The organism is Rhodobacter capsulatus (assembly GCF_003254295.1).
GTDB lineage: Bacteria > Pseudomonadota > Alphaproteobacteria > Rhodobacterales > Rhodobacteraceae > Rhodobacter > Rhodobacter capsulatus.
Map to the genome: position 1 here is coordinate 222,274 of NZ_QKZO01000005.1, position 57,035 is coordinate 279,308.

The window sequence follows — 57,035 nt, forward strand, 5'->3', positions numbered from 1 at the left end:
TGACTGGATCGGCCTGACCGAGGCTTTCCGGACCGGGCATCGCCTGCCCCGCGCCGAGGTCGCCGACAGTTTCCTCTATCGCGGCGCCGATACGCTGCTGACCCGCTCGGCGCTGATCGACGGGCTGGGCATGCTGGTGAAGGCCGCGACGATCACGCCGGGCAATGCCGGGGCGGATCTGCCCACGGTCAATGGCGGCGTGATGCTGATGGAGGACCGGACGGGGCTGCTCTCTGCCGTGCTCGATTTCGCGCTGGTGACGAAATGGAAGACGGCGGGGGACAGCCTGCTGGCGGCGCGGCTTCTGGCGCGGCCCGAGGCGCGCGAGATCCTGATCTGCGGCGCGGGCAAGGTCGCCGCCGCGATGATCGAGGCCTATCGCGCGGCTTTTCCCGCCGCCCGTTTCACGATCTGGAACCGCTCGCCAGCCGGTGCGGAGGCGCTGGCCGTGGCCACCGGCGCCCGGGTCGAGCTGAACCTTGAAACCGCGCTCGGTCAGGCCGAGATCGTTGCCGGCACGACGATGGCGAAGGCGCCCTGGCTACGCGGTGACTGGCTGCAACCGGGCACCCACATTGACCTGATCGGCGCCTTCCGCCCCGACATGCGCGAGGCTGATGACGCGACCCTGCGCCGCTCCCGCCTATTCTGCGATGCCCGCGCGACGACGCTGCATCATATCGGCGAATTCCGCGATCCGCTCGCCCGCGGCGTGATCGCCGAAACCGATGTGATCGCCGATTTCTATGACATCGCCGCGGGCCGTTTTACCCGCGAAAGCGCCGAGGAGATCACGCTGTGCAAGAACGGTGGCGGCGCGCATCTGGATCTGATGACGGCGTGCTTCATCCGCGACCGTTGGCAGGCCCGGAAAGCCTGACCGCCGCGCCTTGCCGCAAGGAAGGCTGCGTATTTGCACCAAGAAAAAACATCGGCTTTTTCTTGGCTCAAATACGCCCTTTCCGACGGTGCAACCCGCGCCTCAGGCGCGTTTCGCCACCGCGACGCCGAGCAGATCGAGCACCTTCGCTTCGATATCCGCCGCGTTCATCCGCGCGGCGGAATACATGTCCTCGGGGTTGGCGTGGTCGATGAAAGTGTCGGGCAGCACCATCGAGCGGAACTTGTAGCCGCGGTCGAAGACGCCCTCTTCCGACAGGAATTGCGCCACATGGCTGCCGAAGCCGCCGACTGCGCCTTCCTCGATGCAAATGAGCGCCTCGTGCTCGGCCACAAGCCGCAAGATCAGATCTTTGTCGAGCGGCTTCGCAAACCGGGCATCGGCCACGGTCGGCGCCATGCCGCGGGCGGCGAGCGCCTCGCGCGCTTTCAGCACTTCGGCCAGACGGGTGCCGAAGGACAGGATCGCGACCCGCGCGCCTTCGGAAATGATCCGCCCCTTGCCGATCTCGAGCGCCACGCCCTGCGAGGGCATGTCGACGCCCATCCCCTCGCCGCGGGGATAGCGGAAGGCGATCGGGCCTTCGTCATGCGCGACGGCGGTGGCGACCATATGCACCAGATCGGCCTCGTCGGCGGCGGCCATCACCACCATGCCGGGCAGGTTCGCCATGAAGCCGATGTCAAACGCCCCCGCATGGGTGGCGCCATCGGCCCCCACCAGCCCGGCGCGGTCGATGGCGAAGCGCACCGGCAGGCGCTGGATCGCCACGTCATGCACGATCTGGTCATAGCCGCGTTGCAGGAAGGTCGAATAGATCGCGCAGAAGGGTTTCATCCCCCCCGCCGCGAGCCCGGCCGAGAAGGTGACGCCATGCTGTTCGGCGATGCCGACATCGAAGCAGCGGCGGGGAAACCGCTCGGCGAAGAGGTTCAGGCCCGTACCCTCGGGCATCGCCGCCGTCACCGCGACGATCCTTTCATCGCGCGAGGCCTGATCGATCAGGCTTTCGGCAAAGACCTTGGTATAGCTGGGCGCATTCGAGGGCGCTTTCACCTGCGCGCCGGTCAGCACGTCGAAGCGGGCCGTGGCATGGCCGCGATCCGGGCGATTCTCGGCGGGGGCATAGCCCTTGCCCTTTTTCGTCAGCGCATGGATCAGCACCGGCCCCGTCGCCCGCGTCTTCAGCGTGCGGAAGAGATGCAAAAGCGTATCGAGATCATGGCCGTCGACCGGGCCGACATAGTCAAAGCCCAGTTCCTCGAACAGCGTGCCGCCAATCGCCATGCCCTTGAGCATTTCCTTGGCCCGCCGCGCGCCTTCCTGAAAGGGTTCCGGCAGAAGGCTGACGGCGCCCTTGGCCATCGCCTTCAGATCCTGCATCGGCGCCTCGGAATAAAGCCGCGTCAGGTAAGACGAGAGCGCGCCGACGGGGGGCGAGATCGACATTTCATTGTCGTTCAGGATGACGAACATCCGCTTGCCCAGATGGCCGCCGTGGTTCAAGGCCTCAAACGCCATGCCGCCGGTCATCGCGCCGTCGCCGATCACCGCGATCGCATCGCCGCATTCGGACCCCAGTTCCCGCGCCATGGTGAAGCCCAGTGCCGCGGAAATCGAGGTCGAGGAATGCCCGGCCCCGAAGGCGTCATAGGGGCTTTCGGAGCGTTTGGTGAAGCCCGAGAGCCCGCCCCTGATGCGCAGCGTGCGGATGCGGTCGCGCCGACCGGTCAGGATCTTGTGCGGGTAGCATTGGTGCCCCACGTCCCAGACGATCTTGTCGCGCGGGCAGTCGAAGACCGCATGCAGCGCCACGGTGAGTTCGACCACGCCCAGCCCCGCGCCCAGATGGCCGCCCGTCACCGACACGGCCGAGATCGTCTCGGCGCGCAGTTCATCGGCCAGTCGGTGCAGGTCGCGGTCGCTCAGCCCTTTCATGTCGGAGGGCAGACGCACGCGGTCGAGGATCGGGGTCACTGGGGGCTGGCTCATGGGGCTCGCTTCACTTGTCGCGTTCGATCACATAGCGCGCGCAGGCGCGAAGGGTAGCGGCGGCCTCGCCATAGGGCGCAAGGGCGGCTTCGGCCTCGGCGACCAGATCGGCGGCGCGGGCTTTTGCCCCCGGCAGACCCAGCAGCGAGACGAAAGTGGCCTTGTGCGCCTCGGCATCCTTGCCCAGACGCTTGCCCGCCGCTTCCTCGTCGCCTTCGACATCCAGAATGTCGTCGGCGATCTGGAAGGCCAGGCCAAGCGCCGTGGCATAGGCGGCCAGCAGTGCGCGGTCGGCGCCCGCGATGATCGCGCCGGCCTGCGCGGCAAAGGAAATCAGCGCGCCGGTCTTGCCCGCCTGCAGCCGGATGATTTCGTCAAGCGTCAGCGGCACCGCGGCGGTTTCGGCAGCAATATCAAGGGCCTGACCGTAGACCATCCCCTCGGCCCCCGAGGCCTGCGCCAGAGCGGCGACCAGCGCGACCCGGTTTTCGGCCGATCCCAGCACCGGATCGGTGCAAAGCTCAAAGGCGAGGGTCTGCAGCGCGTCGCCCGCCAGAACGGCGGTGGCCTCGTCCCATTTGCGGTGCACGGTCGGCAGGCCGCGGCGCAGATCGTCATTGTCCATGCAGGGCATGTCGTCATGGACGAGGCTGTAGGCATGCAGCGCCTCGACCGCCAGCGCCGCGGGCATCGCCTGTTCCATCGAAATCCCGTGGATCGCGGCGGATTCGATGGCAAGGAAGGCCCGCAGCCGCTTGCCGCCCTGTGCCGCATAGGCCATCGCATCGCGCAGATCACCCGCGGGCAGACGCCCGATCGCCGCCGCCATCGCCGCTTCGACGCCGTCCTGCACTTCTTTCAAACGTTCGGAAAACATCAGAGTCCTTCCACCGCAACGGTGCCCGCGGGCACCCCGCCTTCGCCCAGCAGGATCTTTTCGACCCGTTCCTCGGCTTCCTTGAGCAGCATCGCGCAGCGCTCTTTCAGCTTCGCGCCGCGTTCGGAGAGCCGGACCGACTGATCCAGCGCCACCTCGCCGCGTTCCAGCTGCGTGACCACCTGTTCCAGCGCGGCCATCGCCTGCTCGAACGTCATGCCGGAAATGTCGCTGTCGTCCATCGCGCCCTCCGCCCCTTGGATGCCGGTTCCGGATTGCCACGGGTGGCCCCGCAAATCCAGCCCCCGCAATGAAAAAGCGGGCCGAATGGCCCGCCGCGGTCGAAAAGTCGCAAAGTAAAAGGGTCGCGGGCTTGGCCTGCGACCCCCGAGATCTACGGAGATGGTCCGGTTAGGGTCTGGATCAGATCCTCCGTCCCAGCCAGGGTCTGCGACCCTTGGGGTTGCCCTCAGGCCTCGGCCCCCCTGACTGTCCCGACACCTCTCTCCAATATCACTCTAGACACTGGACCACCTCCTTTCATGCGTGTTGCCGATGAAAGGAGGGTGGCACAGATTTGGTGTATGGCAAGTTAAATTACGCAACCCTTGGCGAAAAGCGCCAGACCACCGCCCGGAAAGGCAGCAGTGCGATGACCGCAAGCGCAATTTTTACGCACCAATCGGCTGCGCCCAGCGACATCCACAGCGGCAGGGCGGGGCCGAAGCCCAGAAGCGGCAGGCTTTCATTGGCCCAGGTCACGTCATTGCCGGGTTCAAGGAAGCTCAGGGCGGCGGCAAAGGCGACGGTGAAGAAGACCATCGTGTCCAGGCTGGCGCTGATCAGGGTGGAGACCAGCGGCGCCCGCCACCAGCCGCCGCGATGGCGCAGCCGGTTGAAGATGGTCACATCGGTCAGCTGCGCGGCGAGGAAGGCGAGGCCCGAGGCCAAAGCGACGCGGAAGCTGACGAGCGGGCCGAACTCGCCGATGATCTGCGAGCCGATCAGCGAACAGATCACGCCGACGACGAAGCCCGAGACGACGACGATCCGGGCGGCGCGCGGGCCTTGCAGCCGGTTCGTCAGATCGGTGACGAGGAAGGCGAAAGGATAGGTGAACGCCCCGAGCGTCAGCCATTGGCCGTAAAGGAATTGCACGAGGATGTTCGAGGCCACGACAATCGTGGCCATGGCAAGGATGCCGGGCAGGTAGCGCATTCAGGATCACCGTTTTTACATGGTCGCGGAGACATGGCCCGCGGCATGCGGACGCGGCGGCCATACGCCCCGGGCCCTTTCGGGTCAAGGAAAACCTCAGCGGTTCAGGCGGTATTCGACGATCTGGGTGCGCTGGAAGGCGTTGAAATTGTCGTCCGCGATCATCGTCAGCCGGATCGCCCCCTGCGCGTCGCGCCAGACGGCAAGGCCTTCGAGATTGTCATGCAGGCCCGCCGTGGTCCGCAACAGCTCGGTGCCGGGGCCGATCCGGTCGCCGGTGATCTCGAAGACCAGCACCCGGCTGCGAAAGCCCAGAAGGCCCCAGAAATCGCGTTCGAGCAGATAAAAGCGGCCGTCGGGACCGAAATCCGCGCCGACCGGCAGCCAGTCGTCGTCGCGCGGGATGGCAAAGGGTTGCGTCCATTGCCCGTTGCGAAAGCGCCAGACCGGAAAGGGCGCGCTGCGGTCGCCCGAGCGTTCGGGCATCGTGTAAAGCGTTCCGTCGGCGGCGATGGCGAGCGATTCCAGCGCGCCGTTGAGCGGGAACTGCTTGAAGGCGGCGGGCCGGGGCAGGGGTTTCGCCGGGCCGCCGTCCTGCGGATAGCGCACCACCCGCGCCATCCCCTCGAAGGAGACGAAGACGCTGCCGTCAGGAGCCAGCGCCACGCCTTCGGAATCGCCGCTGAACCGGCCCAGCGCCTTGCCCTTGCTGTCGAGCAGAGGCACCGGGCCGCTGGTGGCAGTCGCCGTGACGATCCGTCCCGCATCGTCGCGCGTCAGCCTGCCGCGCCAGATCGTCGTGCGGTCCGAGACGGTGACGAAGCTTGTGCCGTCATCGGCGAAATCGATCGCCGAGAAGCCGCCGAATGCCGGATCGGGGTTGCGCCAGACAAAGGCCTGCAGGAATTCGGCGCGGTCCTGTCCGGCCTGGGCCGGCGCCAGCGGCCAAAGCGGCAGCGTCGCCAGCACCGCGGCCAGCGCAAGCCCGGCGATCACCGCGCGGAGAGGACGTTTTGACATTGCGCGGGCAGATCCGACATTACATAGGTTTTCGCGGTTTTCGGCGCCGGGCCCGAGGGTTTTTGCCGTTTCGGCGGGTGGCGCAGCTCCTCAAGATAGGTCGTCACCCACCAAGTCAGAGTCTCGTCGCAGCCGTTGCCGCCTTTCGACAGCTCGGCCACCGTGGGTTTTTGCACCTCGCACAGGCGCGCCCCGGGCGGGCATTTCAGCCGGACGTGGAAATGTTCGTTATGGCCGTAGATCGGCCGGATCTTCTGCAGCCAGGCGGTGTCGGCGCGGGTCGCCGTCGCGCACATGGCGAGCTTCGCCGCCGCCGCGACAAAGACCCGGTCCACCCGCGGGTCCGAGGCCGCCGCGCGCAACAGCGCCACATGCTGCGGCGTCCAGTTGCGGTTCACCCGGGTCTGATCCTCGGTGCGGATCGAGATCGAGGAGATCTTCTCGCGCTGCTTTTGCGACAGATCAAGCCGCGTCGCGGGCAGCATCCAGATATCGGCATCAAGCCCGATCTGATGGCTGGCGTGCCCCCCGATCATCGGACCGCCGCGCGGCTGGCTCAGATCGCCGATGTAAAGCCCCTGCCAGCCCGGCAGGGTGGCGGCAAAGGCCGAGAGATCCTGCAGATAGGCGACCAGCTCGGGCTGGCCCCAAAACCGGTTGCGCTTCAGCCGCATCGCCTGCCAGGTCGGGCCGGTTTCCGGCAGCGCCACCAGACCGGCGGCACAGCCCCGGGAATAGGCGCCGACCGGCACGGCAGCGCCTTCGGTCGGGCGGGCCTGCGCGCCGAACAGCTGCCGCGCCAGCGGCTCGGCCGTGGCGGACAGCGGGGCAAGCGCCACCAGAGCGGCGGCAAGGGCAAGGCGGATCGGCGTCATGCGCTTTCCTTTGCTTCACGCCGCGGCGTGGTCTCCTTCGGATTTGACGAAGGCTATCAGGATCAGCCCCAGAACGAAAAGCACGATGACGGGAGTGATGCCCAAAGTCTGGCTTTGCGTCATCGCCGTCACCGCCCCGATCGAGAGCGGCGCGAGGAAAGCGGTGGCCTTGCCGGTCAGCGCGTAAAGGCCGAAACATTCGGTGATCTTGGCCGGGTCGGACTGGCGCACCATCATCGTGCGCGAGGCCGATTGCAGCGCCCCGCCACCCGCGCCGATCAGCCCGCCAAGGATGTAAAAGGCGATGTCGGGCAGGGCGCTCTCGGGGGCAACCGCAAGGCCGAAGACGCTCTCGCGCGAGACGAAGACGACGCCCAGTGTCAGCAGCGCAAGGGTGATCAGGGCGAAGACGATCACCGCTTTCGGGCCGAAGCGGTCATCGGCCTTGCCGCCGAGCCAGGCAAAGGTCGCCCCGGTGATCGTGCCCAGAATGCCGAAAAGCCCGATCTGGGTGATCGACCAGTTCAGCACCCCCGCGGCATAGAGTCCGCCGAAGGTGAAGATGCCGTTCAGCCCGTCGCGGTAGAACATCGAGGACACGAGATAGGCGAAAAGGCTGGGCCGTTTCGGCAGCGATTTCAACGTGCTGCGCAGCTCGGGCCAGGCTTCGCGGGTGGCTTGTGCCACCGGCACGGCGCCGGGCACGCGCGGCTCGCGCACCCAAAGGAAAAACGGGATCATGAAGACGACATACCAAAGCGCGATCAGCGGGCTGACGATGCGGGTATCCTCGCCCGTGGCCGGATCAAGGCCGAACAGCGGCGTCAGCCCGATCAGCGTCTTGCCGGTGGAGGGGCTGGCCTGCAAGAGCGTCAGCATGACGATCAGCGACACCATCCCGCCCAGATAGCCGAAGGCCCAGCCCGAGCCCGAAACCTTGCCGATGTTGTCGCGTCCGGTCAGGTCGGGCAGCATGGCATTGGTGAAGGAGGTGGCGAATTCCATGCCGATCATGCCGATGGCAAAGGCGATCATCACCAGCCACAGATTGTAATGGCCCGGCTCTGCCGTCCAAAGGAACGCGGCGCCCGCCACATACATCAGTGAAAACAACCAGATGAAGGGCATGCGCCGGCCCGAGCGGTCGGCGATCGCGCCCAGGAAGGGCGAGGCCACCGCGATGATCAGGCCGGAAAAGCCGATGCCGAAGCCCCAGACCGTCTGCGCCGTGGTGCCGTCGCCCATCAGCCGCTGCATGAAGGGGGCGAAGATGAAAGTCAGCAAAAGCGTGTTGTAGGGCTGACTTGCCCAGTCGAAAAACCACCAGCCCCAGATGCGCTTGCGTTCGCTGATCATGTCGCCCCCCGTGTTTGGCCGGATCAAGCCCGAAACCGGGGGGCAGCGCAACATTTACCTTGTGGGCGGCATTTCGGGGGGCCAGGGGCGGGCATGATCGGCGGCGATCCAGCCCTGCACCCAGTCGGGCAGGGCGGGGCTTTCCGCGCGGTGGCCCATGTCCTCGACCACCTTTTGCGGCGGCACGATCCCGGCTTTCGAGGTGACGGCGCCGCGGATCAGGATGTGGTTGCAGCAATCGTTCCCGCGCCACATCCCCTGTTCCATGTAGAAAAAGCGCGCATCCCAGCCCAGACAGCGGGTCCGCATCTCGAAGCTTTGCAGCATGGTGATGCGCTTGCGATAGCGTGTGGTGTTGCCCGCGACGACGATGCCCCAGCGGTTGCGGATCAGGCAGGCGTTCAACCCCGTCCGTTGTGCCAGCGCGATCCGGCCCAGATCGAACAGCGTCACGATGCGGCCGTTGTTCAGATCCTGCCAGGGGTCGATGTCCCAGGGCCAGGCGCGGTGAAAGGTGGAGATCGGATCAAGGATGTCGATCCTTTCGCCGCGCGATGACAGGATCGCCTTGCCCATGCGGATGATCGGATACATGTCTGCCCCCCGTTGCCGCCCCTGTCGTGCCGCGCTGCAGCGGTTGCGTCAACAACGACCTTGCGGCAAATGCCCCGCGAGATGGCCCCCAAATGCCACGGCGGGCAGTTGCAACCCCGCCCGGCGTGGCTTACCTGTGAGACGCATCCGACGGAGGTCCGAATGAACCCTAACATGCTGCTCGACGGGGTCCATGTGGCCCTTGCCCTCGTGTTCCAGATCCTGTGGCTGGTGATCCTGGCCCAGGTGATCATGAGCTGGCTGGTCAATTTCAACGTGCTGAACCTGCGTCAGCCGATGGTCTACAAGATCTGGGATCTGCTGAACCGGATCCTGGAGCCGATCTACGCGCCGATCCGCAAGGTCCTGCCGTCGTTTCAAGGCGTCGATTTCACGCCGATGGTGGTGATCATCGCGATGATCTTCCTGCAACGGCTGCTTGGCCTCTGACCGCATGAGCCTGCCCGATCCCAGCCCCGAGGCAAGGCTTGCCTCGGTTTTCGGATTCCATGCCTTCCGACCGGGGCAGGAGGAAATCGTGCGGGCGGTTCTGGCAGGGCGCAACACCTTGGCGATCATGCCGACGGGTGGCGGGAAATCCTTGTGTTTCCAGCTGCCTGCGCTGTGCCTGCCGGGGCTGACCGTGGTCATTTCGCCGCTGATCGCGCTGATGCGCGATCAGGTGCGGTCGCTTCGCGAAGCCGGGGTCGAGGCCGGGGCGCTGACCTCGGGCAATACCGGGGAAGAGACCGAAGCGGTGTTCGAGGCGATCGACGCCGGGCGGCTGAAACTGCTTTACATCGCGCCCGAGCGGCTGGCCGGATCGGGCACGCTGGCGCTGCTGCGCCGCGCAAAGACCGGGCTGATCGCCGTTGACGAGGCGCATTGCGTGTCGCAATGGGGCCATGATTTCCGCCCCGATTACCTGCGCATCGGCGATCTGCGCCGGGCGCTTGATGTGCCGCTGGCGGCCTTTACCGCGACCGCGGACGAGGAAACCCGGGCCGAGATCGTCACCCGGCTGTTCGACGGCATCCCGCCCGCGACCTTTCTGCGCGGCTTTGACCGGCCGAACATCTCGCTGGCCTTCGAGCCCAAGGACCAGCCGCGCAAGCAGATCCTGGATTATGTCGCGGCGCGGCGCGGGCAATCGGGCATCGTCTATTGCGCCTCGCGGGCGAAGACCGAGCAGCTGGCCGCGGCGCTGATCGCGGCGGGTCATCCCGCCTGTCACTATCACGGCGGCATGGAGGCCGAGGATCGCCGCCGCGTCGAGACCCGGTTTCAGCGCGAGGACGGGCTGATCGTGGTGGCGACGGTGGCTTTCGGGATGGGCATCGACAAGCCCGACATCCGCTGGGTCGCCCATGCCGATCTGCCGAAATCGATCGAAAGCTATTATCAGGAAATCGGCCGGGCGGGCCGCGACGGGGCGCCTGCCGAGACGCTGACGCTTTATGGCGCCGATGACGTGCGCTATCGCCGCCAGCAGATCGACGAGGGGCTGGCGCCGCCCGAACGCAAGGCCGCCGACCACGGACGGCTGAATGCGCTTCTGGGTCTGGCCGAGGCGACGGGCTGTCGGCGGCAACGGCTGCTGGCCTATTTCGGCGAAACATCAGGCCCTTGCGGCAATTGCGATCTGTGCGAGACGCCGCCCGATCTGTTTGATGGCACCGAGGCGGTGCGCAAGGCGCTGTCCGCCGCGCTGCGGACGGACGAAAGCTACGGCGCCGGGCATCTGATCGAGGTTCTGCTGGGTCAGACCAACGAGCGGATCACCGCGCGCGGCCATGACCGTCTGCCGACCTTTGGCGTGGGCCGCGATCTGAGCCGGACCGAATGGCAGGCGGTGTTCCGGCAGATGCAGGGCCATGACCTGATCCGCCCCGATGCCGCGCGGCACGGCGCGCTGGTGATGACCGAGCGCGCCCGGCCGATCCTGCGCGGCGAGGAACGCATCACCCTGCGCCGCGATCTGGTGCGCAAGGCCAAGGTCAAGCATGTGCCGAAGGCGCTGGTGTCCGATGAAGATGCGCCGCTGCTTTCGGCGCTGAAGGCGAAACGGCGCGCGCTGGCCGAGGCGGCGGGTCTGCCCGCCTACATGATCTTCCCCGACCGCACCCTGATCGAGATGGCCGAGCTGCGGCCCGGCACGCTGGATCAGTTCGCGCGGGTGAGCGGGGTGGGGGCGAAGAAGCTGGAAAGCTATGGTCGCGCCTTCCTCGAGGTGATCGCGGGGGCGGGTGCGGCCGAGCCGCTGCATCCGGCGCGGATGAAGCTGGCGGGGACCGCGGCGGGCAGCCTTTATGATGCGCTCGACAGCGCGCAGCGGGCCCTGGCGCGGGGCGAGGACGGGCATGACCGGTTTTTGTCCTGCACCGCCACGATGCTGCGCCGGATCGCCGAGACGAAGCCGCGCAGCCGTGCCGATCTGGAGCGGATCGCCGGGATGGGCGCGGCGAAGCTGGACCGGTTCGCCGACACGTTCCTCGCGCTGATCGCCGAACACGGCTGATCAGATCTCCAGCCCCTCCGGCAACGCCGGGCGCGCATCCTCGGGCTGATGCGCCAGGATCCTCTCCACGATCGTGGCCTTGCGCAGCGGTTTCGTCAGATAGAAATCAAGCCCGGCGGCAAAGATCGACTCGCTGTCGCCTTCCATCGCATGCGCGGTCAGGGCGCAGATCGGCACGCGGGTGCCCTTTTCCTGCTCGTGCAGTCGGATCGTCCGGGTGGCTTCGCGCCCGTCCATCTCGGGCATGGAAATGTCCATGAAGATCAGATCGGGCTGAAAGCGGCGCCATTCCTCGACCGCTTCGAGACCATTCGCGGCAAAACGCAATTCGATGTCGAAATCCTTCACCATCTTGCCGAAGACAAGCTGGTTGGTCCGGTTGTCCTCTGCCGCCAGAATCCGCATCTGCCGTTTTTGCGGCGGCAACGCGGGCGCAGGCGGCGGGGCGGGCTCTGCGGCCTTCGGCTCGGCCGACAGCGACAATTTCTGCAACATGCGGAACAGGTCCGAGCGCAACACCGGCTTTTCGAGACAGCCGAACAGATCGCAATTGCCCTGCGCCGCATCCAGCGCCGTGCTGTCCGAGGTCAGAAGCAGGATCGGCGTGTCATGGCCCATCGCCCGCAGCCGCCGCGTCAGCTCCAGCCCGTCCAGATCGGGCATGTGGTGATCGGTCAGCACCAGATCGAAACGGGTGCCGTCATCAAGCACCTTCAGCGCCTCGGTCCCCGAGCGGCAGAGCGTCACGTCCAGCCCGTAAGTCTGCAGCTGCCGTTCCAGAATCACCCGGTTCACCAGCATGTCATCCACGACAAGCGCCGCACGCAGCGTCACCGGCGGCGTCGGCCGGTCGATCGGCACAACGGGCTCGGCGCGGGGCAGGATGACGCGGAAGCCGAAACACGAGCCCTCGCCCAGCTGGCTGTCGACCCAGACCGAGCCGCCCATCAGATGCACCAGTTGCCGGGTGATGGCGAGACCAAGCCCGGTGCCTTCGAAGCGGCGGTTCGAGGCGGCCTCGACCTGATTGAACTCGCCGAAGACATGGTCGAGATTGTCCGGAGAGATGCCGATGCCGGTATCCTCGACGGTGACATGCAGTTCGTAATGTTCGGCGTCGCGCTCGAACCCGACGACGCGGGCCAGCACATGGCCGGCATGGGTGAACTTGACCGCATTGCCGATCAGGTTGGTCAGGATCTGCCGCATCCGCCCCGGATCGGCGATGAAGCGGGTGGGCAGGAACAGGTCGTAATCGACCAGCAGCTTGACGCCCTTGTCCTTGGCCGAGGGCTGCAAGAGCACCATGATCTCATGCAGGCAGCGTTCCAGATCAAAGACTTCGGGGTAAAGCTTCAACCGCTCCGCCTCGATCTTGGAATAGTCGAGCACGTCGTTGATGATCGTCAGCAAAGCCTCGCCCGAGGAGCGGATGGTCTCGACGTAAAGCTGCTGTTCCTCGTTCAGCTCGGTCTCGCCCAGCAGTTCCGCCATCCCGACGACGCCGTTCATCGGCGTGCGGATCTCATGGCTCATGTTCGCGAGGAAGGCGGATTTCGCCCGGTTCGCCGCTTCGGCCTTGTTGCGGGCCTCCTCAAGCTCCTGCTCGCGCTCGATGATATGGGTGATGTCCTGCGCCAGACAGACCAGATCGCCATCCTCGCCCCAGCGGTCGATGAGCTTGATGTGATGGCCGCTGCGGGTGCGCAGCACGATCGGTTCGATATGTTCGCGCCGGATCCGGGCGATCATCTCATGGTGCCAGTCCAGCGGATCGCGGCCCGCCATGTCCACCATTTCATGCTTCGCGACGATCTTCAGCACGGCATCATAGGTGACGCCCGCGGTGATCGCCACCTCGCCATGAAAGAACGACAGATAGGCCCGGTTCGCCACCACCAGCCGCAGATCGCCGTCATAGACCGCAAAGCCGTCGCGGATGGTTTCAAGCGCGTCCCACAGCCGCCGCTGCGCGATCATCGCCACCGATTCCGCCCGCTGCAGGTCGCCGCGCACGCGCGAATTCTCGCCCTTGAGCGAGGCGGCCTCGGTCAAGGCCTGCTGCAGCCCGTGCCGCTGCTGCACGATCTGTTCCGAAAGCGCCCGCGCATGCAGGGCCAGTTTCTGGTTCGCCGCAAACAGCTCGCGCTTCTTTTGCTCCAGCAGGCGTTCCGCCGCCAGCCGAGCCCGCCGCTCCTGCGCCAATTTCTCTGCCAAGATGGCGTCCATTCCCGGCACCTGTCGAAAATCCTGCCGCACCATCCCAGCCTTCGGTGAAAATCTGCTTAACAGCCTTAACTTGCCGCTTCGCTGTTGAACGAAACCCGGCCGCATGAGAGCATCCCGGCATTCAGCCCGGAGGTTTCCATGCGTCTGTCCTCGGTCTTTCTTTCCTTCTGTGCAGTGATTGGCAGTTTCGGCCCTGCGATGGCGCAGGATGTCCCGCTTGTCCCCGAACGACGGCTGTCGATCGCCGAGGGGATGGACCTTGCGGGCCGGGATCTGAAGCAGATTTTCGACACCACGCTCGAGGCCTGCGAGGCCGCCTGCCTTGCTGATTCGGCCTGCGAGGCGGTGACCTTCAACGCCCGCAGCAATGCCTGTTTCCCGAAAGCCGGGGTGACGGCGATGACGCCCTATCAGGGCGCGTTTTCGGGCGTGGTGGTGGCGGCGAACAAGGGCGCCGAGGCGCGGGCCGGAACCCGGGCCGCCGATCTCGATTTTCTGGCCGAGGGCAGTCTGGCCGAGGCGACGGCGCTGGCGGCCGCGATGGGGCGGCTGCATCTGACGAATTTCACCAGCCCCGAGGAGCTGGCCACGGGGCTGAAACAGGCCCGGGCGCAGGCGAACTGGGCGCGGGCGCAGGCCTTGGAAGGGGCGATGATCGTGCTCTCCGATGCCGCCGATCAATGGACGGATTATGCGGCGCTGGGTCTGCGGCTGGAGGATTCCGAGGCGGTCGGCCGCTCGGTTTCGGCGGCGGTGAACGGCTATCTGCGCGCGGCCAGGCCCGCCGGTCAGGCCGAGGCGCTCTTCGTTCTGGCGCAGGCGCTGGAAAAGGCCGATCGCAACCGCGAGGCGCTTTCGGCGCTGCGGCTGGCGGCGACGCTGTCGGCGCGCGAGGATATCGCCGCCGCGCTGACCGAGGCCGAGGGCAAATACGGCTTCCGCATTCAGGACAACAGCGTCGAGGCCGATAGCGCAAGTCCCCGGATCTGCGCCAATTTCAACGCCGATCTGGTGAAGACCGGGGTCGATTACGCGCCCTTCGTGCAACTGCCCGAAACCGGGCTTTCGGTCGAGGCCGCGGCGAACCAGATCTGTGTCGGCGGGGTGAAACACGGGCAACGCTATGCGCTGACCTTCCGCAAGGGCCTGCCCGCCGCAACGGGCGAGACGCTGGGCAAGGATGTCACGATCACCGCCTATGTGCGTGACCGGGCGCCGTCGGTCAGCTTCCCCGGCCGGTCCTATATCCTGCCGCGCGGGGCGGACAGTGGCGTGCCGGTGCAGACGGTGAACCTCGAGGGGCTGGATCTGAAGATCCTGCGGGTGTCGGACCGCAATCTGGTGGCGGCGATGCGCGAGGATTACTTTGCCCGCTCGATGGACAGCTGGTCGGTCGATTATTTCAACAACCAATATGCCGAGGAAGTCTGGCACGGCAGCGCCGAGGTGAAGATGGAGGTCAACCGCGACATGACCACCCGTCTGCCGGTGCAGGAGGTGACCGGGCCGCTCGGCTCGGGCATCTATGTGCTGACAGCGACGGTGCCGGGGGCGGATCCCTACGAGAAACCTCCCGCGGCGCAGTGGTTCATGATCTCGGATCTGGGGCTGACCAGCTATTCGGGCGCCGACGGGCTGACCGTTGCGGTGCGCGGGCTCTCGGATGCGGGCGCTTTCGAGGGCGCCGAGGTGCAGCTGGTGTCGAAGGCCAATGCGGTGATCGCGACGGCCACAACCGATGCCGAAGGCGTGGTGCATTTCGCCCCCGCGCAGGCGGCGGGCAAGGACAATGCCGCCCCGGCGCTGATCGCGGTCAGCCGCGGCGAGGATCTGGCCTATCTGTCGCTCACCGATGCGGAATTCGACCTGTCCGACCGTGGCGTCGAGGGGATGCCCCCCGCGCCTGCGATCGATGTCTTCCTGACCACCGACCGCGGCGCTTATCGCGCCGGCGAGACGGTTCATGCGACGGTTCTGGCGCGCGATTCCGCGACGCAGGCGATTGATGGCCTGCCGCTGACCGCCGTTCTGCTGCGGCCCGATGGCGTCGAATATTCCCGCGCCCTGACCGAGGATGCGGGGGCAGGCGGGCACACGATCGCCCTGCCGATCGGGGCGCAGGCGCCGCGCGGCACCTGGCGGCTGGATATCTTCGCCGATCCCAAGGGCGAGCCGCTGGCTTCGGCCAAGGTCCTTGTGGAAGATTTCCTGCCCGAACGGATCGACGCCACCCTGACCCTGCCCGAAGGCGTTCTGGCCGGGGATGACATGCCGCTGATCGGGGTTGAGGCGCGCTATCTGTTCGGCGCCCCGGGGGCCGGGCTGGGCACCGAGGGCAGCTTCGCGCTGCGCACCGCCGCGGAGGTTCCGGGCTTTGCGGGCTATGTCTTCGGCCGTCACGACACGCCGTTCGAAACGCTTTACGACAGTCTGGAGGCGGGCGAGACCGACGAGACCGGCGCGGCCGAGATCGCCGTTGCCCTGCCCGAAGCGGCGCTGACCGCCGACCGGCCGCTGGAGGCGACCTTTGCGGTGGAAGTCCGCGAAGGCTCGGGCCGTCCGATCAGCCGCGAGATCAAGCGTCTGGTGATGCCCGCGGCGCCGGTTCTGGGGATCAAGCCGCAATTCGCCGAGGGCGCCGTGCCCGAAGGCGCAGAGGCCGGGTTCGAGGTCACGACCCTGGGGCCGGATCTGCAGCCGGTGCCGATGGCGCTGCATTGGGTGGTGAACAAGATCGAGACCACCTATCAGTGGTATGCGGTCGATGGCTATTGGAACTGGGAGCCGATCACCCGGCGGTCCCGCGTGGCCGAGGGCAAGGGCGATCTGACCGCGGCCGGGCCGCTGCAGATCGCGGCCAAGGTCGATTGGGGCCAATACGAACTGGTGGTCGAGGACGAGAGCGGCGCGGTGGCCGCCAGCATGGCCTTTGACGCGGGCTGGTATGCGCCCGCCGATGTGCTGGCCAGCCCGGACCGGCTGCAGCTGGCGCTCGACAAGCCCGCCTATGCGCTGGGCGACACGGCGCATCTGCGCATCGTCGCGCCCGCAAGGGGGGTGGCGCTGGTCTCGGTCCTGTCGAACCGGGTGGTGGCGCTGCAATCGGTCGAGGTCGAGGCTGGTGAAAACAGCATTGATCTGCCGGTGACGCAGGAATGGGGGGCGGGGGCCTATGTGACGGCCTCCGTGCTGCGGCCCTTGGCCGAGGAGGCGCCGAACCGGGCCCCGAACCGGGCAATGGGTCTGGCCTATGCCACGGTCGATCCGGGCGAACGGGCGCTCAAGGCGGCCTTCGACGTGCCCGCCGCTTCCGATCCGCGCGCGGCTTTGCCGGTGGCGCTGAAGGTCGAGGGCATCAAGAAAGGCGAGACCGTTTACGCGACGATTGCAGCGGTGGATCTGGGCATTCTGAACCTGACCGGGTTCAAGGCGCCCGATCCTGCGGCGCATTACTTTGGCCAGCGGCGGCTGGGCGTCGGGCTGCGCGATGTCTACGGGCGGCTGATTGATGGCCGCAGCGGCGAGATGGGGGTGATCCGCTCGGGTGGCGATGCCGGGCGGGACATGACGCTGCAGGCGCCGCCGCCCACGGAAGAGCTGGTGGCCTATTTCTCGGGCGCGCTGACGGCGGATGAGGATGGCGTGATCCGCACCAGTTTCGACATGCCCGCCTTCAACGGCACGGTGCGGCTTTCGGCGGTGGTCTGGTCGAAGACCGGCGTCGGGCAGGCCTCTTCGGACGTGCTGGTGCGCGATCCGGTGGTGGTGACGGCTTCGGTGCCGCGGTTCCTCGCGCCCGGCGACAGCTCGCGGCTGCTTCTGGAAAACGTCCATGCCACCGGGCCTTCGGGGCGGATGGGGCTCGATGTGACCTCGGCCGGGCTGGTGCTGGGGGATCGTCCCTCGGGGCTCGATCTGGCCGATCTGGGTAAGGCGGAAATCGCCGTGCCGGTGACCGCGCCGAAAGCCGAAGGGGTGCAGGAGATCCGGGTGGCGCTGACCACGCCCGATGGCAAGCTGCTGGAAAAGGTGCTGAAAATCCCGGTGCAGGACAACAGCCCCGAGGTGGCGCGGCAATCGCGCTTTGACCTTGCGGCGGGCAAGAGCTTCACCTTTGACGCCAATGTTTTCGCGGGCTTCCTGCCCGGTTCCGCCCGCGCGACCTTGGCGGCGGGGCCGATCGCCCGCTTTGACACCCCGGCGCTGTTGCAGGCGCTCGACCACTATCCCTATGGCTGCACCGAGCAGATCACCTCGACGGCGCTGCCGCTGCTCTATCTCTCCTCGGTGGCCGAGGCGATGGAGCTGGGCACGCCCAAGGATATCGACGCGCGCATCGAGGTGGCGATTTCCAAGGTGCTGACCAATCAGGATGCCTCGGGCGCTTTCGGGCTTTGGGGGCCGATGTCGGGCGATGGCTGGCTCGATGCCTATGTTACCGACTTCCTCAGCCGCGCCCGCAAGGCCGGGCATGCGGTGCCCGACATGGCCTTCCGCAACGCGCTCGACAACCTGCGCAATCAGGTGAATTACGCGCCCGATTTCGACCGCAGCAGCAATGGCGGCGGTCGGGTTCTGGCCTATCAGCTGATGGTGCTGGCGCGGGAAGGCGCGGCCTCGATCGGCGATCTGCGCTATTTCGCCGATGTGAAGGGCGACGATTTCGCGACGCCTCTGGCGATGGCGCAGCTGGGGGCGGCGCTGGCCTCTTATGGCGATCAGACCCGGGCCGATGCGATGTTTGCCCGGGCGGCGAAATCGGTCTCGGCCTTGGGCGATGAAAAGCCGGTCTGGCGCGATGACTATGGCACCCATCTGCGCGATGCCGCGGCGGTGCTGGCGCTGGCGTCGGAATCGGGCTCGACCGCGGTCAATGCCCAGACGGTCGGCCAATCGGTGATCGCGCGTCTGGGCAGCACGCCCCTGTCGACGCAGGAGGCGAGCTGGACGCTGCTCGCCGCCCATGCGCTGATCGACCGGCCCGGGGCCGAGGGTCTGACGGTGGATGGGGCGGCGGTGACCGGCCCGCTGGTCAAGGTGATCGACGCCGAGACCGCCGGACGGTCGCTGGCGATCGCGAACACCGGCGATACCCCGCAGACCCTGACCCTGACCACGGTGGGCGTGCCTGAAGTCGCCGAAAAGGCCGATGGCAAGGGCTGGGCGATTGCGCGCAGCTATTACACGCTGGAGGGCGAGGAGGTCGATGCCACGAAGGTTGCCCAAGGCACGCGGTTGGTGACGGTGCTGGAAATCAAGCCGCTTGGTCCGCAGCAAGCGCGGTTGATGGTCAACGATCCGCTGCCCGCGGGCTTCGAGATCGACAACCCGAACCTGATCCGCGCCGGGGATCTGGCGGCGCTCGACTGGCTTACGGTCGAGGAAAACCCGCTGACGACTGAATTCCGGCAGGATCGCTTCCTCGCCGCGCTGGATTGGCAAAGCGATCAGCCGTTCCGGCTGGCCTATGTCGTGCGCGCGGTCAGCCCGGGGACGTTCGTCCATCCGGCGGCCTCGGTCGAAGACATGTATCGCCCCGAGATGCGGGCGCATGGCGAAACCGGGGTGGTGACGGTGGAATGACATCTCGCCTGCGGGCGGCGGGGGTCTTTGCCGCCGCCCTTCTTCTGCTACTCGGGGCGGGCCTGCGCGACGGGCTGGATCGCTGGATTGCCACCGCGCCGCTGCCGCCCTTGGCGGTCGATGTCGGCACCGAGGTTCTCGCCCGTGACGGCTCGATCCTGCGCGCCTTTCCGGTCGCCGACGGCCGCTGGCGGCTGGCGCCCGGCCCGGTCGATCCGGCCTATCTGACCGCGCTGGTCGCCTATGAGGACGGCCGGTTTTACCGCCATCCCGGCGTCGATCCGCTTGCCGTGTTGCGGGCCGGGGCGCAGATGATCGGGAACGGGCAGGTGGTCTCGGGCGCCTCGACGCTGACGATGCAGGTGGCGCGGCTCTTGGAGGAAGGCACGACCGGCCGACTGGATGGCAAGCTGCGGCAGGCGCGACTGGCGCTGGCGCTGGAGCGGCATCTGACCAAGGCCCAGATCCTTGATCTCTATCTGCGACTGGCGCCCTTTGGCGGCAATGTCGAAGGCGTCCGGGCGGCGTCGCTGGCCTGGTTCGGCAAGGAACCGCGGCGGCTTTCCCCGGCCGAGGCGGCGCTGCTGATCGCCCTGCCGCAATCGCCCGAAACCCGCCGCCCGGACCGGTTTCCGAAAGCCGCCAAGGCGGCGCGGGACCGGGTGCTGGATCGTCTCGCGGCCGAAGCCGTTCTGACGCCCGATGCGGCGCAGGCGGCCAAGGCCGAACCGATCCCGACCCGGCGGCGCGATTTTCCCGCGCTCGCCCCGCATCTGACCGAACGGCTTGCCGCCGCCGTTCCGCGGGGCACCCGGATCGAGACGACGATCACGCCCGGGCTGCAACGCGCGGCCGAGGCGCTGGCGGGCCGGGCGGTGGCCGGGCAGGCCGGGCAGGTCTCGGTCGCGCTTCTGGTGGCCGATCATCGCACCGGAGAGATCCGCGCTTCGGTCGGCGGCGCGGCCTGGACCGATGCGAAACGGGCGGGCTTCGTCGATCTGACGCAGGCGTCGCGCTCGCCCGGATCGACGCTGAAACCCTTCGTCTATGCGCTGGCCTTCGACGACGGTCTGGCCCATCCCGAAACCCTGATCGAGGATCGGCCGGTGGCTTTCGGCCCCTGGCGGCCGCAGAATTTCGACCGCAGCTTTCGCGGCACCGTGCCGGTGCGGCAGGCCCTGTCGCTGTCGCTCAACATTCCCGTCGTCAGCCTGACCGAGGCCCTGGGGCCGGAGCGGCTGCTTTCCGCGCTGCGCAAGGCCGGGGCCAGGGTGCTGCTGCCGAATGACGCCCCGCCCGGTCTGGCGGTCAGTCTGGGCGGGGTGGGGATCAGCTTGCAGGATCTGGTGCAGAGCTATGCGGCGTTGGCGCGGCTGGGCCGCCCCTTGCGGCTTTCGGCCGAGGCGGGCAAGGCCGGTCCGCGCGATGGCCAGCTTTTCGGGGCCGTCGCGGCCTGGCAGGTGGTGGACATCCTGTCGCGCATCCCGCCGCCGCCCGGCGCGGCGCCGAACCGGATCGCCTTCAAGACCGGCACCTCTTACGGGCATCGCGACGCGCTGGCGCTGGGGTTTGACGGTGCCCATGTCGCGGGCGTCTGGATGGGCCGCGCCGATGGCACACCCGTTCCCGGGGCCTTTGGCGGCGAGCTGGCGGCGCCGGTGCTGTTCGAGCTGTTCGACCGCATCGGCGCGACCCGCGCCCCCCTGCCGCCGCCGCCGCCTGCGACGCTGATCCTGCCCAATGCACGGCTGCCGCAACCGCTGCAGCGCTTCCGCCCGCGCGATGCCGCGTTTTCGGCGCAGGTCGCGGGCGCCCCGGAAGTGACCTTCCCGCCCGAGGGCGCCGAGATCGAGATGGCGGGGCAGGGGTTGACGGTCAAGCTGCGCGGCGGCGCGCCGCCCTTCACCTGGCTGGCGAATGGCGCGCCGCTGCTGGTGGGCAGCCGCACGCGCGAGACGGTGCTGGACCTGACCGGCCCGGGCTTCGTGTCGCTGACGGTGCTTGATGCGCAGGGGCGCAGCGACCATCGCCAGATCGTGCTGAAACCGTGACAAGGGCGTATTTTTGCCAAGAAAAAACAGCTGCTTTTTCTTGGTCCAAATACGCCCTTGCGACAGATGTCAGAGGCGCTCGATCGCCAGCGCAATCCCCTGACCGCCGCCGATGCACATGGTGATCAGGCCAAGACGGCCGCCGGTCCTGTGCAGGTGATAAAGCGTCTTCACCGTCAGGATCGCCCCCGTCGCACCGACCGGATGGCCCATCGCGATCGCGCCGCCGTTCGGGTTGACCCGCGCCGGGTCGAGGTCAAGCGCACGTGAAACAGCAAGCGCCTGCGCCGCAAAGGCCTCGTTGCTTTCGATCACGTCGAAATCGCCGACCTTGAGCCCGGTCCTTTCGCACAGCGCCCGCACCGCCGGGATCGGACCAAGGCCCATGACCTCGGGGCGCACGCCCGCCACCGCAAAACCGCGGATGCGGGCCAAGGGTTTCAGCCCGGTCGCCATCGCCGCGTCTTCGCGGGCGATCACCAGCGCCGCGGCGCCGTCATTGATGCCCGAGGCATTGCCCGCCGTCACCGAGCCGCCCTTCAGGAAGGCGGGCTTCAGCGCGGCGAGTTTCTCCAGCGTCGTCGCTTTGGGGTGTTCGTCGGTGTCGAAGATCACCGTGCCCTTGCGCGTGGCGATCTCGACGGGCACGATTTCCTCCTTGAACGCCCCCGCCGCAATCGCCGCCGCGGCGCGGATCTGGCTTTGCAGCGCGAAGGCGTCCTGATCCGCGCGCGTGACGCCGCATTCGATGGCGACGTTTTCCGCCGTCACCCCCATGTGACCGGTGCCGAAGGGGCAGGAAAGCGCCCCCAGCATCATGTCGATCACGCTGGCATCGCCCATCTTCTGGCCAAAGCGCGCGGCGGGCAGGATGTAGGGGGCGCGGCTCATCACGTCGACGCCGCCCGCCAGCGCGAAATCGCCCTCGCCCAGCATCAGCGCCTGCGCCGCCGAGATGATCGCCTGCACCCCCGAGCCGCAAAGCCGGTTCACGTTCATCGCGGGCGTTTCGACCGGCACGCCCGCCTGCACCGCGGCGACGCGGCTGACATACATGTCGCGCGGTTCGGTGTTCAGGATATGGCCCATCACCACCTGATTGATCTGTTCGGGCGCGACGCCCGCGCGTTCCAGCGCCGCCCGCGTGGCGATCGTGGCCAGATCGACGGGCGCAAGGCCCGCAAGGCTGCCGCCAAAGCCGCCGATGGCGGTCCTTGCGCCCGAAAGAATGACAATGCCGGTCATGAGCTCCCCTCCGCTGCAATGCGGAAAGGTTACCTCCGGCACCGGGGCGGGGAACAGGGCTTTGGCCTTGCGTGACGGAACGTCATTCCCTCAGAAGCCGAAGGCCCAGACCAGCCGCAGTTCCGTGCGCCCCCCCTCTCCGTCGGGATGGGTGACGATCCAATGGGTTCGCAGGCGTGGTGTCGATCGTCTCCGCATCGGGGCCCCCGGGGTGCTGTTTCGGGAATCATGCGCCGATTTGGTTAATGCGACGTTCTCAGCCCAGCGGCACCCGGCCCCGGTCGGTCAGCAGCCAGGCCTGCCGCCCCTCGATCACCGCCGCGGACAGGGGGCCGCCATACCCGGCGGAGCTGTCCAGATTGAGCCGGTTGCCGTAATGGCTGGGGACATCAAGCGCCGTATGCCCATGCACGATCAGCGCGCCGTGATCGCGGGGGTCTTCCAGAAACGGGGCGCGGATCCAGAGCAGGTCATCCTCGGTCTGCGCGGCAAGCGGCACGCCGGGGCGTATGCCCGCATGCACGAAGATCGCCGCGTCGCGGCGAAAGGAGAGCGGCAGCCCGGCCAGCCAGCCGCGATGCGCGGGCGGCACGGCGGCCAGTGCCTCGGCATGGACCTGGGCCGTGGGCCGGTTCGCCGGTTCGCGGATGCCATAGGAGGCCAGCGTCTCGGGCCCGCCCAGCCGCGGATGCATCCAGGTGTATTCGGCGCGCAGCCGCGGATCGCGGCCGAAGGGATCATCGAGGAAAATCGAGAACATCCGGTCGTGATTGCCCTTGAGCACGATCAGGTTGTCGCCCGCCGCCTGCCGGTCGAACAGATGGGTGATCACCCCCGCCGAATTCGGGCCGCGGTCGACGAGATCGCCCAGAACCACCACGGGGCTGTCGGGGGCGCCCTCGCGGGTGCGGTCGGTTTCGATCCGGTCGAAGGCGCGCATCATCAGGTCATATTGGCCGTGGATGTCGCCGATGGCATAGCTTTGCATGGTCTCTCCAACGAAAAGGCCCCCCGCGGTCGCGGAGGGCCTGGTAACGCCGTGAACCTAGGATCAGGCGATGTTGAATTCCAGCGGTTTCACCTGCTGGAAGAGGCCTGTGGCTTCCAGTTCGGACACAACCTTGGCATCCAGCGCCTCGTCGAGATAGGCGATGGCGATGGCCTCGCCGCCCGCGGCCGCGCGGCCCAGGGTGAAGTTCGCCAGGTTGACATTGTGTTCGCCCAGAAGCGTGCCAAGCTTGCCGATGATGCCGGGCAGGTCCTTGTTGGTCGTGTAGAGCATGTGGCGGCCGACTTCGGCATCGACATTGATGCCCTTGATCTGGATGAAGCGCGGCTTGCCATCCGAGAAGCAGGTGCCGGCGATCGAGCGCTCGCGCTTGTCGGTGACGACGGTGATCTTGATGTAACCGTCGAACACGCCCGACTTGTCCTGGGTCGTGGTCGACAGCTGGATCCCGCGTTCCTTGGCGATCACCGGGGCCGAGACCATGTTCACGTCCGGGTTCGAGCGGCTCATGATGCCCGCGATCACGGCGCATTCCAGCGCGCGCAGGTTCATCGTCGAGGCGGTGCCGTCATAGGTGACGTTGATCGCGGTGATCGGCTCGTCGGTCATCTGGCCGATGAAGGCGCCCAGATATTCGGCCAGCTTCACCCAGGGGCCCATGACGCGGGCTTCGTCGGCGGTCATCGAGGGCATGTTCAGCGCGTTTTCAACCGCGCCATCCAGCAGATAATTCGCCATCTGCTCGGCCACCTGCAGCGCGACGTTTTCCTGCGCTTCCGAGGTCGAGGCGCCAAGATGCGGCGTGCAGACGACGTTCGGCAGGTTGAAGAGCGGGTTCGCTTCCGCCGGTTCGACCGAGAACACGTCGAAGGCGGCGCCCGCGACATGGCCCGATTTCAGCATGTCGGCCAGCGCTTCTTCATCGACCAGACCGCCACGGGCGCAGTTGATGATCCGCACGCCGGGCTTGGTTTTCGCCAGGTTTTCGCGCGACAGGATGTTGCGCGTCGAGTCGGTCAGCGGCACGTGCAGCGTGATGAAATCGGCGCGGCGGAGCAGCTCTTCCAGCTCGACCTTGTCGACGCCCATCTTCTCGGCCTTTTCTTCCGACAGGAAGGGATCATAGGCGATGACCTTCATCTTCAGGCCCTTGGCGCGGTCGCAGACGATCCCGCCGATATTGCCCGCGCCGATCACGCCCAGCGTCTTCGCCGTCAGCTCGACGCCCATGAATTTCGACTTTTCCCATTTGCCCGCATGGGTCGAGGCCGAGGCCTCGGGGATCTGCCGCGCCACGGCGAACATCATCGCGATCGCATGTTCGGCGGTGGTGATCATGTTGCCGAACGGCGTGTTCATCACGATCACGCCTTTTTTCGACGCCGCTTCCTTGTCGACGTTGTCGACGCCGATCCCGGCGCGGCCGATCACCTTCAGGCGGGTGGCCTTTTCCAGCAGGGCGGCAGTGGCCTTGGTGGCCGAGCGGATGGCAAGGCCATCATAATTGCCGATGATCTCGGCCAGTTTTTCCTTGTCCTTGCCGAGCTTGGGCTGGAAATCCACCTCGATGCCGCGATCGCGGAAGATCTGCACGGCGGCGTCGGAGAGTTCGTCAGAGATCAGAACCTTGGGGGCCATTTCATGGGCTCCTGAAATTTCGGAAATGTGGGAAAGGATGGGCGCCGATTGCGCCCATCGCGTTTCTGAAATCAGGCTTGCGCCGCGATTTCCGCCTCGAAAGCGTAAGCAAGCCAGGGCATCAGGGCCTCGACATCGGCTTTTTCGATCGTCGAGCCGCACCAGATCCGCAGACCGGCCGGGGCATCGCGATAGGCGCCGATATCCAGCGCAACGCCTTCTTTTTCAAGGCGTTTGGCAACGGCCTTGGCAAAGGCGGCGCCGTCCTTGATGCGGGCGTCGTTGAACTTCAGGCAGACCGAGGTGGTCGAGGCCGTCGCCGGATCGTTCGCCAGATTCTCGATCCACGGATTGGCGGCGCAGAAGTCCCAGACCACTTTCGCATTGGCAGCGGCACGGTCGACAAGGCCTTTCAGCCCGCCGATGGTTTTCGCCCATTTCATCGCCACCAGGTAATCTTCGACGCAAAGCATCGAGGGGGTGTTGATGGTTTCGCCGACAAAGATGCCCTCGATCAGCTTGCCCTTGGAGGTCAGGCGGAAGATCTTCGGCAGCGGCCAGGCCGGGGTGTAGCTTTCCAGCCGTTCCACCGCCCGGGGCGACAGGATCAGCACGCCATGACCGCCTTCGCCGCCCAGCACCTTCTGCCAGGAGAAGGTGGTGACATCGAGCTTGTCCCAGGGCAGGTCCATCGCGAAGGCCGCCGAGGTGGCGTCGCAGATGGTCAGGCCTTCGCGGTCGGCCGGGATCTTGTCGCCGTTCGGCACGCGCACACCAGAGGTGGTGCCGTTCCAGGTGAAGACGACATCGGTGTTGAAATCGACCGTGGCGAAATCGACGATGTCGCCGTAACCGGCTTCCTTCACCTCGGCGTCAAGTTTCAGCTGCTTGACGACATCGGTGACCCAGCCGGAACCGAAGCTTTCCCAGGCGCACATCGTCACCTTTCGGGAGCCCAAAAGCGACCAGAGCGCCATCTCGACGGCGCCGGTGTCCGAGGCGGGAACGATGCCGATGCGGTAATCCGCCGGAACGCCCAGAATTTCGCGGGTCAGGTCGATGGCTTCTTTCAGCTTGTTCTTGCCGATGGCGGCACGGTGCGACCGGCCAAGCGGTGCATCCGAAAGCATGTCGAGGGAGAAACCGGGGATCTTCGCGCAGGGGCCCGAAGAGAAACGTGCATTCGCCGGACGGTTGGCCGGGGCAGTATTCGTCATGTCGCTATCCTTCCAGATAAACGCCCTTCGTTGGGGAAGGGTGTCCCACCGTCGCTGCTACAGGCTTTGCCCCTCTGGCACAAGATGGAAAATCACGCTAAAGCGCCGCATCGGATTTCAAAAGCGACATCCCTCCAGCCCCGGGACCCCTGATCCATGTTCATCGCCACGCTTCTCGCCGACCCGAAAGCCGCCAATCTGGAGGCGGTCACGGTCACCTCGCTGCGCAACGCCTGGGGGGGCGGAGAGGTCCGCTGGCTGGCCCCGGGCATTGCCGCCGAATTCCAGATCGACAGGATGCCGGAGAACCGCTGGCAGGTCTGGGACGATCTGCAAAAGCTCGGTTTCGATCTTGTGGTGCAGCCGGCCGAGGGGCGGAAGAAAAAGATGCTGCTGGCCGACATGGACAGCACGATGATCCAGCAGGAATGCATCGACGAGCTGGCCGATGTGGCGGGCGTGGGGGCGCAGGTGAGCGCGATCACGGCGCGGGCGATGAATGGCGAACTCGACTTTGAAGGGGCGCTGACCGAGCGTCTGGGCCTGCTGACCGGGTTGCCGGAAAGCGTGATCGGGCGGGTGATTTCGGAACGCATCACCTTCATGCCGGGCGGTCATGACCTTTTGCGGACGATGAAGGCGAACGGGGCTTACTGCGCGCTGGTGTCGGGCGGATTTACCGCTTTCACCGGCCATGTTGCTGAAACGCTTGGCTTTGACGAGAACCGGGCGAATGTTCTGGGCATCGAAAACGGAAAGCTGACCGGGGTTCCGGTGCTGCCGATTCTGGGGCGCGAAGCCAAGGTTCAAGCTTTTCTGGAAATTTCGGAAAGATTGAAACTGGCCCATTCCGAGGTGATGGCGGTGGGCGACGGCGCCAATGATCTGGGCATGTTGCAGCTGGCCGGGGCGGGGGTGGCGCTGCACGCAAAGCCCTCGGTCGCGGCGCAATGCGAGATCCGCATCAACCACGGCGATCTTTCGGCGCTGCTTTACATTCAGGGCTATGCGGTGGGCGATTTCGCCTGAAGCTGACCGCCCTGCCAGACCCGGGTCAGCTGCCAATCCTCGGTGAGATGCACCAGATCGGCGGGCAGGCCGGGGGCGATGCGTCCCCGGTTAGATCCGATCAGCGCCGCCGGGCGCGCGGTGGCCATGGTCAGCGCCTGTTCGGGTGGCAGCCCCAGAACCTTTACGCAGAATCGGATCGCCTGTGGCAGGCTCAGATCCGCCCCGGCGAGCGTGTCGTTTTCCGTCCTCAGGCTGCGGTTGGCACGATGGATGCGCTGCCCGGCCAGATCGAAGCCGGTCAGATCGGTGCCCGCAACCGCCATCGCATCACTGACCAGAAAGAGCCGCGCGCCCGCCAGCCGCAACGCCAGCCGGGCTGAGTCGGTGCAAACATGCAGGCCGTCGGCGATCAGGCCGCAGGCGAAGGGCAGCGACAGGGCGGCGCCGACAAGCCCCGGCTCGCGCGAACCAAGCTGACTCATCGCGTTGAAGAGATGCGTCACGACGCGGGCGCCCGCGTCATGGGCCGCTTGCGCCTCGGCCATGCTGCAGTCGGCATGACCCAGCGCCACCACCACCCCCGCCTCGGTCAGCCGGGCGATCTGAGCGGGCGTCACCGCAGCGGGGGCAACCGTCAGCAGCAGCGCGGGCAGACCGGCGCGGGCCTCGCAGAGCGTCAGAAGGTCGTCCTCGGTCATCGGGCGGATGTGCTGCGCCGGGTGGCAACCGGGCCGCTTCGGGTCGAGATGGGGCCCTTCGAGATGCAGGCCGAGGAACCCCGGCACCCGGCCCACCGCCGCCACCCCGGCGGCCAGAACCGCGCGGGTCTGCCGGGCCGAGGTGGTGATCAGCGTGGGCAAAAGCCCGGTCGTGCCAAGGCCCGCATGGGCGGCGCAGATCGTCGCGATCTCGGCCAGCGGGTCGTCGCCCGAGAGCATCACCCCGCCGCCGCCATTCACCTGCAGGTCGATCAGCCCGGGCGCCAGCAGGCCGCCGTCCAGGTCGATCCGCGCGCCTTCGGGCGTCTCCTGCACGGGCAGGATCGCCGCGATCCGGTCGCCCTCCAGCACCACCGCCTGTCCGTCGTGACACCGGGTCCCGTCGAACAGCCGCGCCCCGGTCAGGATCACGCGGCCCATGTTGCCGGATCCCGTGCCATCGCCATCGCGCCGTCAAGCGCCGTGCCCAAAGGCTCGGCCCGCGGCCAGTCGGTCAGCGCCAGCGTCGGACCGAGCCCGCCCAGCCAGACCACCGGCAGCGGCGGGTCGGTCTGCAACAGCCCGATCGCCGCGCGCAGCTCGGCCCGGGTCTCGGCCAGAACATGACGCGACAGCGGATCGTCAAAGGCGGCGGCCATGCGATGCACCAGAAGCGCGTGATCGGCCGGGGTCTTTTGCAGCGTGAAGGCGACCAGCCCCGGCCCGCCGCCCAGATCCGCAAGGATCGCTCGCGCCAGCGGCGAGAGCGGCGCATAGCCATCGAGCATCCGGGTGATCCGGTTCAGCATCAGCCGCCCCATCCAGGCGCCCGAGGCCTCGTCGCCCAGCCGGAAGCCCCAGCCGCCGATCGCGGTGACCTGCCCGCCCAGCTGCCGCGCAAAGACCGAGCCGGTGCCGATCGCCGCCATGATCCCGTCGCCCGTTCCCAGCGCGCCGCGCAGCGAGGTGGTCACATCCTGCACCACCTTCGCCCGGAACGGCAGCGCCGCTTCAAGCCGCGGCGCCGCGCCCGAGAGGTTCGCCCCGGCCACGCCCAGCACCGCGCGCACCTGATCAAGCGGCCGATCCCCGATCAGCCGCAGCGCCAGACCGCGCAGGCTTTCCAGCGCCGCGGCGAAATCCGTGGCGATATTTGCAGGCCCGCCCTCAGCCCGGTCCAGCTCGCGCCCCTCGGCATCGCAAAGCACCGCCCGGCAGCCGCTTCCGCCGCCATCAATCGCAAGATAGACCATGTTCGCCTCCGTTCGGCCCAAGATGCCGTGGCCCGGCGGCAGCGGCAAGGCGAAACCCGCCCGGGGCGCAACTCGGCGCTTGTCCCCGGGTCGCGGGCCTTGATAGGAAGGGCCGCCGAGCAGGGGGGGGCGATGCGACGGATCTTGATCACTCTGTGTCTGAGCCTTGCCCTGTCGGGCTGCGTCACGGCGCTGCCGTTCAAACTCGAGCTGCCCCTGCCGCAGCACAGGCCGGTCACCGGCCGGGTCACGCTGCAACAGGGCGCGATGACCCTGATGGCGCCGGACGGGTTCTGTGTCGATCCCGGCTCGACCCGCGACGGGCCCGAGGGCAGCTTCGTGCTCTGGGGCAGCTGTGCCGCGATCGGCGGCGATCCGCGCGCGCCGCGACCGGCGCAAAAGGCGCTGCTCAGCGCCACGGTCGGCCCGCTCAGCGAGGATCCGGTCGAGACTGCCTTCGAGAGCTACGAGGCCTTTTTCAAGAGCCGGGCCGGACGGGCGGCGCTGGCGCGGTCGGGCAAGGCGCGGGATGTGAAGATCCTGGCGGTGAAGCGCGAGGAGCGGCGGTTGCTTTTGAAAATCGCCGATCGCTCCGCCCCGACCACCGCGCCGGTGGACCCGGTCTACTGGCGCGAGATCATCGGGCTTGGCGGCCATGTCGCGGCGCTGTCGGTGCTGCCGCTGGCGGGCAGCGCGCTGGATGACGCGACTCAGCTGGAATTGCTTGCGGCTTTCGACGAGACCATTCATGACCTGAATTGATCGCATTTGGAGAGTGTTTGAAATGTGTTTCGCGACAGGGTTGCGGCGCGTTCGAAATGCAGTGTTTCATCTCGATTTTAAGCTTCATTTCTGCCCGGAGCCGGTGCAGAGAAACGTCTATATAACCTGTCGTTCGTATGATGGTGGCGTCCTCGGATCGCCAAGGTGACCATGTCCGGAAAGTCCAATTCACTCCTTGACCGTCTGGCGCAAGGCCGGATGCTGGCGCGCTGGGAACGGGCGGGGCGCAAGGTTTCCCTGCTTGGCCCGGCGGAGCTTGCGCAGTTGCGCGACGATGCGCAGTCGCTGCGGCGCACGCTGGACCGGGTGCTGTTTCAGGCCGAGGAGCGTCTGGCCCTGTCGGCCGCCGGCGGTGACGGGATCGAGCGCCCGCTTGGCTGCGACTGGATCTGGCGGCCGGATCTGTGGCGCGGCCCGGTGGTGCCCGCGGGGCGTGTCGGGGTCGAAAGCCGGACCGGGATCGGCGCCGATGCGACGCTGTTTCACGATTGCCGGGACAGCGACATCACGCTGCGGCAGATCCGCAACCGCCCGCCGCAGGATGCCGCGCCGTTCGGGCTGCGGCTGGATGTGTTCCGCTTCGACGGTGCGTTCCTGTCGCTGGTGCTTGATCTGCCCGAGGCGGGCGTGGCGGGGCTGAAGCGCAATCATCTGATCCGGCTTGCGATGTCGGTCGAGCTGGAACGGCCGATCGAGATTTTCTGCCGTCTGAACGTCAAGCACGGGCCGAACACCGATCAGCTGGTGCGGGAAATGCCGCTGGGCGGCGGCGCGGATTTCGTCGAATTCGATCTGGCCTATACGAAGATGAACGAAAAGCGGGTCGAGAAGGCCTGGGTCGATCTGATCTTCGAAGGGCCGCAGATGAACCAGATCCTGCTGCGGGATCTGTCCGTTGCGCGGCATCCGCGCGCCAATATCTGAGGGGGCGGGATGCTGGAAGGATCGCGGATCGCGGCAGGGCGTTGGGAAGGTCTTTGGACCGGCACGGCGGAGCCGGGCCTGAGGGTCATGCATCAGGAGCGGGAGCTGCCCGGTCTTGCCTGCGAGGCGCTGGGCGGGGGGCGCTGGCGGCTGAGCCTGCCGATCCCGGTGGAGCTGCTCTCGGATGGGGTGCAGACGTTCCTGTTGCGCGCGGGCGACGACACGGTGGGGCATTTCACCCTTGTCTCGGGCCAGCCGCTCGAGGCGGATCTGCGCGCCGAACTCGATCTGCTGCGGGCGGAACTGGATCTGCTGAAGCGGGCGTTCCGGCGCCATTGCGTCGAGACCGGCGCCTGAGACCGGCGCCTGAGGCCGGGGGCGCTGCCCGCCGAGGCAGTGCCTCGGCCCCCCGGGATATTGGAGCAAGATGAAAGGTGGATCAGAGCCGGGCGCCAAGCCTTGTGCCCTGATCGATCGCCCGTTTCGCATCCAGCTCGCCCGCGACATCAGCGCCACCGATGATGTGCGGCGTGAAGCCCTGCGCCGTCAGCGCCTCGGCCAGGATGCGCTGGCTGTCCTGACCCGAACAAAGCACCACCGTATCGGCCGCGATCAGCGTCGGGTTTTCGCGTCCGGCGCCGAAGCTGATGTGCAGGCCCTCGGGGGTGATGCGGTCATAATTCACCCCGCCGATCATCTTGACGCCCTTGGCCGCCAGCGCGGCGCGGTGAATCCATCCGGTCGTCTTGCCCAGGTGACGGCCGGGTTTTTCTGGTTTCCGTTGCAGCAGCGTTACCGCCCGCGCGGGCGGGGCGGGGGCGGGCTCGGCCAGACCGCCCGGGGTTTGCGCCGGATCGCCGACGCCCCATTCGCGCCGCCAGTCCTCGGGGTGGAGCGTCGGGCTTTCCGTCACGGTCAGGAATTCGGCGACGTCAAAGCCGATGCCGCCCGCGCCGATGACCGCGACCCGCGGCCCGGCCACGGCCTTGCCCGAGAGCAACTCGGCATAGCTGACGGCCAGCTCTTCGCCCGGAATGCCGGGGCGGCGCGGGGTGACACCGGTGGCGATCACCACCTCGTCAAAGCCGCCCAGCGACGCCACCGTCGCCTCGGTATTGAGCCGCAGGCTGACCCCCGCGCGCGACAGCATGGTGGCGAACCAGTCGGTCAGGCCGATGAATTCTTCCTTGCCCGGGATGGTGCGGGCCAGCCGCAACTGCCCGCCGATCTCGGCGTCTTTCTCGAACAGCTTCACCGCATGGCCGCGCTCGGCCGCGGCGATGGCGCAGGCCATGCCCGCGGGCCCCGCGCCGACGACGGCGATGCGTTTCGGGCTTTCGGTGGGGGTCAGCACCAGCTCGGTTTCATGGCCGGCGCGCGGATTGACGAGGCAAGAGGAAATCTTGCCCGAGAAGGTATGGTCAAGGCAGGCCTGATTGCAGCCGATGCAGGGCGCGATTTCCGCCGCGCGGCCGCTGGCGGCCTTGGCGACGAAATCGGGATCGGCCAGGAACGGCCGCGCCATCGAGATCATGTCGGCCTCTCCCGCGGCCAGGATCCCCTCCGCCACCTGGGGCGTGTTGATCCGGTTCGAGGTGATGACGGGGATGCCCACTTCGGGCCGCAGCCGCGCCGTCAGCCAGGAAAACGCCGCCCGCGGCACCGAGGTGGCGATCGTGGGCACCCGCGCCTCGTGCCAGCCGATCCCGGTGTTCAGCATCGTGGCCCCGGCCGCTTCGATGGCCTTGGCCAGAGCCACCACCTCGTCCCAGGTCGAGCCCTCGGGGACCAGATCGATCAGCGAGATGCGGAAGATCACGATGAAATCCGCCCCAACCGCGGCGCGCACGCGCTTCATCACCTCGACCGGCAGGCGCATCCGGTTTTCGTATGACCCACCCCAGTCGTCGGTGCGGCGGTTCACATGGCGGACCAGGAACTGGTTGAGGAAATAGCCCTCCGAGCCCATCACCTCGACGCCGTCATAGCCTGCTTCGCGGGCGCGGGCGGCGGCGGTGGCAATGTCCGCGATCTGCTTTTCGATGCCCTCCGCGTCCAGCTCCCGGGGCACAAAGGGCGAGATCGGCGATTTCACCGCCGAGGCAGACACACATTCCGCCCCATAGGCATAGCGGCCCGCATGCAGGATCTGCATGGCGATCCGCCCGCCCGCGTCATGCACCCGCTCCGTCACCAGCCGGTGGTTGGCGATATCCTGCGGCGTGAACAAACCGGCCGCGCCCGGAAACACCCCGCCTTCGCGGTTCGGCGCCATCCCCCCCGTCACCATCAGCCCGACGCCGCCGCGCGCCCGCGTCGCGTAGAATTCGGCCACCCGGTTCCAGTCGCCGGTCTCTTCCAGGTTGGTATGCATCGAGCCCATCAGCACGCGGTTGGGCAGCACCACATGGCCCAGATCCAGCGGCGCCAGCAGATGCGGATAATGGCTCATCACGTCCTCGCGTTTTGGCTCCGGTTTTCGGCCACCTTACAAGCGCCGCCCCCCCTGTCACGGCAAACGCGACGTCATTGTCTTCATCTTGCCCGAAATACCTCGGGGTGAGCCCGCGAGGGCGAGGGGCAGAGCCCCTTTCGCGGCGCCCCGGGCAACAATCGTTTCCCCGCCTTGATCGAAGTTTGCAATTTCCCCCGTATTGTCCCGTAAGCGTCCAAATTGCGCCCGAATTCAATCCGATGACTTGGGCAAGCGCGAAACATTCCCGATGGGTGACCGATGGACCGTCTGACCGAAATGGAAGCCTTTGCCACGGTGGTGGATCAAGGTGGCTTCACCGATGCCGCCAAGAAGATGGGGATTTCCAAATCGGCCGTGTCCAAGCATGTCTCGGCGCTGGAGGCGCGGCTGGGCGCAAGGCTGCTCAACCGCACCACGCGGCGGGTCTCGCCCACGGAAATCGGGCTCGCCTATTACGACCGCGCCCGGCGGGTGCTGAATGACGCCGGAGAGGCCGATGCGCTGGTCACCTCGATGCAGGTGGCGCCCTCGGGGCTGCTCAGGATTTCGGTCGCGACCGATTTCGGGGTGAACCTGCTGTCCCCGGTGCTGGGCGATTTTCTGCAGGCTTATCCGGAAGTCACCGTCAACATGGTGCTGAACAACCGCTATGTCGAGCTGATCTCGGAAGGGTTCGACATGGCGATCCGGGTGGGCGAGCTGGAGGACAGCACGCTCAAGGCGCGCAAGCTGACCGAGACGGCGAAACGGATGATCGCCTCGCCGCGCTATTTCGAGAAATACGGCCGGCCGACGAAAATCGACGATCTGAACGATCACAAGCTTCTGCATTATTCGAACCAGTCGAACGGCAATGTCTGGAAGATCACCGCGCCTTCGGGCGAGCGGCGGCAGGTGCGCTCTGCGGGCTGGCTGACGGTGAACGATGGCCAGTCGCTGCTGCATGCCGCGATCGCGGGGCTGGGCATCGCTTATCTGCCCAGCTTCCTTTACGCCGATGCGATGAAAAAGGGTCAGGTCGAGGAGGCGATGCCCGATCTGCCGATGGAGACGCTCGGCATCTATGCCGTCTATCCGCCGGGCCGCTTCACCCAGCCCAAGGTGCGGGCCTTCATCGATTTTCTGGCCGAGACCTTTGCCGACAAGGGCCCCGACAACTGGTAGGTTTCCGTTCCTCCCACGGTGCCCTTCCGTCCGGCGCCGTCACCTTGGGGTCGAAGCGAGCACCGCTTCGACCCTTCTGTTTTTCTCGCGCCCCTCGGGCGTCAGGTTCGAGCTCCGCGGCGCAAGCCAGCCCGCCCCCTCGGCGCTCAGCTGCCCGGCAGGCACGCCCAGCTTCTCGATCAGCCGCTTGCGCACCGCCGCGGCGCGATCCCGCGACAGCGCCACATTCGCGGCCAGCGCGCCGGAATTGTCGGTGTGACCGACCAGCGCGATCCGCGCCTCGGGCCGGGTCGCCAGATAATCGGCCAGCGCCGAAAGCGAGGCGAAATCGCCCTCGGCCAGTTGCGAGGCGCCGCTGGCAAAGACCAGATCGTCCAGCGCCACCTTGCCCGCGCGGTCGAGCGCCTTGGCCAGATCGGCGGCGGGGCTCTCGGGTTCCGGGCTGTGCTTCGGCGCGGCCAGATCATTGCCGGGCGTCGCCGGGGTGGTGTCCTCGGCCGTCATCGTCGTCAGATGCACGAAGCCCGATTCCGACGAGCGCGAGACCGTCAGCGCGATCCAGTCATTGCCGTTCTGCGCCGCCAGATAGCGGAAGTCGCCCAGATCGACATGCATCTCGGGTTCCGGGATCAGATCCAGCGCATAGCGGAAATCGAAGCCGCCGCAGGCATCGGTTTCGCATTGATACATCAGGATATAGCCCGCCGCCGCGATCTGGTCGCGCAGCGGCGCCAGGATCTGCAGCGTCGTCTGCTGATTGCCGCGCAGCCGCCAGGCGGTGTCGGACCGCGCCCCTTCCAGCCCGCTGCGCGCCATCGTGTCATTGCGCCACGGCCCGATCGGCAGCCCGTAGGAGGTGGCGGCCCGGGCCCGCTCGGCCGAGATCGCGGCGCCTTGCGGCAGGGTCAGGGCCAGCGGATCGGCCTGCGCGGGCAGGGCGGCCAGAAAAAATGCTGCGCAGAAAAATCGTCTCATCTCCGGGCCTCGCGGCGGTAATGATAGGCGCAGACGGGCTGCATCCCAAGGTCGCGATAAAGCGCCAGCGCCGCGGTGTTTGCCCGGGTGACGACAAGGCTCATGCGCTCGGCGCCCTCGGTCTCGGCCCAGCGGCAGGCCTCGGCCAGGATCGCGCGGGCGAGACCCAGGCGACGAAATTCTGGCGCGACAACAAGCGCATGCAGCATCGCGGTGCGGCTGTGGATGGCGACAAAGGCCGCCCCGGCGGCGCGGTCGCGGCTGCGGCCAAGGACGGCGGCTTTCGGCGTGCGCGCGCGGTCGAAGATCGCCTGCCGCGCCGGGCCGATGCCGTTTTCGGCCCAGATCTCGCGCGCGATGGCCAAGGGCGGCCAATGCGCAAAGGCGGTGACGGGCGGCACCTCGCGGGGCAGGGCGGCCAGATCGGCCGTCAGGATCACCACCGGATCGAAGGCCTCGAAGCCGCGGTCTGCCAGCGCGGCATCAAGGGCGTCCTCGCCGGGGCGCAGCATGAATTTCGGGTCTTGCCCAAGATCTCGCTGCGCAGCGATGGCGGCCGCGATGTCGGCGGTTTCAAACCGTTCGATCAGGCTGGCCGCACTGACCCGAGAGCCGCCGCCCCGGCCTTCGCGGATCAGGAAACCGCCTGCCTGCCGGACCGAGGCGGCGGGCCAGGTGGCGTCGATCACCTCGAACAGCGGATCGCTCATCGACCCTCCGGGAAGGCGGCCTGCAGCGCGGCAAAGGCGGCCTGCAGCGCCGCGGGATCGGTCGCGCGGACGACAAGGTTGGTGCCATATTGCCCTTCGGTGACGAAGGGATAGGAGCCGAAGGACACGGCCGGATGCGCTGCGGCCAGATCGCGCAGCGCATCGGCGATGGCGGCTTCGGCCACCATCATCTGCCAGTTGCGCGACAACAGCGGCTGCCCGCCCGAAAGCCGCGGCAAAAGTCCCGCCACCATCGCCTGAAAGATGTTCGGCACCCCCGCCATGACGTGGCAATTCGCAAGGCTGAAGCCGGGGGCGCCCGAGACCGGATTGTCGATCAGGCGGGCGCCTTCGGGAATGCGGGCCATGCGCAGCCGGGCCGCGGTGAACTCCACCCCGCGGGCGGCGTAATGGGCGGCCAAAATCGCCCGGGCATCTTCGCGCACGCCGATGCTTCGCCCGAAGGCTTCGGCCACGGCCTCGGCGGTGATGTCGTCATGCGTCGGCCCGATGCCTCCGCTGGTGAACAGATGCTCATGCGCCCCGGAAAGCTCGCGCACCGCGGCGACGATGGTCGGGTGATCGTCGGAAATCACCCGGATCTGCCGCAGATCGAAGCCCGCCTTGACCAGTTCGCCTGCCAGATGATGGGCGTTCCCCTCGCGGGTGCGGCCGGTCAGGATCTCGTCGCCAATGATCAGGATCGCGCAGCTGGGATTGGGCATGGGGCTCCTCCTTGGCCACGGTATAAGGGGCTGCGGCCTTGCGGAAAAGCCCGGGTCTGGCCAAGCCGCGTATTTGTGACTATCTAGGGGCCAGCGAACAGGAGAGTGCCCGTGAACGACGCAAGACCCCGCCTGACCAGGGATGGCATCCGCATTTACGACCGTGCCGATTTCGCGGGAATGCAGGCGGCCGGGAAGATCGCGTCGCAGATCCTGGACGAGGTCGCGCCGCTGGTGGTGCCGGGGGTGACGACCGGGGCGCTGGATGATTTCATCCGCAACCGGGTGACGGAGCTGGGCGCCGTTTCGGCGACGATCGGCTATCGCGGTTACAAGCATGCCTCCTGCATTTCGGTGAACCATGTGGTGTGCCACGGCATCCCGGGGGCCAAGGTGCTGACCGATGGCGACATCCTGAACATCGACGTGACGGTGATTCTGGACGGCTGGTTCGGCGACACTTCGCGCATGTATGTGGCGGGCACCTTGACCCGCAAGGCCGAGCGGCTGATTCAGGTCACCCATGACGCGCTGATGCTGGGGATCGAGCAGGTGAAGCCGGGCAACACCTTTGGCGACATCGGTTATGCGATCCAGGCCTATGTCGAGGCGCAGCGGATGAGCGTCGTGCGCGATTTCTGCGGTCACGGGCTGGGCCGGGTGTTCCACGCGCCGCCGAACGTGCTGCATTACGGCCGCAAGGGTGCGGGCGCGGTGCTGGAGGAAGGCATGCTCTTCACCATCGAGCCGATGGTGAACCTGGGCCGCCCGGAAACCAAGGTGCTGTCGGATGACTGGACCGCGGTCACCCGCGACAAGTCGCTCTCGGCGCAGTTCGAACATTCGGTGGGCGTGACCGCCGACGGCTGCGAGATCTTTACCCTCAGCCCGGCGAACCGGTTCCACCCGACCTGGGGCTGAGACGGCGTCGCGCTTGTGACGGGCCGGAGAGGGGGGCGCTGCCCCCGCTGCTGCGCAGCCCCCCGGGATATTTTGCCCAAGGTGAAACGGGGGCGGGTCAGTCGTATTTGCGCAGATCCTCGATCACCTTGCCGTCATTGGGCAGGCTGCCCGGGGCGACAAGCTCGATCGTGGCCTTGAGTTTCAGCGCCGCGACCACGCCCGCGGCGTAGTGCTCGGGGTCGCAGGCCTCGGTTTCGATCCGCACCGTCATTGCATCCATCTCGCCCTCGCGGGTGGCGATGACGCGGGCGCGGGTGACCTCGGGATGGGCGGCGACGAAGGCCGCGACCTGTTCGGGGCGCACGAACATGCCCTTGATCTTCGTCGTCTGATCGGCGCGGCCCATCCAGCCCTTGATGCGCAGATTGCTGCGCCCGCAGGGCGAGACCCCGGGTAGCACGGCGCTGAGATCGCCGGTGGCAAAGCGGATCAGCGGGTAATCGGGGTTGAGCGTGGTGACGACGACTTCGCCCACCTCGCCGTCGGGGACCGGATCGCCGGTGCCGGGGCGGACGATTTCGACGATCACGCCCTCGTCGACGATCATCCCCTCCAGCGCCGGGGTTTCATAGGCGATGTTGCCCAGATCGGCGGTGGCGTAGCATTGCAGGCAGGCGATGCCGCGCTCGGCATATTCCTTGCGCAGGCTCGGGAACAGCGCGCCCCCGCCGACCACGGCGCGGCTGATCGTCAGCGGCTCGTTCATTTCGGCCGCCTTGTCGAGGATGACCTTGAGGTAATCGGGCGTGCCTGCGTAAACCGTCGTGCCGATATCGACGGCGGCGCGGACCTGCAGCTCGGTCTGGCCGGTGCCCGCGGGCAGGACGGCGGCGCCGACGGCCCGGGCGCCGGATTCGAAGATCATCCCGGCCGGTGTCAGGTGATAGCCGAAGCAGTTCTGCACGATGTCGCCGGGGCCGACGCCCGCCGCATGCAGGAAGCGCCCCATCCGCCACCAGTCGGCCGAGGTTTCGCCCGGTTCATAGATCGGGCCGGGGCTTTGGAAGATATGCGCGAAGCCGCGCGCGGTGCGCGGCGTCATGCCGCCGAAAGGGGGGGATGTCTTCTGCGCGCGGCTCAGGTCGGATTTGCGCAGCACCGGCAGTTTCGCCAACGCCTCGCGCGAGGTGATCGTGGCCGCATCGACGCCGCCCAGATGCGCCGCCAGCCCCGGCGCCGAGAGCGCCCGTGCCACCGCCTGCGGCAGATCGCGGGTCAAGGCAGCGGCGCGTTCATCGGCGGAACGGGTTTCCAGAACGTCGTAATAGCGGCTCATCGCGGCGCCTTTCTGCGGCTTGTCCGAGGATTGCTGCGATGCAGAATGCTGCGCAGCAAATGTTGCAAATCAGGGGGTTGTCAAGCAAGCCAGCGCTTGCGGCGGCGGTAGGAACGCACGTCGCGGAAGCTTTTGCGGCCGTCATCCGACATGCCCAGATAGAATTCCTTCACATCCGGGTTTTCGCGCAGTTGCGCCGCCGGGCCATCCATCACCACGCGGCCGCTTTCGAGGATATAGCCGTAATGCGCATAGCGCAGCGCGACGTTGGTGTTCTGCTCGGCCAGAAGGAAGGTCACGCCCTCGCCCTCGTTCACCGCCTTGACGATTTCAAAGATCTGCTCGACCAGCTGCGGCGCCAGCCCCATCGAGGGTTCGTCGAGAAGGATCGTTTCCGGCCGCGACATCAGCGCCCGGCCCATCGCCACCATCTGTTGCTCGCCGCCCGAGGTGTAGCCCGCCTGCGATTTGCGACGTTCCTTCAGGCGGGGAAAATAGGTGTAGACCATCTCCAGATCGCGCGCGATCGCCGCCCGTCCATCCTTGCGGGTATAGGCGCCGGTGAGCAGGTTTTCCTCGACCGTCAGATGTTCGAAGCAATGCCGCCCCTCCATCACCTGGATGACGCCCTTGCGCACCAGATCGGCGGGGGACATGTCCTGCACCCGCTCGCCGCGATAAAGGATCGACCCCTTCGTCACCTCGCCGCGTTCGGAGTGCAGCAGGTTCGAGATCGCTTTCAGCGTCGTCGTCTTGCCCGCGCCATTGCCGCCCAGAAGCGCGGTGATCCCGCCCTTGGGCACCGACAGGCTGACGCCCTTCAGCACAAGGATGACGTGGTTGTAGATCACCTCGATGTTGTTCACTTCAAGGAGCGTCTCGGTTTTGGCGGCATCGAACATGGTCATCCTCCGGGGCGAAATCCCCCGGCCCGAAGGCCGGGGGCGGGACTTACTTGCAGCGCTCGGCGATGCCGGATTCCTTGGCGAAAGCGGCCGAGTCTTCGGCGATCAGCGGATCGAGCACTTCGGCATCGGCCGCGATCCACTCCGAGACGGCGGACCATTTCTTCGCCGAGGCGTCCCATTGCAGGATCATCGCCGTGCCCGGGCCGCCGTGATCGGCGCAGCTGGCGGCGATCGGCTGGGCAAAGCCCGGCAGGCCAAGATCGGTCAGACGCGCCTCGGTCAGGTTCAGGCTCTCGAAGCCGTCACGCACCTCCTCGGGTGTCACCGCCGCCTTGCCGGTCTTTTCCTGCGCGGTGCGGATCGCCTCGGAGATGATCATCGCCGCATACATCCCGCGCGAGTAAAGCACGGTGCCCAGCTGATCGCCCGCGCCCGCGGCCTTGCCCGCGTCGAAGACATGCTTCTTCAGATCGGCATAGATCGGATACTCGGCGCCGACGCCGTGGAAGCTGATCGACTTGTAGCCGTTCGCCCCCGCGCCCGCCGGGCCGACATCGTTTTCAGAGCCCGACCACCAGATCCCCATCATGTGATCCATCGGGAACTTGATGTTCACCGCTTCCTGAATCGCGACCTGGTTCATCACGCCCCAGCCATACATGATCACGTAATCGGGCTTTTCGCGGCGGATCTGCAGCCATTGCGATTTCTGCTCCTGCCCGGGCGGATCGACCGGCAGCAGCGTCAGGGTGAAGCCGTGCTTCTTCGCCAGCTCTGCCAGCGTGCGGATCGGCTCCTTGCCATAGGCGGAATTGTGATAAAGCAGCGTGATCTTCTTGCCGGTCAGATCGCCGCCCTGCTCCGCCATCATGTATTTCACCGCGACCGAGGCGCCGTCCCAGTAGTTGGCCGGATAGTTGAACACCCATTCGAACACCGCGCCATTGGCGGCCGAGGTGCGGCCATAGCCCGGGGTGTACAGCACGTGCTTGTCGGCCGTGACCTTCGGGATCAGCTGATAGGTGATCCCGGTCGAAAGCGGGTTATAGGCCAGAGCCGCCTGGCCCTTGGTGCTTTCATAGCATTCGACGCCCTTTTCGGTGTTGTAGGCGGTCTCGCATTCCGGCACCGCCACCTTTTCGCCGCCGATGCCGCCGTCGCGTTCATTCAGAAGCGTGAAGTAATCGGCGAAGCCATCGGCATAGGGGATGCCGTTCGCGGCATAGGAGCCGGTGCGATAGCTCAGGTTCGGCACCGTCAGATCGGCCAGCGCGGGGCCGGTCGTGGCCAGCATGGCCGCCGCCGCAAGGGCTGCAAAGCTCTTTTTCATACGTCTCTCCTCCCAGTAACGTATTGATTTTTCGTGGCCGGTTGCCCGGGTCTTTCCCGGCCCCTCAATGCGGGAAGGGCCAAAGTCTCAGTTTTTCCTTGGCGATGCGCCAGATCTGCGCCAGCCCGTGCGGCTCGACGATCAGGAAGACCACGATCAGCGCGCCGACGATCATCAGTTCCAGATGCGCGGCGACATCGGTCGGCCAGCCGAGGCCGCCGACCAGCACGTTTTTCAAAAACACCGGCAGCAGCACCAGGAAGGCCGCCCCGGCGAAGGAGCCGAAGATCGAGCCGAGCCCGCCGATGATCACCATGAAGAGGACGAGGAACGATTTGTTGATCCCGAAGGCCTCGCCCACCTCGGCCGCACCAAGATAGACCGAGAACAGCAGCGCTCCGGCGATGCCGATGAAGAAGGACGAGACGGCAAAGGCGGTGACCTTGGCCGAGAGCGGGTTGACCCCGATGATCTCGGCGGCGATGTCCATGTCTCGAATGGCCATCCATTTGCGCCCGACCGTGCCGCGCGTCAGATTGCGCGCCATCAGGGCGACAAGTGTCAGGATGACGAGACAGAACAGGTATTTTGCCGCCGCGCTTGTCTGGGCCCCGGTGATGAAGATGCCGAACATGGTGCGGTCGGGCGCGGTGATCTGGCCGGACGCGGAATAGTTGTAAAACCACGGCACCTTGTTGAAGAGCCAGACCAGAAAGAACTGCGCGGCCAGCGTCGCGACGGCGAGGTAGAAGCCCTTGATCCGCAAGGACGGCAGGCCGAACAGCACGCCGACGCAGGCGGTGATGCCGCCCGCCAGGATGACATGCAGGAAGATCGGCACCTCGGGGAAGGCGGTCATCAGCTTGTAGACCGCATAGGCGCCCACCGCCATGAAGCCGCCGGTGCCAAGGCTGACCTGCCCGGCATAGCCGACAAGGATGTTGAGCCCGATCGCCGCGATCGCATAGATCAGGAACGGCACGAAGACCGCATTCGCCCAGTAATCGTCGATGACGAAGGGAACGACGCCGTAAGCCACGGCCAGGGCTGCGAAATAGCCCATTCGGTCCAGACGGATCGGAAACGTCTGGCTGTCGGCGCGGTAGCTTGTCTTGAAATCGCCTGCTTCGCGGTAGAACATCAGAGCCTCCCCCCGGCGATGGTGCGGGGAAGGCTGCTGTCTGCCCCCGTCAGATGTCGCGGCGCACGCGCATCCAGGACCAGAGGCCGGCCCCGGCCCCGAAGGCCGCAAGGATCATGTTGATGGTGCGGGTCGAGGTCGGCTCGTCCGGCGGTGCGGCCAGCGCGATCCAGCCGAAGGTCAGGGCAGAGGCCCAGCCGATGGTGAAGGCGACGGAACAGGCTTTTCTGGTCATCGATATGGGGCCCCCCGTCCCCGGGCGCCTCCTCAACCGCAAGGGGCGCGTGATGCAGTGCGTGTCCCCGGCAGGAATCATCCCAGCGCGCCGGATCGCTGACAGAATGTCGCACCTTGCCCCTCCATTCAACCTTAATCTGCGTCAAAGTGTCCATTTTAGTTTACACCCTCTCGATGATCCGCTCGCCGAACAGGCCCTGCGGCCGGAACACGAGGAAGATCAGCGCCAGCACATAGGCGAACCAGTTTTCGGTGGCGCCGCCGATCATCGGACCGATGAAGAACTCGAACAGTTTCTCGCCCATGCCGATGATCAGCCCGCCGACGATGGCGCCGGGGATCGAGGTGAAGCCACCCAGCATCAGCACCGGCAGCGCCTTGAGCGCGATCAGCGAGAGCGAGAATTGCACCCCGGATTTCGAGCCCCACATGATCCCGGCGACGAGCGCGACAAAGCCCGCGATCGACCAGACGAGGATCCAGATGAAGCGCAGCGAGATGCCGACCGAAAGCGCCGCCTGATGGTCGTCGGCGACGGCGCGCAGGGCGCGGCCCTGTTTCGAATACTGGCTGAACACGGTCAGCGCCGCCACCAGCGCCACCGAGACGACGGCGGCGACGATGTCGAGATTGTCGATGAAGAAGCCATAGCCGAACCAGGCGCCGGTCAGGCTTTCCACCGTCTCGTTGATCCCCTGCGGCAGGCCGACATCCAGCGTCTTGATGTCGGCGCCCCACATCACGTCGCCGAAGCCTTCGAGGAAATAGGCCAGCCCGATCGTCGCCATGAACAGGATGATCGGCGCCTGATTGACCAGATGCTTCAGCACCAGTTTCTCGATCGCGATCGCCATGCCCACCATCACGCCGATGGTGAGCAGGATCGCCAGCACCGCGGGCACCTGCCAGCCGAAGCTTTCCAGATGGCCGCCGGTGACGGCGTTGATCAGATGCGCGAAGGGCACCTGACCGTTCTGGATGCCGACCAGCGTCAGCGCCGCGAAGAGCGCCATCACGCCTTGCGCATAGTTGAACACGCCCGAGGATTTGTAGATCAGCACGAAGCCAAGGGCGACAAGCGAATACATCACCCCGGCCATCAGCCCGTTCAGCGCCGCTTCCGAGGCATAGGTCAGTTGCTCAAGCATGGGCCACCCCCAGATAGGCGTCGATGACGTCTTGGTTGTTGCGGACTTCCTCGGGCGGGCCGTCGCCGATCTTGCGGCCATAATCCATCACCACCACCCGGTCGGACAGATCCATCACCACGCCCATGTCATGTTCGATCAGGACCGTCGTCGTGCCGAATTCGTCGTTCACATCGAGGATGAAGCGGCACATGTCCTCTTTTTCCTCGACGTTCATCCCGGCCATCGGCTCATCGAGCAGCAGGATTTTCGGCTCCGCGGCCAGCGCCCGGGCCAGCTCCACCCGCTTCTTCAACCCATAGGGCAGGCGCCCGACCGGCGTTTTTCGAATATTCTGGATTTCAAGGAAGTCGATGATCTTTTCGACTTTTTCGCGATGCTCGTCTTCCTCGGCGGCGGCCTTGCCCCACCAGAGCGCCTGGCTGAACAGGCCCGACTGCATCAGCGTCAGCCGCCCGGTCATGATGTTGTCCAGAACCGACATGCCATCGAACAGCGCGATGTTCTGGAAGGTGCGGGCAATGCCCAGCCGCGCCACCTGATAGGGGCGCATCGGGCCGCGTTTCTCGCCGCGGAACCAGACCTCGCCCTCGGTCGGCACGTAAAAGCCCGAGATCACGTTCAGCATCGAGCTTTTGCCCGCGCCGTTCGGGCCGATGATGGCGCGGATCTCGCCTTCGCGGATGTCGAAGCTGATGTCCTTGATCGCCACCACGCCGCCAAAGCGCAGCGTGATGTTGCGCAGCTCCATCAGCACCGGGCCGATCCGGCGGCCGTCGGGGGTGGTATAGCCTTCGCCCATGTCCTTCATTCCGCGGCCTCTTTCTGCAGATGCGCCTCGGGCGCGACGGTGGCATCCTCGATGCGGAGCGTGGCCCTGATCGCCCCCTTGCGTCCGTCCTCGTAGGTGACTTCGGTTTCGGTGGTGATCCTGTCCCGCCCGTCATAGAGCGCCGCGATCAGATCGGCGTATTTCTCGGCGACGACATTGCGGCGGACCTTGCGGGTGCGGGTCATCTCGCCGTCATCGGCATCGAGTTCCTTGTGCAGGATCAGGAAGCGGTGGATCTGGCAGCCCGAGAGCATCGGGTCTTGCGCGACCGAGCGGTTCACCGCGTCGATATGGTCGCGGATCATGCCGTAGACCTGGCTGTGACCGGCCAGTTCCTGATAGGACGCATAGGCGATGTTGTTGCGTTCCGCCCAGTTGCCCACCGCGTTCAGGTCGATGTTGATGAAGGCGGTGCAACGGTCGCGATCCTTGCCGAAGACCACGGCTTCCAGGATCGAGGGATAGAATTTCAGCTTGTTTTCAACGTATTTCGGCGCGAAAAGCCGCCCGTCCGCCATTTTCCCCACGTCTTTCGCGCGGTCGATGATGCGCAGATGCCCGGTGCCCGGTTCAAAGAAACCGGCGTCGCCCGTCGCCACCCAGCCTTCGGCATCCTTGGTCGAAGCTGTGCTCTCGGGATTTCTGAAATATTCGACAAAGGTTCCGGGCGAGCGGTAAAACACCTCGCCCGTCTCGCCGATCTTCACCTCGACGCCCGGGCTGGGCACCCCCACCGTATCCGCCCGCACCTGTCCGTCGGGTTGCTGGGTGATGAAGACCGAGGCCTCGGTCTGGCCGTAAAGCTGTTTCAGGTTGATGCCCATCGAGCGGTAGAACTCGAAGATCTCGGGGCCGATCGCTTCGCCCGCGGTATAGGCGACGCGGATGCGCGACAGGCCGAGCGTGTTCTTCAGCGGCGAAAAGATCGTCACCTCGCCGGTGCGATAGTCGAAGTAATCGCGCAGCGGCTGCGGATAAAGGTTCAGCAACGGGCCGCGGGCGTGGAAATGCTTGCGATGCTCCAGCGGGTGGCGCAGCCGCACCAGCGCCAGCCGCAGCGCATTTTCCACCATCGTCTCGACCGAAAAGCCGATCCCCATCGCATAGCGCCAGGCCCAGCGCCAACGCCGCCGCAAGGTGGGTTTCGAGCGTTTCACCCGATACCGCGGCATCCCGTAGGTTTCCCCGGTGGTCTTGGCGAAATCCATGAAATGCTTGAACAACCCGTGCTTCAGATCGCCCGCGTCCTCCATCCGGATCATCACGTTCGTCAGCATGGTCTCAAAGATCCGCGGCGGGGCAAAGAAATAGGTCGGGCCGATTTCGCGCAGGTCGGTCATCATCGTCGCCGGGCTTTCCGGGCAGTTCACGCAGAACCCGGCGACCATCGCCTGACCGATGGAAAAGATGAAATCGCCCACCCAGGCCATCGGCAGATAGGCCAGCACATCCTCGTCGCAGCCCAGATGGTCAAAGGCGACCGAGGCGCGGGCGGTCTCGATGATGTTGCGGTTCGACAGCACCACGCCCTTCGGCTTGCCGGTCGTGCCCGAGGTGTACAGCATCACGCAGGTGCTGTCCGCGGTCAGCTCGGCGATGCGTTTTTCCAGCTCGCCTTCATAGCGGAAATGCCCGGCTTTCCCCTCGGCCACGATATCGGCCAGATGGTTCATCCGGGAATGGTCGTATTTCCGCATGCCGCGCTTGTCGGTATACATGACATGCTGGATGTGGTGGATGCGGTCCTCGACCTCGACGACCTTGTCGACCTGTTCCTGATCGCCGCAGACGACAAACCGGGCGCCGCAGTGATCGAGCACATAGGCCATCTCCTCGGCCACCGCGTCCTGGTAAAGCGGCACCGGCACCGCGCCCACCATCTGCGCTGCCACCATCGCCCAGTAATGCGCCGGACGGTTGCGCCCGATGATGGCGACGTGATCGCCGCGCTCGACACCAAGGCTCAGGAACCCCATCGCCATGGCGCGGATTTCCACCGCCGCCTCGGCCCAGGTCCAGACCTGCCAGATGCCGAATTCCTTTTCGCGATAGGCGGGACGGCTGCCATACCTTTCGACGTTCAGCGCCAGAAGCGCCGGGATCGACTGCGCCGTCGCCCCCTGATCCTGATCTGCCATTCTTCCCCCCTGCGCCGGCGTTCCGGCGTGCGGGGCCGCGACTCTCTCCCGGCGCGACCCCCGGGATCGAAACTTGCGGTGAATAGTTTCCGGACTTTTGCCCAAATCTTGCGAATCCTTTCCGGTTGAATCCGGTGCTTGCGAAGCGCGCAGAAGGTGCTAGCGATGGGGCGGGGAGGACGGGCGATGACCGAGGATGCGCGGGCACGGCTGACGCAGGCGGGGCTCAATCTGATCGGGCAGGCGCTGTCGATCTTTGACAGCGATCTGCGGCTGGCGGTCTCGAACCGGCAGTATCAGCTGATGTTCGACCTGCCCCCGCATCTGACCGAGCCGGGTACCGGCTTTGCCGACACGATCCGCTGGCTGGCCGAGCGCGGCGATTACGGCGCCGTGGGCGAGATCGACGCCTGGGTGGCGGCACGGGTCGAGCAGGCGCGGACCTTCACCCCGCATTACATGGAGCGGCAGCGCGCCAATGGCCGGACCATCGCGGTCGAGGGCGCGCCGCTGGCCGAGGGCGGCTGGATCACCGTTTACACCGACATCACCGAGACGAAGCGGCAGGAGGCCCTGCTGCATGCCCGCTCCGAGGAATTGTCGGAACAGGTTCTGACCCATGCCGCGCAGCTGGCGGCGGCAAACCGGGAGCTGGCGGCGACGAATGCCGCGCTCGAGGAGGCGCAGCGCGAATTGCGCCGCACCGCCGCGCGGATCCGGCAGGTCACCGAGATGATGCCCGCCCATATCGCGCATATGGGCGCGGATTTCGTTTATACGTTTTCGAACCGGCGCGTCACCTCGGTGATGCCGGGCTTGCGGGATGATCCGGTCGGCCATACCGCCGCCGAGGTTTTGGGCGAGGACACGTTCCGGCGCATCCTGCCCGGGTTCGAGCGCGCCTTCGCGGGCGAGGCGAATGTGATCGAGATCACCCATGAACCCTCCGGGCGGCGGATCCGCATCGCGCTGACGCCGGATCGGGGGGCGGGCAACGGGGTGCAGGGGGTCTATATCCTGTCCACCGACGTGACCGCGGAAAGCCAGGCCCGGGCGGCGCTGGCACAGGCGTCCAAACGTGAACTGGCGGCGCAGATCACCTCGGGGATGGCGCATGATTTCGCCAATCTGCTGACGATCATCCTCGGCCTGCAGGGGCGGCTGATGCGGGTCGACGGCCTGCCGCCCGAGGGCCGCGACGCGGTGCGCGCGACGCTGTCGGCGGCGCGGCGGGGGGGGACGCTCTTGGACCGGATCGCGGCGATTTCCGGCAAGCGCGAGTTGCGGCCGCAGGCGGTGAACCTGCCCGCGCTGATCGCCGATCTGGTGACGATGGCGGCGCCGACGCTGGGCGCCGCGGTGCTGGTCGATCTTGACATCGACGGTCTGGCCGCGCCGATCGTGCTGGACCCCGGGCCGTTGCAGGACAGCCTGCTCAACCTGCTTTTGAACGCCCGCGATGCGATGGGGCCGCGCGGCGGGGCGATCCGCATTGCCGCGCATCCGGTGCGCGACACCTGGGTCGAGATCCATGTCACCGACACCGGCCCCGGCTTTTCGCCCGAGGCCCTGGCCCATGCGCTCGATCCCTTCTTCACCACCAAGGGCGGGCAGGGCTCGGGCCTGGGTCTGTCGATGGTCTATGACCAGACGAAGCTGGCGGGCGGCACGGTGCGGATCGAGAATTGCGAGCCGGGCGCCTGCGTGACCCTGCGCCTGCCGCTGCGTCTGGCGGAAACCGACGCGACGCCGATGCTGGTGCTGCTGGTCGAGGATGACCCCGACATCCGGCTTTCGGTGCGCGAGATGCTGCGCGGCCTCGGCCATTCTGTGCTGGAGGCGGGCAGCGTTGACGAGGCCGAGGCGCTTGCCGCCCTGCCGGAAATCGGGCTGGTTCTGTCCGATATCCAGCTGGCGGGTGCGGGCACCGGGATCGACCTTGCGCATCATCTCTCGGGCCGGGTGCCGATGCTGCTGATGACCTCGCTGCCGCCGGGCAGTCGGCTGCGCGCCGCCGCGCCCTGTCCGGTGTTGCAAAAACCCTTCGTCGCGGCGGAGCTGGCCGCGCTGATTGCCGGAGTGCGCCGATGACTGCCCCCCAAGCCCCGCTTGTCGCCGTTCTGGACGACGAACCCGAGATCCGCCGTATGCTGGTCGATGCGCTGGAGGAGGCCGGGTTTCGCACCAGCGCCTATGCGCGGGCGACGGAATTCGAGGCCGGGCTGAAGCGCAGCCAGCCCGATGTCTGTCTCGTGGACCTTGGCCTGCCCGACCGCGACGGTCTGGCGCTGGTGCATCGGCTGGCGCTCGAATCGGGGGCGGCGATCATCATCATCTCGGGGCGGGCACAGGTGCAGGACCGGGTGACGGGGCTGGAACTGGGCGCCGATGACTACATCATCAAGCCCTTCGATCCGGCCGAGGTGGTGGCGCGCATCCGCGCCCGCTTGCGCCGTCCGCGCTCCGAAGCCGCTCCGGCGGCGCAGGTCGCGGTCTTTGCCGGCTGGAAGGCCGCCTTCGACCGCTATGTGCTGATCGACGCGCATGGCGCCGAGACGCCCTTTTCCCATGCCGAGGGAGAGGTCTTGCGGCTGTTTCTTGAAAGCCCGAACCGGCTGATTTCGCGGGCGCAAATGCAGGAGAGCCTGGGCGGCGCGGCGGGGGAAAGTTTCGACCGGGCGATGGATGTGCGGATCTCGCGGCTGCGCACGAAGCTTTGCGAAGACCCGAAGAACCCGCGGCTGATCAAGACGATCTATGGCGCGGGCTACATCTTTCTGGGCGAGGTGCGCTGGGCGTAAACGGGTCGCACTTTACGGCGGGGCTGCGCGGCATTACCTCTGGACCCGTGAATACGGAGCGCATCATGAAACCTGCCCTTACCCTTTACCTTGCCGCCCCCCGTGGCTTTTGCGCGGGCGTCGACCGGGCTGTGAAGATCGTCGAGATGTCGCTCGAGAAATGGGGGGCGCCGGTCTATGTGCGCCACGAGATCGTGCACAACAAATTCGTGGTCGATACGCTGGCGGCCAAGGGCGCGGTTTTTGTCGAGGAGCTGGACGAATGTCCGGTCGATCGGCCGGTGATCTTTTCGGCGCATGGCGTGCCGAAGGCGGTCCCCGCCGAGGCCGAGCGGCGCAACATGATCTATGTCGATGCCACCTGCCCGCTGGTCTCCAAGGTGCATCTGGAAGCCGAACGCCACGCCGAGGACGGTCTGCAGATCGTGATGATCGGCCACCGCGGCCACCCCGAGGTGATCGGCACGATGGGGCAACTGCCCGAGGGCGAGGTGCTCTTGATCGAGACCGCAGCCGATGTGGCGACGCTTGAAGTGCGGGACCCGGAAAAACTCGCCTGGATCACCCAGACGACGCTTTCGGTCGATGACACGGCCGAGGTGGTGGCGGCGCTGCAGGCGCGGTTCCCCGCGCTCGTCGGTCCGGGCAAGGATGACATCTGCTACGCCACGACGAACCGTCAGGCGGCGGTGAAGGTTCTGGCCGAAAAGATCGAGGCGCTTCTGGTCATCGGCGCGCCGAATTCCTCGAACTCGAAGCGTCTGGTCGAGGTGGGCCGGAACGCCGGTTGCGCGGTGTCGCATCTGGTGGAACGCGCGTCCGAGATCAAATGGGAGGCGCTCGAGGGGCTGACGAAAGTGGGTCTGACCGCGGGCGCCTCGGCGCCTCAGGTGCTGGTCGACGAGGTGATCGAAGCCTTCCGCGACCGCTACGATCTGACGGTGGAGCTTGTCGAGACCGCGAAAGAGCGGATAGAGTTCAAGACCCCGCGGATTTTCCGCCACGACAATTGAGGTACCATGTCCCCCGAGTTCCTGTTCACGGCTTTCATCGTCTGTCTGGTTCCGGGAATCGGGGTCGTCTACACCTTGTCCTCGACGCTGGGGCAGGGGTTCCGCGCGGGGGTCTGGGCCTCGCTTGGCTGCACCATCGCGACGCTGGTACATCTGGCCGTCGCGCTGGGGGGCTTGGCGGCGGTGCTGCACACCTCGGCGCTGCTGTTTCAGACGATCAAATATGCGGGCGTGGCCTATCTGCTTTGGATGGCCTGGGGCACGCTGAGGGGCACCGGCGGGCTGGCGCTTGAGGCCGCGGCGCCGCAATCGGTCGGGCAGCTGGTGTGGCGCGGGATCGTGCTCAATCTGCTCAATCCGAAGCTGCCCTTGTTTTTCGTGGCCTTCCTGCCGCAATTCATGGCGGTGAATGACGGGCCTTTCGTGATGGCGGAACTGGGCGTGGTCTTTGCCGTCCTCACCTTCCTGACCTTCATCGGCTATACCGCGCTGGCGGCTTCCGGTCGGCAGGCGATCCTGAGCCGCCCCGCGGTGATGGCCTGGATGCGCCGGGCCTTCGCGGCCTCTTTCGCGGCGCTGGGCGTCCGGCTGGCCTTCGAGCGCGCCTGATGTCGGATCTTTACGCATGGACGGACGGGGCTTGCAGCGGCAACCCGGGGCCCGGGGGCTGGGGCGTGCTGATGCGCGCGATGGCGGATGGCAAGATCCTGAAACAAAAGGAGCTTTCCGGTGGCGAGGCGGATACGACCAACAACCGCATGGAGCTGATGGCGGCGATTTCGGCGCTCGAAGCCCTGACCCGTCCCACCGCGCTGACGATCACCACCGACTCGGCCTATGTGAAGAACGGCATCGAGAGCTGGATGCACGGCTGGAAGCGCAACGGCTGGAAGACCGCCGACAAGAAGCCGGTGAAGAACGTCGATCTGTGGCAGCGGCTGGATGCGGCGCAGGCGCGCCACAAGGTGGTCTGGAAATGGATCAAGGGCCATGCCGGGCACGCGGAAAACGAACGCGCCGATGAGCTGGCCCGGGCGGGCATGGCGCCTTACAAACCGGCAAAGGGCTGAGCGAAACGGTGTTTCGGGCGGATCAGGAAAAGCACCGCTTTTCCCCGCCCGTCGCCACCCCGCCTGCTGCAAGACCGCATCCCCGAGCACAACAGAGGCCAGCGTCCCGCCCCGGCGGCGCGAAAGCGCCCGCCATTGGCGGGGCGGGCGCTGGCCGAGTGCCTTTGGGCCCTCGGCGGTTTCGGGGCCGCTGTTCCGCGTGACCTCGGCGATGGCCTCGGTCAATTTAGCCCCTCACAAAAACCACGGCAGCACCAGCGGCGCCAGAAACGCCGTCAGCACCGCATTCAGCCCCATCCCGATCGAGGCGAAAGCCCCCGCCGTGTCATGCACCTGAAAGGCCCGCGCCGTGCCGATCCCATGCGCGGCCACCCCGGTCGCAAAACCGCGCGCGCGCCAGTCGGTCAGTCCCAGCCCGTTCAGCATCGGCGTCACGAAAATCGCCCCGATCATCCCGGTCAGCAGCACCAGAACCGCGGTCAGCGTCGGCTGTCCGCCCAAGGCCTCGGAAATCCCGATCGCCACCGGCGCTGTCGCCGATTTCGGCGCCAGCGTCGCCAAGAGCCCGGCCTCCGCGCCGAACATCTTCGCAATCGCCAAAGCCGAGACGATGGCCGTGAACGACCCCGCCAGCAGCGCCGCGGCAATCGGCACCACCGCCTTGCGGATCGCCTTCAGATTCGCCTGCAGCGGCACTGCCAGACAGACCGTCGCCGGACCGAGCATGAAATGAACGAATTGCGCGCCCTCGAAATACTCGCGGTAGGGCGTGCCGGTGATGCCAAGCAGCACCGCCAGAAAAATCACCGCCAGCATCACCGGATTGGCGGCCGGATTGCGCCGCGCCAGCCGATAAAGACTGTCCCCCGCCCAATAGGCAAAGAGCGTCGCCGTCAGCCACAACAGCGGCTGCGAGGCGAGGTAGGACCAGATCAGCACCGCGTCATTCATCGGGGGTGCTCCCCACCAGCTTCGCGACAAGGGTAAAGGTCACCGCGCCGACGACAATGGCGAGCAGCGTCGAGGCAACGAGCGCCACCGCCAGCGCCGGACCCTGCGCGGCAAGGGTGGGCAGATGCGCCACCACCCCGACACCGGCAGGCACGAACAAGAGCGACAGATGGCCAAGCACCCCCTGCGCCACCGGCCGGATCATCGCGCGCAGCCGCGCGCTGGCCGCAAGCGCCGCGACCATGGCCAGCATCCCCAGAACTGGCCCGGGAAGCGGCAGATGCCCCGCGCGCGAGATCACCTCGCCCGCCAATTGGAATGCCAGAATGATCGCCAGAGCCGGAACCATGCGGTATTTTCCCGATATTGGTCATAATTTAGAACCAGTTTAAGCCTGTCGCCCGGCCATGCAAGCGAAAACCCCGTGTTTCTGTGGATAAGCCCGGGGCCTCGCCGGAAGGTGAGGGGGGTGGCGTTGACTTGGCCGGTGGCAAAACCGAAACTGGCGGACCCTCGATCTGGAATCGGTGCCCCTTGCGTTTCACCCGCCTGCGACTGAACGGCTTCAAGAGCTTTGTCGACCCGACCGACCTTGTGATCCACGACGGCCTGACCGGCGTCGTGGGCCCGAACGGCTGCGGCAAGTCGAACCTGCTCGAAGCCCTGCGCTGGGTGATGGGCGAGACCCGCGCCAGCGCGATGCGCGGCGGCGGGATGGAAGATGTGATCTTTGCCGGCGCCGCCACCCGCGGCGCGCGGCATTTCGCGGAGGTCTCGCTCTCCATCGACAACAGCGAGCGGCTGGCGCCCTCGGGCTTCAACGACAATGACGTGCTGGAAATCGTGCGCCGGATCACCCGCGACGCGGGCTCTGCCTACAAGGTCAACACCAAGGACGTGCGCGCCCGTGACGTGCAGATGCTGTTCGCCGATGCCTCGACCGGGGCGCACAGCCCGGCGCTGGTGCGGCAGGGGCAGATTTCGGAACTGATCAACGCCAAGCCGAAGGCGCGGCGGCGGATTCTGGAAGAGGCCGCCGGGATCTCGGGGCTTTATCAGCGGCGGCACGAGGCGGAACTGAAACTGTCGGGCGCCGAGCAGAACCTGGCCCGCGTCGATGACGTGCTGGAGCAGCTGGGCACGCAGCTGGCCGCGCTGTCGCGGCAGGTGCGGCAGGCGGTGCGCTATCGCGAGATCGGCAATGATCTGCGCCGGGCCGAGGGGATGCTTTTGTATCGCCGCTGGCGCGAGGCCGATCTGGCCCGGGCCGAGGCGGAAAATGCGCTGCGCTCGGCGATGATGGGGGCGGCGCAGGCGGAACTGGCCTCGCGCGCCGCGGCCAAGGCGCGGGTGGCGCAGGAAGACGCCCTGCCACCCCTGCGCGAGGAGGAATCGATTGCCGGGGCGATCCTGCAACGGCTGATGCTGCAACGCGATGCGCTGTCAGATGCCGAGGCGCAGGCGGCGGCGCGGATCGACAGTCTGAAATCGCGCATCGCGCAGCTGGACCGCGACATGGAGCGCGAGGCCGGGCTGAACCGCGATGCGGGCGAAACCATTGCCCGGCTCGACTGGGAAATGGGCCAGTTGCTGAAAGCGGCTGAGGGGCACGAGGACAAGCTGGGCGCGGCCTCCGAAGCCTCGGCCGAGGCGGCGGCGGTGCTGGCCGAGCGCGAGGCGCTGTTGAGCGAGGGCACCGAGGATGTGGCGCGGCTGGCGGCGCGGCATGGCTCGGTGACGCGGCTCGTGTCGGACAATCGCGCGACGGTGGCCAAGGCCGAGGCCGAGGCGGGCCGGGCGTCCGATGCGGCCGAGACCGCGGCCGAGGCGCTGGAGCGGGCCGAGGAGGCGTTCGAAGCCGCGCAGACCGCGCAGGAAGAGGCGCAGGATCAGGCCGAAGCCGCCGAAGAGGCGCTGATCGCGGCGGATGAGGCGCGCGGGCTGGTGCAGGCGCGCGAAAGCACCGCCCGGGCTGTGCGCTCCGAGGCCGAGGGCGAGGCGGGGGCGCTGCGGGCCGAAGTGGCGGCGCTTGCGCGGCTGGTGGAGCGCGAGGCGGCGAGCGGGCATCAGCTGCTGGATCGGGTGCGGGTGAAAAGCGGTTACGAGGCGGCCTTGGGGGCGGCTTTGGCCGATGATCTGCGCGCGCCGGAGGTCGAGGCGGGGGCGCGGTCCGGCTGGGGTGTGCTGCCCGATTACGAGGCGGTGCAGCCCTTGCCCGCGGGCGTGGAGCCGCTTTCCGCCCATGTCGAAGTGCCCGCCGTGCTGCGCCGTCGCATCGCGCAGATCGGGCTGGTGACCGATGCCGCCGAGGGGGCGCGGCTGCAACCGATGCTCGCGCCCGGGCAGCGGCTGGTCTCGGCGCAGGGCGATCTGTGGCGCTGGGACGGCTTCCGCGCCGGGGCCGAGGATGCGCCGACGGCGGCAGCCTTGCGGCTGCGCCAGCTCAACCGTCTGGTGGAACTCAAGCGCGATCTCGAGGAGGTCGCGGCCCGGGCCGAGGGGGCGCGGCAGGCGCATGAGGCGCTGAGCCGGACCCTGGCCGAGGCGAGCGCTGCCGATGCCCGCGCCCGCGATGCCCGCCGCGCGGCGGATACGCGGCTGGCCGAGGCAGGGCGGGCGCTGTCGCGCGCCGAAGCGGATCGGTCGATTTCCGCGGGCAAGCTGGAAGCGGCGCGGATGGCGGTGAAACGTTACGGCGACGAGGCCGGATCGGCGCGGCTCGCCCTGGCCGAGGCCGAGGCGCAGCTGGCGGCGCTGCCCGATCTTGACGCCGCGCGCGGCGAGGTCGAGGCGATCAAGCTGACGGTGGAAGCCGCGCGGGTGACGATGCTGACCCGCCGCGCCGCGCATGACGAGATTCGCCGCGAGGGCGAGGCACGGCTGCGGCGGCGCCAGGAGATCACCAAGGAAATCTCGGGCTGGCGGCACCGGCTGGAGACGGCCGAGAAGCGATCGGCAGAACTCGCGTCGCGGCGCGAGGAGGCGGTGGGCGAGCTGGAAGATGCCGCCGCCGCGCCCGAGGAGCTGGCGGCGAAGCGCGACGAACTGAATTCGGCGATCGAGATCGCCGAGGAGCGGCGGGCAACGGCCTCGGACCGGCTGGCCGAGGCGGAGGCGACGCTGCGCCAGGCGCAGATGGCCGAGCGCGACGCCGAACGCGCCGCGGGCGAGGCGCGCGAGGGCAAGGCCCGGGCCGAGGCGCGGCTCGACGCCGCCCGCGAAACCCTGGCCCATGCCGCGGAACGCATCGCGGAGGCGATGGATCTGACGCCGCAGGCGCTTTTCGACACGCTGGGCGCCGAACCCGACAAGATGCCCGCTGCCGAAGCGCTGGAAATCGAGGTGGCGCGGCTCAAACGTGCCCGCGAGGCCTTGGGCGCCGTCAACCTGCGCGCCGAGGAGGACCTGCGCGAGGTGCAGGGCGAACATGACGGGCTGGCCAAGGAAAAGACCGATCTGGAGGAAGCGATCCGCAAGCTGCGCTCGGGCATCGCCGGGCTGAACCGCGAGGGGCGCGAGCGGCTCTTGACCGCTTTCGAACAGGTCAACGAAAGCTTCCGCACGCTCTTCACGCACCTTTTCGGCGGTGGTTCGGCCAGTCTGCAGCTCGTGGAAAGCGATGATCCGCTGGAGGCGGGCCTTGAGATCATGTGCCAGCCGCCGGGCAAGAAGCTGTCCACCCTCAGCCTGTTGTCGGGGGGCGAACAGACGCTGACCGCGATGGCGCTGATCTTTGCCGTCTTCCTTGCCAATCCGGCGCCGATCTGCGTGCTGGACGAGGTCGATGCACCCTTGGATGACGCCAACGTCACCCGGTTCTGCGACCTGCTGGATGAAATGACCCGGCGCACCGACACGCGGTTTCTGATCATCACCCACCATGCGGTGACGATGAGCCGGATGGACCGGCTGTTCGGCGTGACGATGCAGGAACAGGGCGTCAGCCAGCTGGTGTCCGTCGATCTGAAGAAGGCCGAGCAGCTGGTGGCCTGACGGGGCTTGATGCGGGCCGGACAATCGGACAATCCTTGCCGAAAGGAGGCCCCGATGATCCGTCCGCTTCTTCCCGCTGTCGTTGCCCTTTGGGCCGCGCTGCCCGCGCAGGCGCAGGTCATGGCCGACCCGGATGTGGTCGCCGCCTTCCTGCAGGACTATGGTCTGAAACCGCAGCCGGGCACCGACGAT

47 protein-coding genes (2 of these 47 only partly in view) are annotated in these 57,035 nt (G+C 66.9%); 18 read left to right on the forward strand and 29 right to left on the reverse strand.

Annotation, left to right across the window (positions count from 1 at the left end):
- Positions 1–880, forward strand: partial view of an ornithine cyclodeaminase family protein gene (locus LY44_RS09290; RefSeq protein WP_055210173.1) — the 3' portion only. It extends 41 nt beyond the left edge of the window; only the last 880 of its 921 coding nucleotides appear in the window; its start codon lies off the left edge, out of view; its stop codon occupies positions 878–880.
- A gap of 102 nt (positions 881–982) precedes the next feature.
- Here LY44_RS09290 and dxs read toward each other — a convergent pair whose 3' ends face one another.
- From dxs to LY44_RS09330, 8 genes are all read right to left on the reverse strand, one after another.
- On the reverse strand, positions 983–2,893 hold the full coding sequence (gene dxs, locus LY44_RS09295) for a 1-deoxy-D-xylulose-5-phosphate synthase (RefSeq protein WP_055210170.1): 1,911 nt from the start codon (positions 2,891–2,893) through the stop codon (positions 983–985).
- A gap of 10 nt (positions 2,894–2,903) precedes the next feature.
- Positions 2,904–3,770, reverse strand: coding sequence for a polyprenyl synthetase family protein (locus LY44_RS09300; protein WP_055210168.1), 867 nt, complete (start codon positions 3,768–3,770; stop codon positions 2,904–2,906).
- Entirely contained in the window at positions 3,770–4,012 is a 243-nt protein-coding gene (locus LY44_RS09305) for an exodeoxyribonuclease VII small subunit (RefSeq protein ID WP_055210160.1), read from the reverse strand. The genes LY44_RS09300 and LY44_RS09305 overlap by 1 nt, the downstream gene beginning before the upstream one ends.
- Before the next feature lie 355 nt (positions 4,013–4,367).
- On the reverse strand, positions 4,368–4,988 hold the full coding sequence (locus tag LY44_RS09310) for a queuosine precursor transporter (RefSeq protein WP_055210158.1): 621 nt from the start codon (positions 4,986–4,988) through the stop codon (positions 4,368–4,370).
- A gap of 96 nt (positions 4,989–5,084) precedes the next feature.
- Positions 5,085–6,008 (reverse strand): esterase-like activity of phytase family protein, encoded by a 924-nt coding sequence (locus LY44_RS09315; protein WP_055210156.1) that lies wholly within the window; start codon positions 6,006–6,008, stop codon positions 5,085–5,087.
- Complete coding sequence (gene mepA / locus LY44_RS09320) at positions 5,981–6,883, reverse strand: penicillin-insensitive murein endopeptidase (protein WP_055210154.1); 903 nt, start codon at positions 6,881–6,883, stop codon at positions 5,981–5,983. Before mepA ends, LY44_RS09315 begins: the two co-directional genes overlap by 28 nt.
- Before the next feature lie 15 nt (positions 6,884–6,898).
- Positions 6,899–8,239 (reverse strand): MFS transporter, encoded by a 1,341-nt coding sequence (locus LY44_RS09325; protein ID WP_055210548.1) that lies wholly within the window; start codon positions 8,237–8,239, stop codon positions 6,899–6,901.
- Between the two features lie 54 nt (positions 8,240–8,293).
- A complete protein-coding gene (locus tag LY44_RS09330; RefSeq protein ID WP_055210152.1) occupies positions 8,294–8,833 on the reverse strand; it encodes an acyl-CoA thioesterase in 540 nt (179 codons plus the stop codon).
- Positions 8,834–8,995: 162 nt separating this feature from the next.
- Here LY44_RS09330 and LY44_RS09335 point away from each other — a divergent pair, with 162 nt between their 5' ends.
- Both LY44_RS09335 and recQ read left to right on the forward strand, forming a co-directional pair.
- Positions 8,996–9,283: a YggT family protein gene (locus LY44_RS09335; protein WP_081024449.1), complete on the forward strand. Its 288-nt coding sequence runs from the start codon at positions 8,996–8,998 to the stop codon at positions 9,281–9,283.
- A 4-nt stretch (positions 9,284–9,287) separates the two neighbouring features.
- On the forward strand, positions 9,288–11,351 hold the full coding sequence (gene recQ, locus LY44_RS09340; protein ID WP_055210150.1) for a DNA helicase RecQ: 2,064 nt from the start codon (positions 9,288–9,290) through the stop codon (positions 11,349–11,351).
- Here recQ and LY44_RS09345 read toward each other — a convergent pair whose 3' ends face one another.
- Positions 11,352–13,580 carry a response regulator gene (locus LY44_RS09345; RefSeq protein ID WP_055210148.1) on the reverse strand — a complete coding sequence of 743 codons (2,229 nt, stop codon included), beginning with the start codon at positions 13,578–13,580 and terminating at the stop codon, positions 11,352–11,354.
- 138 nt (positions 13,581–13,718) lie between these two features.
- Between LY44_RS09345 and LY44_RS09350 the strand changes: the two genes are divergently transcribed.
- Together LY44_RS09350 and pbpC are read left to right on the forward strand one after the other, a co-directional pair.
- Entirely contained in the window at positions 13,719–19,163 is a 5,445-nt protein-coding gene (locus LY44_RS09350) for an alpha-2-macroglobulin family protein (RefSeq protein WP_055210146.1), read from the forward strand.
- Positions 19,160–21,214 (forward strand): penicillin-binding protein 1C, encoded by a 2,055-nt coding sequence (gene pbpC / locus LY44_RS09355; RefSeq protein WP_055210145.1) that lies wholly within the window; start codon positions 19,160–19,162, stop codon positions 21,212–21,214. The genes LY44_RS09350 and pbpC overlap by 4 nt, the downstream gene beginning before the upstream one ends.
- 69 nt (positions 21,215–21,283) lie before the next feature.
- On the opposite strand, the gene LY44_RS09360 is transcribed toward pbpC, so the two are convergent.
- From LY44_RS09360 to LY44_RS09375, 4 genes are all read right to left on the reverse strand, one after another.
- Positions 21,284–22,459: an acetyl-CoA C-acyltransferase family protein gene (locus LY44_RS09360; protein ID WP_055210143.1), complete on the reverse strand. Its 1,176-nt coding sequence runs from the start codon at positions 22,457–22,459 to the stop codon at positions 21,284–21,286.
- 256 nt (positions 22,460–22,715) lie between these two features.
- Entirely contained in the window at positions 22,716–23,447 is a 732-nt protein-coding gene (locus tag LY44_RS09365) for a metallophosphoesterase family protein (RefSeq protein ID WP_055210141.1), read from the reverse strand.
- Between the two features lie 63 nt (positions 23,448–23,510).
- Positions 23,511–25,106 (reverse strand): phosphoglycerate dehydrogenase, encoded by a 1,596-nt coding sequence (gene serA, locus LY44_RS09370; protein ID WP_055210139.1) that lies wholly within the window; start codon positions 25,104–25,106, stop codon positions 23,511–23,513.
- Positions 25,107–25,177: 71 nt separating this feature from the next.
- A complete protein-coding gene (locus LY44_RS09375) occupies positions 25,178–26,323 on the reverse strand; it encodes a phosphoserine transaminase (RefSeq protein WP_055210137.1) in 1,146 nt (381 codons plus the stop codon).
- Between the two features lie 156 nt (positions 26,324–26,479).
- Here LY44_RS09375 and serB point away from each other — a divergent pair, with 156 nt between their 5' ends.
- Entirely contained in the window at positions 26,480–27,352 is an 873-nt protein-coding gene (gene serB / locus LY44_RS09380; RefSeq protein ID WP_055210135.1) for a phosphoserine phosphatase SerB, read from the forward strand.
- Here the strand turns inward: serB and nagA are convergent.
- Together nagA and LY44_RS17920 are read right to left on the reverse strand one after the other, a co-directional pair.
- Positions 27,328–28,473 carry an N-acetylglucosamine-6-phosphate deacetylase gene (gene nagA, locus LY44_RS09385; protein WP_055210133.1) on the reverse strand — a complete coding sequence of 382 codons (1,146 nt, stop codon included), beginning with the start codon at positions 28,471–28,473 and terminating at the stop codon, positions 27,328–27,330. The two genes, serB and nagA, sit on opposite strands and share 25 nt — an antisense overlap.
- Positions 28,461–29,285 carry a BadF/BadG/BcrA/BcrD ATPase family protein gene (locus LY44_RS17920; protein ID WP_065118395.1) on the reverse strand — a complete coding sequence of 275 codons (825 nt, stop codon included), beginning with the start codon at positions 29,283–29,285 and terminating at the stop codon, positions 28,461–28,463. The genes nagA and LY44_RS17920 overlap by 13 nt, the downstream gene beginning before the upstream one ends.
- A 132-nt stretch (positions 29,286–29,417) precedes the next feature.
- On the opposite strand from LY44_RS17920, the gene LY44_RS17925 reads away from it, so the two are divergent.
- The 3 genes from LY44_RS17925 to LY44_RS09400 all read left to right on the forward strand — a co-directional run bounded on the left by LY44_RS17925 (position 29,418) and on the right by LY44_RS09400 (position 31,349).
- Complete coding sequence (locus LY44_RS17925) at positions 29,418–30,047, forward strand: hypothetical protein (RefSeq protein ID WP_160320034.1); 630 nt, start codon at positions 29,418–29,420, stop codon at positions 30,045–30,047.
- Positions 30,048–30,218: 171 nt separating this feature from the next.
- A complete protein-coding gene (locus LY44_RS09395; RefSeq protein ID WP_055210127.1) occupies positions 30,219–30,992 on the forward strand; it encodes a DUF6478 family protein in 774 nt (257 codons plus the stop codon).
- A 9-nt stretch (positions 30,993–31,001) separates the two neighbouring features.
- Entirely contained in the window at positions 31,002–31,349 is a 348-nt protein-coding gene (locus LY44_RS09400; RefSeq protein WP_055210125.1) for a hypothetical protein, read from the forward strand.
- Between the two features lie 82 nt (positions 31,350–31,431).
- On the opposite strand, the gene LY44_RS09405 is transcribed toward LY44_RS09400, so the two are convergent.
- Positions 31,432–33,444, reverse strand: coding sequence for an NADPH-dependent 2,4-dienoyl-CoA reductase (locus LY44_RS09405; protein WP_055210546.1), 2,013 nt, complete (start codon positions 33,442–33,444; stop codon positions 31,432–31,434).
- Between the two features lie 282 nt (positions 33,445–33,726).
- Between LY44_RS09405 and LY44_RS09410 the strand changes: the two genes are divergently transcribed.
- A complete protein-coding gene (locus LY44_RS09410; RefSeq protein WP_055210123.1) occupies positions 33,727–34,632 on the forward strand; it encodes a LysR family transcriptional regulator in 906 nt (301 codons plus the stop codon).
- A 39-nt stretch (positions 34,633–34,671) separates the two neighbouring features.
- Here the strand turns inward: LY44_RS09410 and LY44_RS09415 are convergent, their stop codons facing one another.
- The 3 genes from LY44_RS09415 to LY44_RS09425 are packed head-to-tail and all read right to left on the reverse strand — an operon-like array spanning position 34,672 to position 37,042.
- On the reverse strand, positions 34,672–35,607 hold the full coding sequence (locus tag LY44_RS09415) for an OmpA family protein (RefSeq protein WP_055210121.1): 936 nt from the start codon (positions 35,605–35,607) through the stop codon (positions 34,672–34,674).
- On the reverse strand, positions 35,604–36,317 hold the full coding sequence (locus LY44_RS09420) for a GNAT family N-acetyltransferase (protein ID WP_055210119.1): 714 nt from the start codon (positions 36,315–36,317) through the stop codon (positions 35,604–35,606). Before LY44_RS09420 ends, LY44_RS09415 begins: the two co-directional genes overlap by 4 nt.
- A complete protein-coding gene (locus LY44_RS09425; RefSeq protein WP_055210118.1) occupies positions 36,314–37,042 on the reverse strand; it encodes a competence/damage-inducible protein A in 729 nt (242 codons plus the stop codon). The genes LY44_RS09420 and LY44_RS09425 overlap by 4 nt, the downstream gene beginning before the upstream one ends.
- A gap of 111 nt (positions 37,043–37,153) precedes the next feature.
- Here LY44_RS09425 and map point away from each other — a divergent pair, with 111 nt between their 5' ends.
- On the forward strand, positions 37,154–37,963 hold the full coding sequence (map, locus tag LY44_RS09430; RefSeq protein ID WP_055210544.1) for a type I methionyl aminopeptidase: 810 nt from the start codon (positions 37,154–37,156) through the stop codon (positions 37,961–37,963).
- A gap of 97 nt (positions 37,964–38,060) precedes the next feature.
- Here map and LY44_RS09435 read toward each other — a convergent pair whose 3' ends face one another.
- The 8 genes from LY44_RS09435 to LY44_RS09470 all read right to left on the reverse strand — a co-directional run bounded on the left by LY44_RS09435 (position 38,061) and on the right by LY44_RS09470 (position 47,015).
- Positions 38,061–39,281 carry a phenylacetate--CoA ligase family protein gene (locus tag LY44_RS09435; protein WP_055210116.1) on the reverse strand — a complete coding sequence of 407 codons (1,221 nt, stop codon included), beginning with the start codon at positions 39,279–39,281 and terminating at the stop codon, positions 38,061–38,063.
- Between the two features lie 80 nt (positions 39,282–39,361).
- The gene (locus tag LY44_RS09440; protein ID WP_055210542.1) at positions 39,362–40,183 is read right to left on the reverse strand and encodes an ABC transporter ATP-binding protein; all 822 of its coding nucleotides are present in this window, start codon (positions 40,181–40,183) and stop codon (positions 39,362–39,364) included.
- Positions 40,184–40,232: 49 nt separating this feature from the next.
- The gene (locus tag LY44_RS09445) at positions 40,233–41,519 is read right to left on the reverse strand and encodes an ABC transporter substrate-binding protein (RefSeq protein ID WP_055210114.1); all 1,287 of its coding nucleotides are present in this window, start codon (positions 41,517–41,519) and stop codon (positions 40,233–40,235) included.
- A gap of 64 nt (positions 41,520–41,583) precedes the next feature.
- On the reverse strand, positions 41,584–42,660 hold the full coding sequence (locus LY44_RS09450) for a branched-chain amino acid ABC transporter permease (protein ID WP_055210112.1): 1,077 nt from the start codon (positions 42,658–42,660) through the stop codon (positions 41,584–41,586).
- Positions 42,661–42,709: 49 nt separating this feature from the next.
- The gene (locus LY44_RS09455) at positions 42,710–42,895 is read right to left on the reverse strand and encodes a hypothetical protein (protein ID WP_023914491.1); all 186 of its coding nucleotides are present in this window, start codon (positions 42,893–42,895) and stop codon (positions 42,710–42,712) included.
- Positions 42,896–43,058: 163 nt separating this feature from the next.
- Entirely contained in the window at positions 43,059–44,045 is a 987-nt protein-coding gene (locus LY44_RS09460) for a branched-chain amino acid ABC transporter permease (protein WP_055210110.1), read from the reverse strand.
- The gene (locus LY44_RS09465; protein ID WP_055210108.1) at positions 44,038–44,856 is read right to left on the reverse strand and encodes an ABC transporter ATP-binding protein; all 819 of its coding nucleotides are present in this window, start codon (positions 44,854–44,856) and stop codon (positions 44,038–44,040) included. Before LY44_RS09465 ends, LY44_RS09460 begins: the two co-directional genes overlap by 8 nt.
- Entirely contained in the window at positions 44,853–47,015 is a 2,163-nt protein-coding gene (locus LY44_RS09470) for an AMP-binding protein (protein WP_055210106.1), read from the reverse strand. The genes LY44_RS09465 and LY44_RS09470 overlap by 4 nt, the downstream gene beginning before the upstream one ends.
- A gap of 186 nt (positions 47,016–47,201) precedes the next feature.
- Between LY44_RS09470 and LY44_RS09475 the strand changes: the two genes are divergently transcribed.
- The 5 genes from LY44_RS09475 to rnhA all read left to right on the forward strand — a co-directional run bounded on the left by LY44_RS09475 (position 47,202) and on the right by rnhA (position 51,899).
- Positions 47,202–49,106, forward strand: coding sequence for a PAS-domain containing protein (locus LY44_RS09475; protein ID WP_055210104.1), 1,905 nt, complete (start codon positions 47,202–47,204; stop codon positions 49,104–49,106).
- Entirely contained in the window at positions 49,103–49,816 is a 714-nt protein-coding gene (locus LY44_RS09480; RefSeq protein ID WP_055210102.1) for a response regulator transcription factor, read from the forward strand. Before LY44_RS09475 ends, LY44_RS09480 begins: the two co-directional genes overlap by 4 nt.
- A 62-nt stretch (positions 49,817–49,878) precedes the next feature.
- Positions 49,879–50,829 (forward strand): 4-hydroxy-3-methylbut-2-enyl diphosphate reductase, encoded by a 951-nt coding sequence (gene ispH / locus LY44_RS09485; RefSeq protein ID WP_055210540.1) that lies wholly within the window; start codon positions 49,879–49,881, stop codon positions 50,827–50,829.
- Positions 50,830–50,835: 6 nt separating this feature from the next.
- Positions 50,836–51,438, forward strand: a complete 603-nt coding sequence (locus tag LY44_RS09490; protein WP_055210100.1) for a LysE family translocator — start codon at positions 50,836–50,838, stop codon at positions 51,436–51,438.
- Positions 51,438–51,899, forward strand: coding sequence for a ribonuclease HI (gene rnhA / locus LY44_RS09495; RefSeq protein WP_023919347.1), 462 nt, complete (start codon positions 51,438–51,440; stop codon positions 51,897–51,899). Before LY44_RS09490 ends, rnhA begins: the two co-directional genes overlap by 1 nt.
- Positions 51,900–52,133: 234 nt before the next feature.
- Here the strand turns inward: rnhA and LY44_RS09500 are convergent, their stop codons facing one another.
- Positions 52,134–52,850 (reverse strand): LrgB family protein, encoded by a 717-nt coding sequence (locus tag LY44_RS09500; RefSeq protein ID WP_055210098.1) that lies wholly within the window; start codon positions 52,848–52,850, stop codon positions 52,134–52,136.
- Positions 52,843–53,199, reverse strand: a complete 357-nt coding sequence (locus tag LY44_RS09505; protein ID WP_055210096.1) for a CidA/LrgA family protein — start codon at positions 53,197–53,199, stop codon at positions 52,843–52,845. The genes LY44_RS09500 and LY44_RS09505 overlap by 8 nt, the downstream gene beginning before the upstream one ends.
- A gap of 185 nt (positions 53,200–53,384) precedes the next feature.
- Here LY44_RS09505 and smc point away from each other — a divergent pair, with 185 nt between their 5' ends.
- On the forward strand, positions 53,385–56,843 hold the full coding sequence (gene smc / locus LY44_RS09510) for a chromosome segregation protein SMC (protein ID WP_055210094.1): 3,459 nt from the start codon (positions 53,385–53,387) through the stop codon (positions 56,841–56,843).
- Positions 56,844–56,897: 54 nt separating this feature from the next.
- On the forward strand, positions 56,898–57,035 hold the 5' end (the start) of the coding sequence (locus LY44_RS09515; RefSeq protein WP_055210092.1) for a YbjN domain-containing protein. 318 nt of this gene lie beyond the right edge of the window; the window shows 138 of its 456 coding nt (coding positions 1–138); its start codon is at positions 56,898–56,900; its stop codon lies off the right edge, out of view.

What these genes read in the sequence shown, in the direction of transcription:
- dxs (WP_055210170.1), bottom strand. Translation starts at nt 2,893, where the DNA reads ATGAGCCAGCCCCCAGTGACCCCGATCCTCGACCGCGTGCGTCTGCCC.
- LY44_RS09300 (WP_055210168.1), bottom strand. Translation starts at nt 3,770, where the DNA reads ATGTTTTCCGAACGTTTGAAAGAAGTGCAGGACGGCGTCGAAGCGGCG.
- LY44_RS09305 (WP_055210160.1), bottom strand. Translation starts at nt 4,012, where the DNA reads ATGGACGACAGCGACATTTCCGGCATGACGTTCGAGCAGGCGATGGCC.
- LY44_RS09310 (WP_055210158.1), bottom strand. Translation starts at nt 4,988, where the DNA reads ATGCGCTACCTGCCCGGCATCCTTGCCATGGCCACGATTGTCGTGGCC.
- LY44_RS09315 (WP_055210156.1), bottom strand. Translation starts at nt 6,008, where the DNA reads ATGTCAAAACGTCCTCTCCGCGCGGTGATCGCCGGGCTTGCGCTGGCC.
- mepA (WP_055210154.1), bottom strand. Translation starts at nt 6,883, where the DNA reads ATGACGCCGATCCGCCTTGCCCTTGCCGCCGCTCTGGTGGCGCTTGCC.
- LY44_RS09325 (WP_055210548.1), bottom strand. Translation starts at nt 8,239, where the DNA reads ATGATCAGCGAACGCAAGCGCATCTGGGGCTGGTGGTTTTTCGACTGG.
- LY44_RS09330 (WP_055210152.1), bottom strand. Translation starts at nt 8,833, where the DNA reads ATGTATCCGATCATCCGCATGGGCAAGGCGATCCTGTCATCGCGCGGC.
- LY44_RS09335 (WP_081024449.1), top strand. Translation starts at nt 8,996, where the DNA reads ATGAACCCTAACATGCTGCTCGACGGGGTCCATGTGGCCCTTGCCCTC.
- recQ (WP_055210150.1), top strand. Translation starts at nt 9,288, where the DNA reads ATGAGCCTGCCCGATCCCAGCCCCGAGGCAAGGCTTGCCTCGGTTTTC.
- LY44_RS09345 (WP_055210148.1), bottom strand. Translation starts at nt 13,580, where the DNA reads ATGGACGCCATCTTGGCAGAGAAATTGGCGCAGGAGCGGCGGGCTCGG.
- LY44_RS09350 (WP_055210146.1), top strand. Translation starts at nt 13,719, where the DNA reads ATGCGTCTGTCCTCGGTCTTTCTTTCCTTCTGTGCAGTGATTGGCAGT.
- pbpC (WP_055210145.1), top strand. Translation starts at nt 19,160, where the DNA reads ATGACATCTCGCCTGCGGGCGGCGGGGGTCTTTGCCGCCGCCCTTCTT.
- LY44_RS09360 (WP_055210143.1), bottom strand. Translation starts at nt 22,459, where the DNA reads ATGACCGGCATTGTCATTCTTTCGGGCGCAAGGACCGCCATCGGCGGC.
- LY44_RS09365 (WP_055210141.1), bottom strand. Translation starts at nt 23,447, where the DNA reads ATGCAAAGCTATGCCATCGGCGACATCCACGGCCAATATGACCTGATG.
- serA (WP_055210139.1), bottom strand. Translation starts at nt 25,106, where the DNA reads ATGGCCCCCAAGGTTCTGATCTCTGACGAACTCTCCGACGCCGCCGTG.
- LY44_RS09375 (WP_055210137.1), bottom strand. Translation starts at nt 26,323, where the DNA reads ATGACGAATACTGCCCCGGCCAACCGTCCGGCGAATGCACGTTTCTCT.
- serB (WP_055210135.1), top strand. Translation starts at nt 26,480, where the DNA reads ATGTTCATCGCCACGCTTCTCGCCGACCCGAAAGCCGCCAATCTGGAG.
- nagA (WP_055210133.1), bottom strand. Translation starts at nt 28,473, where the DNA reads ATGGGCCGCGTGATCCTGACCGGGGCGCGGCTGTTCGACGGGACCCGG.
- LY44_RS17920 (WP_065118395.1), bottom strand. Translation starts at nt 29,285, where the DNA reads ATGGTCTATCTTGCGATTGATGGCGGCGGAAGCGGCTGCCGGGCGGTG.
- LY44_RS17925 (WP_160320034.1), top strand. Translation starts at nt 29,418, where the DNA reads ATGCGACGGATCTTGATCACTCTGTGTCTGAGCCTTGCCCTGTCGGGC.
- LY44_RS09395 (WP_055210127.1), top strand. Translation starts at nt 30,219, where the DNA reads ATGTCCGGAAAGTCCAATTCACTCCTTGACCGTCTGGCGCAAGGCCGG.
- LY44_RS09400 (WP_055210125.1), top strand. Translation starts at nt 31,002, where the DNA reads ATGCTGGAAGGATCGCGGATCGCGGCAGGGCGTTGGGAAGGTCTTTGG.
- LY44_RS09405 (WP_055210546.1), bottom strand. Translation starts at nt 33,444, where the DNA reads ATGAGCCATTATCCGCATCTGCTGGCGCCGCTGGATCTGGGCCATGTG.
- LY44_RS09410 (WP_055210123.1), top strand. Translation starts at nt 33,727, where the DNA reads ATGGACCGTCTGACCGAAATGGAAGCCTTTGCCACGGTGGTGGATCAA.
- LY44_RS09415 (WP_055210121.1), bottom strand. Translation starts at nt 35,607, where the DNA reads ATGAGACGATTTTTCTGCGCAGCATTTTTTCTGGCCGCCCTGCCCGCG.
- LY44_RS09420 (WP_055210119.1), bottom strand. Translation starts at nt 36,317, where the DNA reads ATGAGCGATCCGCTGTTCGAGGTGATCGACGCCACCTGGCCCGCCGCC.
- LY44_RS09425 (WP_055210118.1), bottom strand. Translation starts at nt 37,042, where the DNA reads ATGCCCAATCCCAGCTGCGCGATCCTGATCATTGGCGACGAGATCCTG.
- LY44_RS09435 (WP_055210116.1), bottom strand. Translation starts at nt 39,281, where the DNA reads ATGAGCCGCTATTACGACGTTCTGGAAACCCGTTCCGCCGATGAACGC.
- LY44_RS09440 (WP_055210542.1), bottom strand. Translation starts at nt 40,183, where the DNA reads ATGTTCGATGCCGCCAAAACCGAGACGCTCCTTGAAGTGAACAACATC.
- LY44_RS09445 (WP_055210114.1), bottom strand. Translation starts at nt 41,519, where the DNA reads ATGAAAAAGAGCTTTGCAGCCCTTGCGGCGGCGGCCATGCTGGCCACG.
- LY44_RS09450 (WP_055210112.1), bottom strand. Translation starts at nt 42,660, where the DNA reads ATGTTCTACCGCGAAGCAGGCGATTTCAAGACAAGCTACCGCGCCGAC.
- LY44_RS09455 (WP_023914491.1), bottom strand. Translation starts at nt 42,895, where the DNA reads ATGACCAGAAAAGCCTGTTCCGTCGCCTTCACCATCGGCTGGGCCTCT.
- LY44_RS09460 (WP_055210110.1), bottom strand. Translation starts at nt 44,045, where the DNA reads ATGCTTGAGCAACTGACCTATGCCTCGGAAGCGGCGCTGAACGGGCTG.
- LY44_RS09465 (WP_055210108.1), bottom strand. Translation starts at nt 44,856, where the DNA reads ATGAAGGACATGGGCGAAGGCTATACCACCCCCGACGGCCGCCGGATC.
- LY44_RS09470 (WP_055210106.1), bottom strand. Translation starts at nt 47,015, where the DNA reads ATGGCAGATCAGGATCAGGGGGCGACGGCGCAGTCGATCCCGGCGCTT.
- LY44_RS09475 (WP_055210104.1), top strand. Translation starts at nt 47,202, where the DNA reads ATGACCGAGGATGCGCGGGCACGGCTGACGCAGGCGGGGCTCAATCTG.
- LY44_RS09480 (WP_055210102.1), top strand. Translation starts at nt 49,103, where the DNA reads ATGACTGCCCCCCAAGCCCCGCTTGTCGCCGTTCTGGACGACGAACCC.
- LY44_RS09490 (WP_055210100.1), top strand. Translation starts at nt 50,836, where the DNA reads ATGTCCCCCGAGTTCCTGTTCACGGCTTTCATCGTCTGTCTGGTTCCG.
- rnhA (WP_023919347.1), top strand. Translation starts at nt 51,438, where the DNA reads ATGTCGGATCTTTACGCATGGACGGACGGGGCTTGCAGCGGCAACCCG.
- LY44_RS09500 (WP_055210098.1), bottom strand. Translation starts at nt 52,850, where the DNA reads ATGAATGACGCGGTGCTGATCTGGTCCTACCTCGCCTCGCAGCCGCTG.
- LY44_RS09505 (WP_055210096.1), bottom strand. Translation starts at nt 53,199, where the DNA reads ATGGTTCCGGCTCTGGCGATCATTCTGGCATTCCAATTGGCGGGCGAG.